At 62.5% G+C, this 56,306-nt stretch carries 56 protein-coding genes (2 of these 56 running past the window's edge); 25 read left to right on the plus strand and 31 right to left on the minus strand.

Features of this window, described 5'->3' with window-relative positions; all coding sequences use genetic code 11:
• From GQA94_RS19895 to GQA94_RS19905, 3 genes are all read left to right on the plus strand, one after another.
• Positions 1–792, plus strand: partial view of a YgfZ/GcvT domain-containing protein gene (locus tag GQA94_RS19895; protein ID WP_158189629.1) — the 3' portion only. The gene continues 156 nt to the left of window position 1, outside the view; only the last 792 of its 948 coding nucleotides appear in the window; its start codon lies off the left edge, out of view; the stop codon is at positions 790–792.
• Positions 793–833: 41 nt separating this feature from the next.
• Positions 834–1,670: an HDOD domain-containing protein gene (locus tag GQA94_RS19900; protein ID WP_158189630.1), complete on the plus strand. Its 837-nt coding sequence runs from the start codon at positions 834–836 to the stop codon at positions 1,668–1,670.
• Positions 1,671–1,860: 190 nt separating this feature from the next.
• Positions 1,861–2,379, plus strand: a complete 519-nt coding sequence (locus GQA94_RS19905; protein WP_158189631.1) for a DUF4142 domain-containing protein — start codon at positions 1,861–1,863, stop codon at positions 2,377–2,379.
• A 41-nt stretch (positions 2,380–2,420) separates the two neighbouring features.
• Here GQA94_RS19905 and ung read toward each other — a convergent pair whose 3' ends face one another.
• Complete coding sequence (ung, locus tag GQA94_RS19910) at positions 2,421–3,116, minus strand: uracil-DNA glycosylase (RefSeq protein WP_158189632.1); 696 nt, start codon at positions 3,114–3,116, stop codon at positions 2,421–2,423.
• 237 nt (positions 3,117–3,353) lie between these two features.
• Between ung and GQA94_RS19915 the strand changes: the two genes are divergently transcribed.
• A complete protein-coding gene (locus GQA94_RS19915; protein WP_158189633.1) occupies positions 3,354–4,598 on the plus strand; it encodes an ABC transporter substrate-binding protein in 1,245 nt (414 codons plus the stop codon).
• A 200-nt stretch (positions 4,599–4,798) separates the two neighbouring features.
• On the plus strand, positions 4,799–5,620 hold the full coding sequence (locus GQA94_RS19920; protein ID WP_158189634.1) for an enoyl-CoA hydratase: 822 nt from the start codon (positions 4,799–4,801) through the stop codon (positions 5,618–5,620).
• Between the two features lie 93 nt (positions 5,621–5,713).
• Here the strand turns inward: GQA94_RS19920 and GQA94_RS19925 are convergent, their stop codons facing one another.
• Entirely contained in the window at positions 5,714–6,157 is a 444-nt protein-coding gene (locus tag GQA94_RS19925) for a hypothetical protein (RefSeq protein WP_158189635.1), read from the minus strand.
• 229 nt (positions 6,158–6,386) lie between these two features.
• Here GQA94_RS19925 and rsxA point away from each other — a divergent pair, with 229 nt between their 5' ends.
• The 8 genes from rsxA to GQA94_RS19965 all read left to right on the plus strand — a co-directional run bounded on the left by rsxA (position 6,387) and on the right by GQA94_RS19965 (position 13,796).
• Positions 6,387–6,971 carry an electron transport complex subunit RsxA gene (rsxA, locus tag GQA94_RS19930; RefSeq protein ID WP_158189636.1) on the plus strand — a complete coding sequence of 195 codons (585 nt, stop codon included), beginning with the start codon at positions 6,387–6,389 and terminating at the stop codon, positions 6,969–6,971.
• Positions 6,968–7,543, plus strand: a complete 576-nt coding sequence (gene rsxB, locus GQA94_RS19935) for an electron transport complex subunit RsxB (RefSeq protein WP_158189637.1) — start codon at positions 6,968–6,970, stop codon at positions 7,541–7,543. Before rsxA ends, rsxB begins: the two co-directional genes overlap by 4 nt.
• Positions 7,540–10,242: an electron transport complex subunit RsxC gene (gene rsxC, locus GQA94_RS19940; RefSeq protein ID WP_158189638.1), complete on the plus strand. Its 2,703-nt coding sequence runs from the start codon at positions 7,540–7,542 to the stop codon at positions 10,240–10,242. The genes rsxB and rsxC overlap by 4 nt, the downstream gene beginning before the upstream one ends.
• Positions 10,243–10,296: 54 nt before the next feature.
• Positions 10,297–11,325: an RnfABCDGE type electron transport complex subunit D gene (locus tag GQA94_RS19945; RefSeq protein WP_158189639.1), complete on the plus strand. Its 1,029-nt coding sequence runs from the start codon at positions 10,297–10,299 to the stop codon at positions 11,323–11,325.
• Between the two features lies 1 nt (position 11,326).
• Positions 11,327–12,097 carry an electron transport complex subunit RsxG gene (gene rsxG / locus GQA94_RS19950; RefSeq protein WP_158189640.1) on the plus strand — a complete coding sequence of 257 codons (771 nt, stop codon included), beginning with the start codon at positions 11,327–11,329 and terminating at the stop codon, positions 12,095–12,097.
• The gene (locus GQA94_RS19955; RefSeq protein WP_158189641.1) at positions 12,094–12,807 is read left to right on the plus strand and encodes an electron transport complex subunit E; all 714 of its coding nucleotides are present in this window, start codon (positions 12,094–12,096) and stop codon (positions 12,805–12,807) included. Before rsxG ends, GQA94_RS19955 begins: the two co-directional genes overlap by 4 nt.
• A gap of 61 nt (positions 12,808–12,868) precedes the next feature.
• Positions 12,869–13,507 (plus strand): endonuclease III, encoded by a 639-nt coding sequence (nth, locus tag GQA94_RS19960; RefSeq protein WP_158189642.1) that lies wholly within the window; start codon positions 12,869–12,871, stop codon positions 13,505–13,507.
• A gap of 109 nt (positions 13,508–13,616) precedes the next feature.
• Positions 13,617–13,796: a PA3496 family putative envelope integrity protein gene (locus GQA94_RS19965; protein WP_025240742.1), complete on the plus strand. Its 180-nt coding sequence runs from the start codon at positions 13,617–13,619 to the stop codon at positions 13,794–13,796.
• A 46-nt stretch (positions 13,797–13,842) separates the two neighbouring features.
• On the opposite strand, the gene gloA is transcribed toward GQA94_RS19965, so the two are convergent.
• The 3 genes from gloA to GQA94_RS19980 all read right to left on the minus strand — a co-directional run bounded on the left by gloA (position 13,843) and on the right by GQA94_RS19980 (position 16,532).
• Positions 13,843–14,235 carry a lactoylglutathione lyase gene (gene gloA, locus GQA94_RS19970; RefSeq protein ID WP_158189643.1) on the minus strand — a complete coding sequence of 131 codons (393 nt, stop codon included), beginning with the start codon at positions 14,233–14,235 and terminating at the stop codon, positions 13,843–13,845.
• 99 nt (positions 14,236–14,334) lie between these two features.
• Entirely contained in the window at positions 14,335–15,552 is a 1,218-nt protein-coding gene (locus GQA94_RS19975; RefSeq protein WP_158189644.1) for an argininosuccinate synthase, read from the minus strand.
• Between the two features lie 86 nt (positions 15,553–15,638).
• Entirely contained in the window at positions 15,639–16,532 is an 894-nt protein-coding gene (locus GQA94_RS19980) for a flagellar protein MotY (protein ID WP_158189645.1), read from the minus strand.
• Between the two features lie 165 nt (positions 16,533–16,697).
• On the opposite strand from GQA94_RS19980, the gene GQA94_RS19985 reads away from it, so the two are divergent.
• From GQA94_RS19985 to rnt, 7 genes are all read left to right on the plus strand, one after another.
• Positions 16,698–18,275 carry a phospholipase D family protein gene (locus tag GQA94_RS19985; RefSeq protein WP_158189646.1) on the plus strand — a complete coding sequence of 526 codons (1,578 nt, stop codon included), beginning with the start codon at positions 16,698–16,700 and terminating at the stop codon, positions 18,273–18,275.
• A gap of 62 nt (positions 18,276–18,337) precedes the next feature.
• On the plus strand, positions 18,338–18,958 hold the full coding sequence (locus GQA94_RS19990; RefSeq protein WP_158190180.1) for a paraquat-inducible protein A: 621 nt from the start codon (positions 18,338–18,340) through the stop codon (positions 18,956–18,958).
• On the plus strand, positions 18,955–19,572 hold the full coding sequence (locus GQA94_RS19995) for a paraquat-inducible protein A (protein ID WP_158189647.1): 618 nt from the start codon (positions 18,955–18,957) through the stop codon (positions 19,570–19,572). Before GQA94_RS19990 ends, GQA94_RS19995 begins: the two co-directional genes overlap by 4 nt.
• The gene (locus GQA94_RS20000; protein WP_158189648.1) at positions 19,562–21,238 is read left to right on the plus strand and encodes an intermembrane transport protein PqiB; all 1,677 of its coding nucleotides are present in this window, start codon (positions 19,562–19,564) and stop codon (positions 21,236–21,238) included. Before GQA94_RS19995 ends, GQA94_RS20000 begins: the two co-directional genes overlap by 11 nt.
• On the plus strand, positions 21,235–21,849 hold the full coding sequence (locus tag GQA94_RS20005) for a PqiC family protein (RefSeq protein WP_158189649.1): 615 nt from the start codon (positions 21,235–21,237) through the stop codon (positions 21,847–21,849). The genes GQA94_RS20000 and GQA94_RS20005 overlap by 4 nt, the downstream gene beginning before the upstream one ends.
• Before the next feature lie 144 nt (positions 21,850–21,993).
• Positions 21,994–23,037: a dihydroorotase gene (pyrC, locus tag GQA94_RS20010; RefSeq protein WP_158189650.1), complete on the plus strand. Its 1,044-nt coding sequence runs from the start codon at positions 21,994–21,996 to the stop codon at positions 23,035–23,037.
• Positions 23,034–23,708, plus strand: coding sequence for a ribonuclease T (rnt, locus tag GQA94_RS20015; protein ID WP_158189651.1), 675 nt, complete (start codon positions 23,034–23,036; stop codon positions 23,706–23,708). Before pyrC ends, rnt begins: the two co-directional genes overlap by 4 nt.
• A 101-nt stretch (positions 23,709–23,809) precedes the next feature.
• Here rnt and GQA94_RS20020 read toward each other — a convergent pair whose 3' ends face one another.
• The 8 genes from GQA94_RS20020 to GQA94_RS20055 form a co-directional block, all read right to left on the minus strand.
• The gene (locus GQA94_RS20020; RefSeq protein ID WP_158189652.1) at positions 23,810–26,809 is read right to left on the minus strand and encodes an FAD-binding and (Fe-S)-binding domain-containing protein; all 3,000 of its coding nucleotides are present in this window, start codon (positions 26,807–26,809) and stop codon (positions 23,810–23,812) included.
• A 37-nt stretch (positions 26,810–26,846) separates the two neighbouring features.
• Positions 26,847–28,052, minus strand: coding sequence for a pyridoxal-phosphate-dependent aminotransferase family protein (locus GQA94_RS20025; protein ID WP_158189653.1), 1,206 nt, complete (start codon positions 28,050–28,052; stop codon positions 26,847–26,849).
• 71 nt (positions 28,053–28,123) lie between these two features.
• Positions 28,124–29,311 carry a CaiB/BaiF CoA transferase family protein gene (locus GQA94_RS20030; RefSeq protein WP_158189654.1) on the minus strand — a complete coding sequence of 396 codons (1,188 nt, stop codon included), beginning with the start codon at positions 29,309–29,311 and terminating at the stop codon, positions 28,124–28,126.
• 32 nt (positions 29,312–29,343) lie between these two features.
• Positions 29,344–30,138, minus strand: a complete 795-nt coding sequence (locus tag GQA94_RS20035) for an enoyl-CoA hydratase/isomerase family protein (RefSeq protein WP_158189655.1) — start codon at positions 30,136–30,138, stop codon at positions 29,344–29,346.
• A gap of 55 nt (positions 30,139–30,193) precedes the next feature.
• A complete protein-coding gene (locus tag GQA94_RS20040) occupies positions 30,194–31,480 on the minus strand; it encodes a TRAP transporter large permease (RefSeq protein WP_199270074.1) in 1,287 nt (428 codons plus the stop codon).
• A 49-nt stretch (positions 31,481–31,529) separates the two neighbouring features.
• Positions 31,530–32,063: a TRAP transporter small permease gene (locus GQA94_RS20045; RefSeq protein ID WP_158189656.1), complete on the minus strand. Its 534-nt coding sequence runs from the start codon at positions 32,061–32,063 to the stop codon at positions 31,530–31,532.
• Positions 32,064–32,139: 76 nt separating this feature from the next.
• On the minus strand, positions 32,140–33,117 hold the full coding sequence (locus GQA94_RS20050) for a TRAP transporter substrate-binding protein (protein ID WP_158189657.1): 978 nt from the start codon (positions 33,115–33,117) through the stop codon (positions 32,140–32,142).
• Between the two features lie 431 nt (positions 33,118–33,548).
• The gene (locus GQA94_RS20055) at positions 33,549–34,010 is read right to left on the minus strand and encodes a GlcG/HbpS family heme-binding protein (RefSeq protein ID WP_158189658.1); all 462 of its coding nucleotides are present in this window, start codon (positions 34,008–34,010) and stop codon (positions 33,549–33,551) included.
• A gap of 236 nt (positions 34,011–34,246) precedes the next feature.
• Here GQA94_RS20055 and GQA94_RS20060 point away from each other — a divergent pair, with 236 nt between their 5' ends.
• The gene (locus GQA94_RS20060; RefSeq protein WP_158189659.1) at positions 34,247–34,906 is read left to right on the plus strand and encodes a GntR family transcriptional regulator; all 660 of its coding nucleotides are present in this window, start codon (positions 34,247–34,249) and stop codon (positions 34,904–34,906) included.
• Between the two features lie 130 nt (positions 34,907–35,036).
• Here the strand turns inward: GQA94_RS20060 and thrC are convergent, their stop codons facing one another.
• The 10 genes from thrC to ffh all read right to left on the minus strand — a co-directional run bounded on the left by thrC (position 35,037) and on the right by ffh (position 43,984).
• Positions 35,037–36,446: a threonine synthase gene (gene thrC / locus GQA94_RS20065; RefSeq protein ID WP_158189660.1), complete on the minus strand. Its 1,410-nt coding sequence runs from the start codon at positions 36,444–36,446 to the stop codon at positions 35,037–35,039.
• A gap of 85 nt (positions 36,447–36,531) precedes the next feature.
• Positions 36,532–37,836: a homoserine dehydrogenase gene (locus GQA94_RS20070; protein ID WP_158189661.1), complete on the minus strand. Its 1,305-nt coding sequence runs from the start codon at positions 37,834–37,836 to the stop codon at positions 36,532–36,534.
• Between the two features lie 113 nt (positions 37,837–37,949).
• On the minus strand, positions 37,950–38,447 hold the full coding sequence (locus tag GQA94_RS20075; protein ID WP_158189662.1) for a GFA family protein: 498 nt from the start codon (positions 38,445–38,447) through the stop codon (positions 37,950–37,952).
• Positions 38,448–38,558: 111 nt separating this feature from the next.
• Positions 38,559–39,284 (minus strand): DsbC family protein, encoded by a 726-nt coding sequence (locus GQA94_RS20080; RefSeq protein ID WP_158189663.1) that lies wholly within the window; start codon positions 39,282–39,284, stop codon positions 38,559–38,561.
• Between the two features lie 127 nt (positions 39,285–39,411).
• The gene (gene xerD, locus GQA94_RS20085) at positions 39,412–40,308 is read right to left on the minus strand and encodes a site-specific tyrosine recombinase XerD (protein WP_158189664.1); all 897 of its coding nucleotides are present in this window, start codon (positions 40,306–40,308) and stop codon (positions 39,412–39,414) included.
• Between the two features lie 163 nt (positions 40,309–40,471).
• Positions 40,472–40,822, minus strand: a complete 351-nt coding sequence (rplS, locus tag GQA94_RS20090) for a 50S ribosomal protein L19 (protein ID WP_158189665.1) — start codon at positions 40,820–40,822, stop codon at positions 40,472–40,474.
• A 43-nt stretch (positions 40,823–40,865) separates the two neighbouring features.
• Positions 40,866–41,618 (minus strand): tRNA (guanosine(37)-N1)-methyltransferase TrmD, encoded by a 753-nt coding sequence (trmD, locus tag GQA94_RS20095; protein ID WP_158190182.1) that lies wholly within the window; start codon positions 41,616–41,618, stop codon positions 40,866–40,868.
• Positions 41,619–41,623: 5 nt separating this feature from the next.
• Complete coding sequence (gene rimM, locus GQA94_RS20100) at positions 41,624–42,160, minus strand: ribosome maturation factor RimM (RefSeq protein WP_158189666.1); 537 nt, start codon at positions 42,158–42,160, stop codon at positions 41,624–41,626.
• A 5-nt stretch (positions 42,161–42,165) separates the two neighbouring features.
• Positions 42,166–42,417 (minus strand): 30S ribosomal protein S16, encoded by a 252-nt coding sequence (gene rpsP, locus GQA94_RS20105; protein ID WP_158189667.1) that lies wholly within the window; start codon positions 42,415–42,417, stop codon positions 42,166–42,168.
• A gap of 187 nt (positions 42,418–42,604) precedes the next feature.
• Positions 42,605–43,984, minus strand: coding sequence for a signal recognition particle protein (ffh, locus tag GQA94_RS20110; protein ID WP_158189668.1), 1,380 nt, complete (start codon positions 43,982–43,984; stop codon positions 42,605–42,607).
• Positions 43,985–44,228: 244 nt separating this feature from the next.
• Here ffh and GQA94_RS20115 point away from each other — a divergent pair, with 244 nt between their 5' ends.
• Both GQA94_RS20115 and GQA94_RS20120 read left to right on the plus strand, forming a co-directional pair.
• Positions 44,229–45,029 carry a cytochrome C assembly family protein gene (locus GQA94_RS20115; RefSeq protein WP_158189669.1) on the plus strand — a complete coding sequence of 267 codons (801 nt, stop codon included), beginning with the start codon at positions 44,229–44,231 and terminating at the stop codon, positions 45,027–45,029.
• A gap of 9 nt (positions 45,030–45,038) precedes the next feature.
• Entirely contained in the window at positions 45,039–46,328 is a 1,290-nt protein-coding gene (locus GQA94_RS20120; RefSeq protein WP_158189670.1) for an HlyC/CorC family transporter, read from the plus strand.
• A 27-nt stretch (positions 46,329–46,355) separates the two neighbouring features.
• Here the strand turns inward: GQA94_RS20120 and purT are convergent, their stop codons facing one another.
• The 4 genes from purT to GQA94_RS20140 are packed head-to-tail and all read right to left on the minus strand — an operon-like array spanning position 46,356 to position 48,926.
• Positions 46,356–47,537 carry a formate-dependent phosphoribosylglycinamide formyltransferase gene (purT, locus tag GQA94_RS20125; protein WP_158189671.1) on the minus strand — a complete coding sequence of 394 codons (1,182 nt, stop codon included), beginning with the start codon at positions 47,535–47,537 and terminating at the stop codon, positions 46,356–46,358.
• A gap of 59 nt (positions 47,538–47,596) precedes the next feature.
• Entirely contained in the window at positions 47,597–47,788 is a 192-nt protein-coding gene (locus GQA94_RS20130) for a DUF1289 domain-containing protein (protein ID WP_158189672.1), read from the minus strand.
• A complete protein-coding gene (locus tag GQA94_RS20135; protein WP_158190183.1) occupies positions 47,785–48,309 on the minus strand; it encodes a gamma carbonic anhydrase family protein in 525 nt (174 codons plus the stop codon). The genes GQA94_RS20130 and GQA94_RS20135 overlap by 4 nt, the downstream gene beginning before the upstream one ends.
• A 2-nt stretch (positions 48,310–48,311) precedes the next feature.
• Positions 48,312–48,926, minus strand: a complete 615-nt coding sequence (locus tag GQA94_RS20140; protein WP_158189673.1) for a CoA pyrophosphatase — start codon at positions 48,924–48,926, stop codon at positions 48,312–48,314.
• A 183-nt stretch (positions 48,927–49,109) separates the two neighbouring features.
• On the opposite strand from GQA94_RS20140, the gene GQA94_RS20145 reads away from it, so the two are divergent.
• Positions 49,110–49,664, plus strand: a complete 555-nt coding sequence (locus GQA94_RS20145) for an NUDIX hydrolase (protein ID WP_158189674.1) — start codon at positions 49,110–49,112, stop codon at positions 49,662–49,664.
• 26 nt (positions 49,665–49,690) lie between these two features.
• Positions 49,691–50,191 (plus strand): L,D-transpeptidase family protein, encoded by a 501-nt coding sequence (locus GQA94_RS20150; protein WP_158189675.1) that lies wholly within the window; start codon positions 49,691–49,693, stop codon positions 50,189–50,191.
• Positions 50,192–50,373: 182 nt separating this feature from the next.
• Here GQA94_RS20150 and GQA94_RS20155 read toward each other — a convergent pair whose 3' ends face one another.
• The 4 genes from GQA94_RS20155 to GQA94_RS20170 form a co-directional block, all read right to left on the minus strand.
• The gene (locus tag GQA94_RS20155) at positions 50,374–50,691 is read right to left on the minus strand and encodes a YqfO family protein (RefSeq protein WP_158189676.1); all 318 of its coding nucleotides are present in this window, start codon (positions 50,689–50,691) and stop codon (positions 50,374–50,376) included.
• Positions 50,692–50,883: 192 nt separating this feature from the next.
• Positions 50,884–54,780 carry a phosphoribosylformylglycinamidine synthase gene (gene purL, locus GQA94_RS20160; RefSeq protein WP_158189677.1) on the minus strand — a complete coding sequence of 1,299 codons (3,897 nt, stop codon included), beginning with the start codon at positions 54,778–54,780 and terminating at the stop codon, positions 50,884–50,886.
• Positions 54,781–54,959: 179 nt separating this feature from the next.
• Positions 54,960–55,736, minus strand: coding sequence for an amino acid ABC transporter ATP-binding protein (locus GQA94_RS20165; protein WP_158189678.1), 777 nt, complete (start codon positions 55,734–55,736; stop codon positions 54,960–54,962).
• A gap of 10 nt (positions 55,737–55,746) precedes the next feature.
• Positions 55,747–56,306, minus strand: partial view of an amino acid ABC transporter permease gene (locus GQA94_RS20170; protein ID WP_158189679.1) — the 3' portion only. Its footprint extends 538 nt past the window's final position; the window shows 560 of its 1,098 coding nt (coding positions 539–1,098); its start codon lies off the right edge, out of view; its stop codon occupies positions 55,747–55,749.

The following is a 56,306-nucleotide window of genomic DNA, read 5'->3' on the forward strand; positions in this document are numbered from 1 at the left end:
GGGCGCATGCAATCGAGCTTTCGCATCCTTGCGCAAGGCGATGGTTATCTCATGGCGATGGATCGTGAGCTGGTCCAGACGCAACTCGCCGACCTGACCCGATACGCCGCATTCTCGAAATCCAAACTGCATGACGAGAGTACCGAATGGGTCCGTTTCGGGCTCAGCGTCGGTGACGGGGCCCTGGTGAGCCTCGGCCTGGACCTGCCCCAGACTGCCAACCAGATGGTTACCGAGCATGGGCTGATCGCCGTCCGTCTGCCCGACGGTCGAGCGGAACTCTGGGCCCGTGCGGCGGAAGCCGAAACCACGCACCTGCGGCTGGCCGCCCAGCTTCCGCAAGCCTCGATCGAGCGCTGGCTGCTGGCGCAGATCCGTGCAGGTATCGGCCAGGTCGTGGCCGCTACCCGCGAGTTGTTCATTCCACAAATGATCAATCTCCAGGCGTTGGGCGGTGTCAGCTTCAAGAAGGGCTGCTATACCGGCCAGGAAATCGTCGCGAGGATGCAGTATCTCGGCAAATTGAAACGCCGCCTGCACCGCCTCGCCGCGCCTGAGGCCGACACCGAGGTGCCCGCGCCAGGACTGGAGCTGTATTCGCCCGTCCACGGTTCCAGCGTCGGCGAAGTGGTTCTGGCGGCCCATGCCGAAGGCGTGACGGAACTGCTCGCTGTGCTGCAGGAAGACGCCGCAGCCGATGGTCGGATTTCCCTCGGGTCCCCGGACGGCGCACCGCTGACACTGCTCGACCTGCCCTACACGCTGGACGCGGACCGAGAAATCCAGCGCTAGCCCTACTCGCCACGCCAATACAGACATCAATAAGGAACGACATGAGCACTCTTGCCGACAAGGTCCAGCAGGAACTGATGCAGGCGATCGAAAACGACGAACTGGTCCTGCCGACCCTTCCGGAAGTCGCCCTGCGGGTCCGTGAAGCCGCGGAAGACCCAGACGTGAGCATTCCGACGTTGGCCAAGGTGATCGGCAACGACACCGCCCTCACGGCACGCATCATCAAGGTGGTCAACAGTCCGCTGCTGCGTACCAACCGGGAGATCAACGACCTGCAGATGGCGATCAGCCGGCTCGGCATCAACTACACATCGAACCTCGCGACCGGGCTGGCCATGGAGCAGATGTTCCAGGCCACGACCGATGTGGTGGACCGCAAGATGCGCGAAGTCTGGAACAAGAGCACCGAGGTCGCGGCCATCAGTCATGTGCTGTGCCGTAACTTCACGCGGCTTCCGGCCGACCAGGCGACACTGGCGGGCCTGGTTCATCAGATCGGCGTGCTGCCCATCCTGACGTATGCCGAGGAACACGGCGCGCTGCTCAGCGACTCCATCAGCCTCAATCACGTCATCGACCGAATCCATCCGATCATCGGCGAGAAAATCCTGCGTGCATGGGAGTTTCCCGAGCCTATCGCGACGGTACCCGGCCAGCACCTGAGCTTCTCGCGTGTATCCGAGAAGGTGGATTACGTCGACATCGTTCAGGTGGCCACCCTGCAGAGCTATATCGGCAGCTCCCACCCGTTCACCCAGCTCGACTGGAACCAGATACCGGCGTTCGCCAAGCTGGGCCTCGACCCTAATACCCTGCTGCAGGAAGATGAAGACCTCTCCGCAGCCATGGACGCTGCGATGAGCATGCTGCAATAACCCTGCCCGGGTGCCGCTCGGCACCCGCCTCCTTCCGAAGCCGTGCCCGCCGCTGACCGCTCGCCGGAGCGCGAGGAACCGCTACTTCCCGCCCTAGTCACAAAATAGACGGCATTCTTGCCGCAACTCGCTGGTGCCCGTGGCCATGCCCGGCTGCACAAGCTTGTCAGGTAGAGGAAGGAGAACAACGATGACCCGCACGACCAAAGCTTTCTTTTCGGGTACCGCAGCCGTGCTGTTCGGTGTCGCGGCAAACTTCGCACTGGCTGCAGATGGCGAAAACTTCGTCGACGAAGCGTCCGCCAAGGGCATGGCCGAAATCGAAACCGCCAAACTGGCGCTGGACAAAGGCACTGCCGAAGACGTGAAGACCTTCGCGCAGAAGATGATCGATGACCACACCCGCTCCAACCAGAAGCTGGCTGAGCTGGCCGGCCAGCATGAAGATCTCGAGATTTCCGACGAAGCGAAGCTGATGGACAAGGCCAAGGCCATGATCCTCAATCTGCGTGATGGCGAAAACTTCGACAAGGCCTACGCCAACAACCAGGTCACGGCTCATGAGCAGACCATCGAGCTCTATCGCGAATATGCCCAGAACGGGGAAAACGCAGCGCTCAAGCAATTCGCCGAAACGACGCTCAAGGAGCTGGAGCAGCATCTGCAGCATGCCCAGGAACTGGCATCGGCGCACGGCAGCAAGCAATAAGGCCGTGCACCGCGATCGCGCCGCCGTCGCGGCGCGACGTTTCAGACCTGCGCCGGAAGTTTCCAGTCGATCGGCGCAAGCCCTTGCTGCCGGAGAAACTGATTGGCCCGGCTGAAATGACCGTTACCGATGAATCCCCGGTGAGCCGATAGCGGCGAAGGATGGACCGATTTGAGCAGCAGATGCCTGGTCGGATCGATCAGCTTTGCCTTGCTCTGCGCGTGCGCGCCCCACAGCATGAACACCACGTTCGAGCATCGTTCGCTGACCACCTCGATGATCTTGTCCGTCAGACGCTGCCAGCCCATTTTCGCGTGCGAGCCGGCCAACCCCTGTTCGACGGTCAGCGACGTATTGAGCATCAGCACGCCCTGGTCTGCCCAATGCTGCAGATAACCATGGCGAGGGATATCCAGATTCAAGTCGCGCTTGAGCTCCTTGAAAATATTCTGCAGCGACGGTGGAGGCGCAACCCCCGGCTGTACGGAGAAGCACAGGCCATGCGCCTGACCGGGACCGTGATAGGGGTCCTGCCCCAGAATGACCACCCGCACCTGCTCGAGGGGCGTCGAGTTCAGAGCGTTGAAAATCAACGGACCCGGAGGGTATACCACCTTGCCGGCCGCCTTCTCGCGCCGTAGAAACGCGCCCAATTCCTTCATGTACGGCTGCTCGAATTCATCCTGCAAGGCCAGCTTCCAGCTGTCTTCGAGTTTGACGCGATCCCCTTGGGTCATGGCGCTGTCCTGGTCTTCGAGGCGCTGAACCCTAAGCAATGGATTTCAGCGAGTCAATGCCCACGGCACGCACGAGGCTGTGCGCATCCCGGACGCGACGACCACCGCGCCCGAAATGTCGCTCACCGCACAATTGGCTAACCGGCTCCCCTATGCGACGAATGAACACGTGACGGATCGTTGCGACGCACAGTAAAAATGCGGTGTTGCCAAACACATACCAACAAGGATCATGCAATGAAACGGACTACCCTCCTGGCTTTGGGACTGGGGTTCTGCCTGGCCGCCGAAGCGGCCGATCCCATCACGCTTGGGCTCAATTACCCCCGCACCGGAAGCTATAAAGAGGAAGGACTTTCGCAGATGCGCGGCGCCCTACTGGCCGTCGAAGAGATCAACGCCCAGGGAGGCGTGCTGGGGCGCCCCTTGAAGCTTTCGACCCGCAACTCGGCATCACGACCGGAACAGGCCGTAGCCAACGTCGACAAGCTGGCCGACGAAGGCGCTGCGATGCTGTTCGGCGGTGCATCGAGTGCCGTCGCGATTGCCGCCGGCAAGCGTGCCAAGGAACGGGGGCTGCTTTACTTCGGCACCTTGACGTACTCCAACGACACGACCGGCAAGGATGCCCATCGCTACATGTTCCGCGAATGCAACAACGCCTGGATGAGCGCGCAAGTGCTCGGGCAGTACCTGAACAAGCACCTGCCCAACAAACGCTACTTCTACATCACCTCCGATTACACCTGGGGACATACCAGCGAAAGCTCACTGCGCGAGGCGACGGGCACTCAGAATGCCGACCAGCACCCCGGCATCAGGACAGCCTTCCCTGGCGCCCGGATCTCGGACTATCGCCAAGCGTTGGACCAGGCCGCCGGCAGCGACGCCGATGTCCTGGTGCTGGTGCTATTCGGGGAAGACCTGGTACGTGCCATGCGGATCGCGGACGATCTGGGTCTGAACAGGAAAATGCAGATTGCGGTACCCAACCTGACCCTGAGCATGGTCGAAACGGCAGGCCCGGACATCATGCGCGGCGTACTGGGCACCGAACCCTGGACCTGGCGCGTACCGGAACTGGAAGGCTCGGCTGCGGGCCAGCAGTTCGTCAGGAACTTCGACGAGCGCTACCAGACCCACCCCTCCAGTTCGGCCGCTTCGGCCTACAGCATCGTCTACCAGTGGGCCGATGCGGCCACCCGTGCGCGGAGCCTGGACAGCGAGCGGATCATCGCGGCGCTTGAGGGGCATCGTTACAGCCTGCTCAAGGACCAGCAGCAATGGCGCGCCTTCGATCACCAGAATGTGCAGACCGTATACGCGGTGAGGGTCAAGCCGCGCGAGGAGGCACTCAAGGACCGTTTCAAGCAGGACTACTTCGAGATCGTCCATCGCTTGCCTGGCGAGCAGGCCGCGCCTTCTCTGTCGGAATGGCAGGCCGAGCGTCGCGCAAGCGGCCAGGCACTGACGTTGCAATGACAACAAACGGGGCGGCACCGGCGGATGCACCGACTGGCGTGAGCCGCCCGCTGCGCCCAGGTCGTCATGCTTCACCGTTCGCGCGACGACCGGGCAAACGATACCGATCCGTCACGACGACCGTACTGCAACGCGCAGACGGTTCGCGTATCTGATGCAGACGAGTCGCACGCATTCGATCCGGACGAGGTGACACCACCATGAGCACGACCGCAGTTGAACCATACAAATCCGGGGTCTTCGACCTGACCCACAAGCTGACCGTGGAAAAGCATGGCCATACGGCGCTGATCACCATCAACCACCCGCCGGCCAATACCTGGGACCGCGAGTCCCTGATTGGCCTCAAGCAGGTCGTCGAACACTTGAACCACGACGACGAAGTGTATGCGCTGGTGATCAGCGGCCAGGGCGAAAAATTTTTCAGCGCTGGCGCGGATCTCAACCTGTTCGCCGACGGAGACCGCAGCCGTGTGCGAGAAATGGCGAAACGCTTCGGTGATGCCTTCGAGGCCCTACGCGCGTTTCGTGGGGTTTCCATCGCCGCCATCAACGGCTTCGCGCTGGGAGGCGGGCTGGAGTGCGCGCTGGCCTGCGATATCCGTATTGCCGAGCAACACGCTCAGCTCGGACTGCCGGAAGCTTCGGTCGGCCTGCTGCCTTGCGGTGGCGGCACGCAGGCGCTCGCGTGGCTGGTTGGTGAAGGCTGGGCCAAGCGGATGATTCTCTGTGGCGAACGCATCACGGCGGACACTGCACTGCGCATCGGCCTGGTCGAGCAAGTGGTGGAGCCTGGCGAGGCGCGCGGCCACGCGTTAATGATGGCATCGCGCGTTGCGCGGCAAAGCCCGGTTGCCGTACGCACCATCAAACCACTCATCGACTCGATGCGTAGCCGCGGCCCGGTGAGCCTGGCGGCGGCCGAACGCGAAGCCTTCGTCGACCTCTTCGAAGCCGAAGACACGCTCGAGGGCGTCCATGCCTTCCTGGAGAAGCGCGACCCGCGCTGGCGAAACCGTTGAGCATGATGGCCGGCAGGCCAGGATCAGCCCCGCCGCATCAGACCAGAAGCCTCCGTCCCCCCCCGCTCTGCGCCTCGATTCGTCGTTGGGGGCTCAGCGATGGTGACGCTCGTTGAAGCCACGACGCTGCTGCACCCGGTAATCGCGTCCATCGCGCACCAGCGGCGGCCGTCCCATGTGCCGCGAGTGGTCGCGATGCAAGCGATGGGGCTGGTCGAATCCAGGCTTGCGCCCATTGTTCCACCGTTGCGGCTGGCGGATGTCGCTTCGGCGCTCATGGCTCCAGCGCTGCCGGTCCGACCCACGGTGGCGGTCGTAATATTGTGGAGGCAGCTGCCCCTGGTAGCGTGGCGGCAAGTTCTGCGGATACTGCCTGTGCTGTGAGTACGGACTGCGCGGGTCGTACTGATACGGGCGGCTATCGACCCGATAACTACCGCCGTCCGGCTGGTAGACCCATACGCCCCCTCGCGAATCCGCGAATGCCTGGGTTCCGAGCCCCAGGGCCACTAATACGACCAGCGTTGAAATCTTCATCGAATACCTCCGCAGCCGCTGTGCCTGTTAGCGGCGGCCTCATCCCATCAGACCACAGCCGATGCAGGACTGACATTCCAACGGACGGCTGGTGCATTTCCATATGTGTCACCGAGCCGCAGTACGCGCCGACGCCCAGGACCTTCGCGGCCTTGTATGGCTGCCGCCGCTTCCCGATAATAGCGGCCTTTTAGCCTCGGCTCATGCAGAGCGCCACAGGAACCCCGCGATGACCGAACTCGCCCTGATCATGGTTAGCGCCATCCTGGTCAACAATTTTGTGCTGGTGCAGTTTCTCGGTCTGTGCCCGTTCATGGGTGTGTCGAAGAAAATCGAAACCGCGATCGGCCTTTCGCTGGCCACGACCTTCGTCCTGACCCTGGCCGCGATGTGCAGCTACGTCGTCCAGCAGTACGTGTTGAAACCGCTGGACCTCGAGTTTCTGCGCACCATCAGTTTCATCCTGGTGATCGCCGTCGTGGTGCAGTTCACCGAAATGGTGGTGAACAAGACCAGCCCGCTGCTGTACCGCGTCCTGGGTATTTTCCTGCCGTTGATCACCACCAATTGCATCGTGCTCGGCGTGGCACTGCTCAACGCCAACAAGACCGAGTTCACCTTCATGACCGCCACGGCAAATGGCTTTGCCGCCGGCCTCGGGTTCTCGTTGGTGCTGGTGCTATTCGCCGCCATGCGTGAACGCATCGCCATTGCCGACGTGCCCCGGTCCTTCCAGGGGGCGGCCATCGGCATGGTCACGGCCGGCTTGATGTCGTTGGCATTCATGGGCTTCAGTGGGTTGATCAAGCTATGAGTCTGGTTGTGATTGCCGTGCTCTCGCTGCTGGCGCTGTGCCTGGTGTGTGGCGCGATCCTCGGCTTTGCCGCGGTGCGTTTTCGCGTCGAAGGCGACCCCATCGCAGAACAGATCAACGCGCTGTTGCCTCAGACGCAATGCGGCCAGTGCGGCTACCCGGGCTGCAAGCCCTACGCCGAAGCCATCGCAGGTGGAGACAAGATCAATAAATGCCCGCCCGGTGGCGAGCCGACCATCCAGGCCCTCGCCGACCTGCTCGATGTCGAGCCCGAGCCACTGGACGCCGTGGAGGGGGAAGTTCCGCCCCGCGTGGCCTACATCCGAGAGGCCGAATGTATCGGCTGTACCAAGTGCATCCAGGCCTGCCCGGTGGATGCCATTGTCGGTGCCGCCAAGCAGATGCACACGGTCATTGTCTCCGAATGCACCGGCTGCGATCTCTGCGTAGAACCTTGTCCGGTGGACTGTATCGACATGATCGAACTCGGCAGCAGCCTGCAAAGCTGGACATGGGACAAGCCGCTGCTGCCAGGTCAACTGATCGCCAGTGACCGGGAGCAGGCCGCATGACTGCCTTGAACGTCTGGGATATCCACGGTGGCATTCACCCACCGGAGCGCAAGGCGCTGTCCAATCGCACGCCCATCCAGCAGCCGCCATTGCCCGGCCGCCTGGTGGTGCCGCTTGCTCAGCACCTGGGTGCCGCGGCCGAACCCTGTGTCGCGCCAGGCGAGCGTGTGCTCAAGGGCCAGAAAATCGCAGAAGCCACCGGCTTCGTCAGCGCGCCGATACACGCGCCGACCTCCGGAACGGTCGCATTCGTCGGCCCCCAGCCCTATCCCCACGTCTCGGGAATGCCCAGCGCAGCGATCGTCATCGAGAGCGACGGGCGAGACGAGTGGATCGAACTGCAGCCGCACGCGGCCTACCAGACCATGCAACCGCGCGAACTGCTCGAGCTGATTCGCCAGGCGGGCATCAGCGGCCTGGGCGGCGCGGGTTTTCCGGCTGCGGTCAAGCTGACCACACCGCCCGGCCAGACGATCCGAACGCTGATCATCAACGGGACCGAATGCGAACCGTACATCACCGCTGACGATCTACTGATGCGCGAGAAAGCCACGGAGCTGGTTGCCGGCATCGAAATCCTTGCGCACCTGATCCAGCCCGAGCAGGTGATGATCGGCATCGAAGACAACAAGCCCGAAGCCATCGATGCCGTACGCGCGGCGGTTGGCGAACGCGGCTATCTGGTCAAGGTGTTCCCGACCAAATATCCCTCTGGTGGCGAAAAGCAGCTGATCCAGATACTGACCGGCGAAGAAGTCCCCAGCGGCGGCCTGCCCGCCGACATCGGCATGCTCTGTCATAACGTTGGCACCTGCGTGGCGATCCATGATGCCGTGCTGCTGGGCAAGCCGCTCATCTCACGGATCACCACCCTGACGGGCGATGCGCTGGCACGGCCGATGAACGTCGAAGCGCTCATCGGCACACCGGTATCCGAGCTGCTGGCCTTCGCAGGCTTCGAGCCGAGCAGGCTCAACCGACTCATCATGGGCGGGCCGATGATGGGCTTCACGCTGCCGTCGATGGATGTCCCGCTGATCAAGACCACCAACTGCCTGCTCGCCAGCACCCTGGAGGAATTGCCGCCGCCACCTCCGGCACTGCCGTGCATTCGCTGTGGCGAATGTGCCGAGGCCTGCCCGGCCAGCCTGCTGCCGCAACAACTGCATTTTTTCGCGCTGGGTCAGGAACACGAACAGCTCAAGGCATACAACCTGTTCGACTGCATCGAGTGCGGTGCCTGTGCCTACGTTTGCCCATCGAGCATCCCGCTCGTGCAGTACTACCGCGCCGCCAAAGGCGAAATTCGCGCACTGGAACAGAAACAGCAGAAGGCCGAACATTCCAAGCAGCGCTTCGAATTGCGCCAGGACCGCCTGCGGCGCGCCGAGGAACAGAAGGAAGCTGACCGCAAAGCCCGTGCCGAGCGCGCCGCCCGGGCCAAGGCCGTTCAGGACGAAACCAGCCCGGCAGCCACCCAGGACGATCCGGTTGCCCGTGTCCAGGCGAACAAAGCCGGGCTCTCCGACGAGCAGAAGAAGCTCAAGATCGAAGCCAGCATGGCCCAGGTTGCCGTGAAGAAGGCCGAGAAACAGTTCGCCGTTCATGCCACACCAGAGCTCGAAGCCCAGGTCGCCGAATTGCGCCAGGCAGCCGCCATCGCGCAAAAGGCACTGGACGATGCCATTGCTGCCGCCCCGCCAGCAGCACCAGCCGCAGCCGTGCCATCCACCGATGATGCCGCCAAAAAAGCCAAGATCGAAGCCGCCATGCTCCGCGCTCAGGTCCGCAAGCTGGAGAAACTCGAAACGCTGGATACCGAGCAGCAGGCGGAACTGAGCAACCTCCAAGCGCAGCTCGCGACCGCCGAGCAGACGCTGGCTGCTGCACAAAGCGCAGCCCCGGCTAGCGCCCCGGCCAAACCCGCCGGCGACGAAGCGCTGAAAAAAGCGAAAATCGAAGCCGCCATGCTTCGCGCTCAGGCCCGCAAGCTGGAGAAACTCGAAACACTGGACTCCGAGCAGCAGGCCGAACTGAGTCGCCTCCAAGCGCAGCTCGCGACCGCCGAGCAGACGCTGGCTGCTGCACAAAGCGCAGCCCCGGCCAAACCCGCCGGCGGCGAAGCCCTGAAAAAAGCCAAGATCGAAGCCGCCATGCTCCGCGCTCAGGTCCGCAAGCTGGAGAAACTCGAAACGCTGGATACCGAGCAGCAGGCGGAGCTGAGCAACCTCCAAGCGCAGCTCGCGACCGCCGAGCAGACGCTGGCTGCTGCACAAAGCGCAGCCCCGGCTAGCGCCCCGGCCAAACCCGCCGGCGACGAAGCGCTGAAAAAAGCCAAGATCGAACTCGCGATGAAGCGGGCCGAGCTGAAGAAAGCCGAAAAGGCCGGCGCTGCAGAAGCCGAGCTGAGCCGGCTCCGTGATGGATTGGCCAGTGCCGAGCAGGCCCTGCACGACGCCGAATCGGCGTCAGCGAAGCCCGCGCCGGAACTGGTTCGTACCGATAAACGCCCGGTCGACGAGCTGACCCGTGCGCTGAAAACCGAGATCGCCTTCGCCCGTGCCGACCTGCGCAAGCTGGAACGCGGCGAGGCCAGCGAAGCCAGCGCCATCGAGGCGGCCCAGGCACGACTGAACGAAGCCGAAAGCAAGTTACAGGCACACACCGATTCTTCAAAGGTAGACGCGCCCCAGGCGTAGCGCCCAGGGCGGCCCCATCGAGCCGCCCGATTTCAAGTATCTGACGGAGAGCCAATGGCCCTGCCCCGCATCACCTCACCGCATACCAAGGGCAATAACCGCACGCAGCGGGTCATGTTGCTGGTACTGGCGGCAACCTTGCCCGGCACGATTGTGCTGACCTGGCTGTACGGCGCCGGCACGCTGATCAACCTGGCCTGGGCCTGCGCCGTGGCGTTGGGTGGTGAAGCGCTGATCCTCAAGCTTCGGCAACGCCCGGTGCAGTTCTTTCTGCGGGATGGCAGCGCGCTGGTCACGGCGGTGCTGCTGGCGCTGGCGCTTCCGCCTTATTCGCCCTGGTGGTTGACGCTGATCGCGACGGGCAGCGCCATCGTGTTCGGGAAACAGCTCTATGGTGGCCTGGGCCAGAACCCGTTCAATCCGGCCATGATCGGCTACGTGGTGGTGCTGGTATCCTTTCCGGTCGAAATGACCACCTGGCCGGTGCCGCACAGCGTGGGCCTCGGTGCCGGGCTGCAGCACATCCTCGGTATCGCCTCGCTGCCCGATGGCTGGGCCCAGGCCACTGCGCTCGACGTACTCAAGGTCAACAAAAGCCTGACGGTCGACGAGCTTTGGGCCAACCCGGCGTTCGGCCATTTCGGCGGTATCGGGTCCGAGGTCGTCAACCTCGCGTTCCTGGCGGGCGGCCTGTTTCTGCTGCACAAGCGCTTGTTCACGTGGCACGCGCCGGTGGGCATGCTCGCCGCACTGACCCTGATGAGTTTGGTGTTCTGGAACGGTTCCGGGTCCGATAGCCACGGCTCGCCAGTGTTCCACCTGCTCAGCGGCGCGACCATGCTCGGCGCGTTCTTCATCGTCACCGACCCGGTGAGCGGCGCTACCAGCAACCAGGGGCGGCTTATCTTCGGCGTTGGCGTCGGCGTCCTGGTCTACGTCATCCGCGCGTGGGGCGGTTATCCGGATGCGGTGGCCTTCGCGGTGCTGCTGATGAACCTGTGCGCACCGACCATCGACTACTACACCCGCCCGCGCACCTACGGCCATCGCAAGGCCGAGCGCGGCTTCAAGCTGGGCGAATGACATGATCCTTCCTGAACTCAGCCGCTCGATGCTCAAGAACAGCCTGGTGCTGGGCCTGTTCGCCATCGTGACAGTGGGCGCCGTGACCTTGCTGCAACAATTCACTGCTGAACGTATCCAGGCGTCCGAACGTGCCGCGCAATTGCGCGCCCTGAACGAAATCCTGCCCCGCGACAGCTACGACAACCCGCTGCTCGACAACAGCATCGAGGTACAAGACCCGTTGCTCGGCACCCGACAGCCCCTTGCCGCCTACATCGCCCATAAGAACGGCAAGCCGAGCGCGGTAATTCTGCAAGCCATCGCACCAGACGGCTACAGCGGTGCGATACATTTGCTCATCGGTGTTCAGGCGGACGGCCGGATCGCCGGCGTCCGTGTCGTCGGTCATCGCGAAACGCCCGGGCTGGGCGACAAGATCGAGCTGACCAAAAGCCCGTGGATACGCAGCTTCGACAACCGTTCACTGAGCAATCCCGAAGAATCGGGCTGGGCAGTCAAGAAGGATCGCGGCGAATTCGACCAGTTCGCCGGTGCCACCATCACGCCCCGCGCCGTGGTCGGCGCGGTGCATCGGGCCCTGAAATACTTCGAGGCCCACAAGGCCGAACTGCTCAACCCCAGCGGTAGCCCGATTGCACCGCAGCAGGCATTGGAGAATCGGACCGAACCGTCCGAAGTGACCACCCATTCGCGCGCCGGCACCGCCGCCACCCGTGACGAGCTGCAGGTCGACGAGCCGCAGCCCGAACAGAAGGGCCAGACACCATGAGCAATCCCAGCTACCGCGAACTGAGCATCAACGGCCTGTGGAAAAACAACCCGGCGCTGGTCCAGTTGCTAGGTCTCTGTCCCCTGCTCGGGGTCAGCAATTCCACCGTCAACGCCCTGGGCCTCGGACTCGCCACCGCGCTGGTGCTGATTTGCTCGAACGTCGGCGTTTCGCTGGTGCGAGGCGTGGTCAATACCGCGGTGCGCCTGCCGGCTTTCGTGATGATCATCGCGGCGCTGACGACCTGCATCGAACTGCTGATGCAGGCCTATACCTATGAGCTGTATCAGATCCTCGGCATCTTCATCCCTCTGATCACCACCAACTGCGTGATCCTCGGCCGCGCCGATGGCTTCGCGGCCAAGCACAACCCGCTGATCGCCGCCTTCGATGGCGTGGTCATGGGGTTGGGATTCGCACTGGTTCTGGTGGTGCTGGGCGGCGTGCGCGAGCTGTTCGGTACCGGTGCGCTGTTCGCCAACATGCACCTGTTGTTCGGCCCTATTGCCGATAACTGGGAAATCACGGTTTTCAGCGATTACCAGGGCTTTCTGCTGGCCATCCTGCCTCCGGGCGCGTTCATCGTGCTCGGCCTGCTGATCGCTCTGAAAAACCGCATCGATCAGCATCTGGCCGAGCGCGCCAAGGCCAGGCAGCCAGCGGAGCCGGTACAGAGCCGCCGCGTCCGTGTGACGGGGGTGATCGAATGATCGTGGCCGCAGCACCCGAGCCACGGGCGCCTCGGCTTTTCAGGGCGGGAGGCGGTTGGCAATGAACGCTGCGAAACGCCGTGAAATCTTCCGCCGATTTCACGAGGACAACCCGGAGCCCAAGACCGAGTTGGCCTACGACACGCCCTTCGAGCTGTTGATCGCCGTGATCCTGTCGGCCCAGGCCACCGACGTCGGCGTCAACAAGGCAACGGCCCGGCTGTTCCCAGTCGCCAATACGCCCGAGGCCATCCATGCCCTGGGTTATGAAGGCCTGTGCAGCTATATCAAGACGATCGGCCTGTATCCCAGCAAAGCCAGGAACGTGCTCGAAACCTGCCGCATACTCATCGAGAAGCATGGCAGCCAGGTCCCGGATAACCGCGAGGACCTCGAAGCCCTGCCCGGCGTGGGCCGCAAGACTGCCAATGTGGTCCTCAACACGGCTTTTCGCCAATTCACCATGGCCGTGGACACGCACATTTTCCGGGTCGCCAACCGCACCAATATCGCCCCGGGCAAGAACGTGCTGGAAGTCGAGCGACGGCTGATCAAGTTCGTTCCGAAGGAATATCTGCTCGACGCGCATCACTGGCTGATCCTGCATGGCCGCTACGTTTGCAAGGCACGCAAACCGCAATGTGGCAGCTGCCGGATCGAGGACCTATGCGAGTACAAGCACAAGACCAGCGACGATTGATTGGCTCCGCGAGAAAGCTATCGCCTGATTGAAAAAATCTTTTTTACGACCCACTCTTTTGTCGCTATAAGGTGCGCCAACAGCGCGCCTTAGCCGTGGAGTGAACCCCGTGTCCGAGAAAGAAGAAATCCAGATTGAAGATGACTTCGTCGCCGACGATGAAGACGATACTGCCGAGGCCCCGGTCGAAGTGGCCAAGACCAACCTGACCAAGCGCCGGATTATCGACAACCTGCTCGAAGAGCGCCGCTTGCAGAAGCAGCTCAACGAATTCGACTTCGATCTCTGAAATGAAAAAGCCCCGATCACCGGGGCTTTTTCATATGAACCATCGATCAGTCGCGGCGCGACGGCGATAGCAACTCCACCTTGTAGCCGTCCGGGTCCTCGATGAAGGCGAGGATGCTGGTGCCGTGCTTCATCGGGCCTGGCTCACGGGTGATCTTGCCACCGCGGCTGCGTATATCCTCGCAGGCCTTGTAGACGTCTTCGACCTCCAGCGCGATATGGCCGTAGCCGTCGCCCAGATCGTAGCTGTCGACGCCCCAGTTGTGGGTCAGCTCCAGCACGCTGTTATGCGCTTCGTCGCCATAACCGACGAAAGCGAGCGTGAACTTGCCTTCCGGATAATCCTTGCGGCGCAGCAGGGTCATGCCCAGCACTTCGGTATAAAAGGCGATGGATCGATCCATATCGCCGACTCGCAGCATGGTATGCAGCAGTCTCATGGTGTGGTTCTCCTCATTTCGGCCAGGCGTGTGGCTGTGCACAAAGCATAACCCCGGCCAACGCCGGGGTTATGACTCAAAGCGCGGTACAGTCGGCGATCAGAACTGCGTCCGGCCCTTGTTCGCAGCGATCCGCATGCGCAGTGCGTTGAGCTTGATGAAACCGCCTGCGTCGGCTTGATCGTAGGCACCGGCATCGTCTTCGAAAGTCGCGATGTTGGCGTCGAACAGCGAGTCGTCGGACTTGCGACCGGTGACGATGACGTTGCCCTTATAGAGTTTCAGACGGACCACACCGTTCACATTGACCTGCGAGGCGTCGATCATCTGCTGCAGCATGCTGCGCTCGGGGCTCCACCAGTAGCCGTTGTAGATCAGGCTGGCATATTTGGGCATCAGCTCATCTTTCAGATGCGCCACTTCGCGATCGAGGGTGATCGACTCGATGGCGCGATGGCCCTTGAGCATGATGGTGCCGCCGGGTGTCTCGTAGCAGCCACGCGACTTCATGCCGACATAGCGGTTCTCGACGATATCCAGGCGACCGATGCCGTTCTCGCCACCGACCCTGTTCAGGTAGGTCAGCACTTCGGCTGGGGTCATCGACTTGCCGTCGATGGCAACGATATCGCCCTTGCGGTAGGTCAGCTCGATATAGGTCGGGGTGTCCGGCGCGGCTTCCGGGGATTTGGTCCAGCGCCACATGTCTTCTTCATGTTCGGTCCAGGTGTCTTCCAGCACACCACCTTCATAAGAGATATGCAGCAGGTTGGCATCCATCGAGTACGGCGACTTCTTCTTGCCGTGACGCTCGATCGGAATTTCGTGCTTGGCGGCATAGTCCATCAGCTTCTCGCGCGAGAGCAGATCCCATTCGCGCCAGGGCGCAATGACCTTGACCCCGGGCTTGAGCGCATAGGCACCCAGTTCGAAACGCACCTGGTCGTTGCCCTTGCCGGTCGCGCCATGGGAAATGGCATCGGCGCCCGTCTCGTTGGCGATCTCGATCAGGCGCTTGGCGATCAGGGGGCGTGCAATGGACGTACCCAGCAGGTACTCACCTTCGTAAACGGTATTGGCGCGGAACATCGGGAAGACGAAGTCGCGAACGAACTCTTCACGCAGATCGTCGATGTAGATCTCCTCGACACCCATGGCCTTGGCCTTGGCGCGCGCTGGCTCGACTTCCTCGCCCTGCCCGAGGTCGGCGGTGAAGGTCACCACTTCGCAGTTATAGGTGTCTTGCAGCCATTTGAGGATCACCGAGGTGTCCAGGCCACCGGAATACGCCAGGACTACCTTCTTTACGTCGGCCATTGCCATCCACTCCCGGGATTGTAAGGAAAGCGGGGATTCTACTGGTCGCGGCGCTCGTTTTACAGGGGCGCGAGCGCCGCTCGGCATCAGGACGACGGAGCGCCGGACTCGCCTGCGACCGTGGTGGCCGCCGGGCCGCGCTCCAGGCGCAGGCTCACGCGCCGGTTCTTGGCCCGGTTGGCTTCGCTGTTGTTGGGAACCAGCGGGTAGCGCTCGCCGTGAAAGCGCAGCGTAATCTGCTCTTTCGCAATGCCATTTGCGATCAGGTACTCCTCCACCGCAAGCGCTCGTCGACGGGACAGGTCGCGGTTGGTCAGCCGGTTGCCACTGTTATCGGAGTGGCCGTCAAGCTGGATGCGATTGACGCTCGGGTCGGCCTTGAGGAACTGCAGAATGATATCGAGCTTGGCCTGGGCCATCGCATCGAGCGCGACGTCAGCGGCAGGGAATCCGACCTGCGACTGTCGGATCTGCTCGAAATTCACGGGCAGCAGCTTTGCCGTACAAGCACGGTAATCCTCGTAGGCCTTGGCGAAGCGTGCAGGCAGAAGCCTGACCTCCAGCGCCTCGCCTCCATGCCGCGTGCGATGACGCACCACGGGGCTGCGGCCTTCCAGCAAGCCGCTGAGCAGGCGCCCGGCCTGCAACTGAGAACTGTTGAACACAATGTCGCCCGCCGCCACGGCCACGACGCCGAGATTGAGATCGCTGCGCTCTGGCTGCCAGGGCGCGGCGGCTGCGAGCAGCGTCGCCGAGCCTTCGCCCAGCCAACGGTCGGCCGACTGCAAACGGAACGTGGCCTGCTCCCCGGCGCGCCGCACGAACGCCCCGGCGCCGAAGCCTGCGACCGGCTGCGTCAGGCGACACTCGAACTGATCACCTTCGACCTGCCACTGCGCACGCTCCAGACGTGTCTGGAACGTCAGGGCATTGGCCGGAGAAGCAAGCAGGCAAGCCAGAATAAGAAGGCGCAGGCGCACGAAGGACTCCAAGAGCAGCGTAGTCTCATGGGTATCGGTCGCAGTGTCGGAAACTTGAAACCGAAGGGCCGGGCGCGGCTACCGTTGGGCCAGGCCTTTTTATGAGCGATACTGCGCCCTTTATCGCGCACCGCCCTGTATCAGCCCGATCACCATGAGTAAGCGATGATCACCCGCAAGACGTTTCGCCTCAGCAACACCCTCGCCGGTTGGAGTGCTCGTCTGCTCCTGCTGCTCACCGGCCTGCTCGGCGGTTGCAGCCTGCCCGGCCTCGAGGGGCGCACAGGCTCATCCGCCCTGAGTCAGGCCGAAAGCGCCAACACGGCCCTGGGTCGCGCCCTGTCGGCGCGTGGACGCGCGCACCCGGGCAAGACGGGCATTCATGCATTGATCGATCCGCGCGACGCCTTTGCCGCACGGGTCCTGCTGGCCAGACAGGCCGAAAAGACACTCGACGTGCAGTATTACATCTGGCGCGCCGACACCACCGGCATCCTGCTGTTCGATGAGCTTCGGGCTGCCGCGGAGCGCGGCGTCCGGGTGCGCCTGTTGCTCGATGACAACGGCACGGCAGGGTTGGATACCGAGTTGGCCGCGCTCGACCGCCACCCCAATATCGAGATACGCCTGTTCAATCCGTTTCGAATCCGAACGCCCAAGGCCATCGGTTATTTCACCGATTTCATGCGCGTCAATCGCCGCATGCACAACAAGTCGTTCACGGCCGACAGCCAGGCCACCATCGTGGGCGGCCGCAACATCGGTGACGAATATTTCGGCGCAGACGAGGGCGTACAGTTTGCCGATCTCGATGTGCTGGCCGTTGGCACGGTGGTCGGGGACGTGTCTGCCGACTTCGATCGCTACTGGGCCAGCGACTCCTCGTACCCGGTCGCCCTGATCCTCCCCGACGTTGACGCGCAACGACTGCAGGCGCTTGCCCGCACGGCAGCCAGCATCGCCAGCGCCCCCGCCGCTGTCGAGTATGTCCGGGCGATCCGCGAATCGGCTTTCATCGCGAGCCTGTTGGAGGGCGAACTCACGTTCGAATGGGCCTCGACCCGCATGGTCAGCGACGACCCGGCCAAGGGGCTCGGCAAGGCAGAGTCCGAAGGCCTGCTGTTCCGCCAACTCGGCGAAATCCTCGGCGAGCCGCAACGCCACGTCGAGCTGATTTCGCCGTATTTCGTTCCAACCGCAGCCGGTACCGAAGCCTTTGCCGCCATGGCGGAGCGCGGTGTGCGGATCCGTGTGATGACCAATTCGCTGGCGGCCACCGACGTCGCCGCCGTGCACGCCGGCTACGCCAAGCGTCGCAAGGATCTGCTCGAGGCCGGCATACGGCTCTACGAGATGCGCAGCACGTTGGCGGAGAACGCCCACAGCCCAAGCCATGGCCCGTTCGGCAGCTCAGCCGCCAGCCTGCATGCCAAGACCTTCGCCGTGGATGGATCGAGAGTGTTCGTCGGGTCGTTCAATTTCGACCCGCGCTCGGCCAACCTCAACACCGAACTGGGGTTCGTGATTGAAAGCCCACGCATGGCGCTGGCCATCGAACGAGCCTTCGAGGACACTATTCCCGCCAGCTCTTACGAAGTAGTGCTGGACGATAAAGGCAAGCTCCAGTGGCTGGAGCAACGAGACGGCCAGCCGCTGCGCCATGATGTCGAGCCACGAGCGAGCCTGTGGAAACGCGCAAGCGTGTCGTTTCTGTCGTTTCTTCCCATCGAGTGGATGCTTTGAAGCCAGACAGCCTGCCACCGCGCCCCTCGGCCCAGGCCCCTGATCGAGTGTCAGCGCCACGCCTGGCCCCATCCGCGCGGGCGCACCTGATCATCTGCGAGCATTGCGATTCGGTGTATCGCCGCGCGCCACTGGCCCGCCGCCAGACGGCCCATTGCCTGCGTTGCGGCGCGCTGCTGGAACGCGCGCGGCTGCTCGATGCCGACCAGCTGCTGGCGCTCACGCTGGCCGCGGCGATCCTCTTTCTGTTCGCCAATGCGTTCCCCATCATGCAGATAGGCCTGCAAGGACTCAGTAACGAGGCGACGCTCTGGGGGACGGTCGAGGCATTGGCTCACGGCCGGATCACACCCATCGCCCTGGTCGCCGGCCTGAGCATCATTTTCGCGCCAGCGCTGCAAATCATCCTGCTGGCGTGGGTGCTGGTGCACGCGCGCAATGGCCAGATCGCGCCGGGCTTCTGTGCCTGCATGCGCGCGCTGGAGCACCTGCGCCCCTGGAGCATGCTCGAGGTCTGCCTGCTGGGGATACTCGTCGCCATCATCAAGCTAGGCGGCATGGTCGATGTGCATCCGGGAATCGGACTCTGGGCGATGGCGATACTGACCATTCTGATCCTGCTGATCGCCGGCCGCGACGTGCGCGACGGCCTGTGGGACGACCTCGGCGTATCGGCACGATGACGCCGCCTCCCTATGCCTCGGAGCTGGGCCTGCAGCTTTGTCATGACTGCGGTCTGGCGTGCCGTTTGGAAGATCGCGAGTGCCCACGCTGCGAATCGCCGCTGCACCGGCGCAAACCGAACAGCCTGGGGCGCACCTGGGCATTGCTGGTGGCCGCACTGATTCTCTACGTACCGGCGAACCTGGTGCCGGTGATGTATACCGACATGTTCGGCAGCGGCAGCGAGAACACCATTCTGAGCGGCGTGGTCGAGTTCTGGAAGGAAGGCTCCTGGGACATTGCGCTGCTGATCTTCATCGCCAGCGTCGGGGTGCCATGCATGAAGTTCTTCGTGCTCGGCATGCTGCTGATCAGCACCCAGCGCCGTAGCCGCTGGGCCATGCGCGAACGCGCAAGGTTGTACCGCTTCATCGAAACCATCGGCTACTGGTCGATGCTGGACGTCCTCGTCGTCGCGCTGGTGGCCGCACTGGTGCAGTTCCGCGCACTGAGCACCATCGAGCCACGCCTGGGCATTCTATTCTTCGGCCTGGTCGTGGTGCTGACGATGATGGCTTCGATGAGCTTCGATCCGCGATTGATCTGGGATGCAGAGAAAGACGATGTCAGATAACCCCCATCACCCTGAATCACCCGCCGGCACGCCTGAGATCAGGCAACGGCGTTTCCGCGTCTCCCTGGTATGGCTGGTTCCGATCGCCGCCGCGCTGGTGGGTTTCTCCATGGTCATGCAGAGCTGGCTGTCCGCTGGCCCGCAGATCACCGTGAGTTTCGAGACAGCTGAAGGACTCGAAGCCAACAAGACCCAGGTCAAATACAAGAACGTGGTGATCGGACAGGTCACCGCGATTGCCCTCAGCGAGGATCACACCCGCGTCATCGCCACGGTGGAGCTTGATCAGCACGCCGAGCCGTTCACCCGCGAAGACACCAAGTTCTGGGTGGTGCGTCCACGCATTGGTGCCAGCGGCGTGTCCGGGGTCGACACCCTGCTGTCCGGCGCCTTCATCGGTGCGGATGCTGGCCGCGCAGAAGAAACGCGACGCGATTTCGTCGGTCTGGAAGCGCCCCCGCCCGTGACGTTCGGCGCCGAAGGCAAGCAGTTCACGCTGCGCACCGATGACCTGGGCTCGCTCGGCATCGGCTCGCCGCTGTACTTCCGCCGCATTCAGGTCGGCCAGGTGATTTCCTTCAAGCTTGCCGATGACGGCAAGGGCGTCCAGGTCCAGGTATTCGTCAACGCCCCGTACGATCAATTCGTCACCGACGACACGCGCTTCTGGAATGCCAGTGGCGTCGACGTATCCATCGCCGCCGATGGCCTGCGCGTCAACACCGAATCACTGTCAGCCATACTCGCTGGCGGCATCGCGTTCCGCGCACCCAGCTACAGCCCCGACGCTCGACCGGCCGCGCAGGACAGCGAGTTCTCACTGTTTCCCGATGCGCGCCAGGCGATGGCGCCGGCCGATGGCCCCGCGCACTACGTGCAGATGCGCTTCGACCAGACCTTGCGTGGTCTGAACGTCGATGCGCCAGTAGAGTTCCTCGGTGTACCGGTCGGGCGCGTGGTATCGGTCAAGCTCGACTACGACGAGCGAAACAAGAGCTTTCCCGTAGTGGTGGGCGCGGTGATTTTCCCGAATCGCCTGGGCGCCGCGCACGACAAACTCACCCAGACGCTCGGCGGCGATAGCGATCAGCACACTGCCCGCCTCATGCGGATTTTCGTGGAACGAGGGCTGAGGGCGCAGGCACGAACGGGCAACCTGCTGACCGGCCAACTGTACGTTTCGCTGGACTTCGATCCACGAGCGCCCAAGGTCGCCTTCGACCCGAACGCCCGCCCGATGCTCATCCCCACCATAGCCGGCAGTTTCGACAAACTGCAGGAACAGCTGCAGGCCATGGTCGACAAACTCAGCAAGCTGCCCATCGAAGCGCTGGCCGAGAACCTCAACGGCAGTCTCGGCGAGCTGCGCCAGACCCTGAAGCAGGTCAACGGCGAGGTGCTTCCGCAGCTCCAGCGGACCCTGGAGCAATCGGAACAGACCTTGCAGAACGCCAGCCAGACGCTGGCCGAAGACTCGCCGCAACGTCAGCAGTTGGGCGATACCCTCGACGAAGTCCAGCGCGCGGTTCGCTCGGTGCGCACCCTTTCCGATTATCTCGGGCGCCACCCGGAATCGCTGATCCGCGGGCGCAGCGGCGATGAAACACCGGGCACCTACAAAGGCCAAGCCAAGTCCCGCGCACTGAATCCGGAGCCCCAGCCATGACCCTGCGTCCGTTTTTGCTCATGCTTTGCAGCGCGCTGATCCTGAGCGCCTGCAGCGCGACACCGACTCGATACCACACGCTCATCGCGGCCCAGCCGGGGGCGCCGGAAACGGTCGAGCCCGCCCGGTTCCAGCTCAAGGTGCTGCCTGTGCGCATCCCGGTCCAGGCCGATCAACCCAGCCTGGTGGTCCGTGAAAGCGATGGGCGCCTGGCCATCCTGGAGACGGCACTCTGGGCGTCGCCGCCCGCCGACGAGTTCCACGACGCGCTGGCCATCGAGCTGGAACAGCGCCTCGGCGTACGTGACCTGGCAGGCCTGCCGGGCCGATCGGGCGCACCGGTGGTGAGCCTGCGCACCGACATCCGCCGCTTCGACTCGCTGCCTGGACTGCATGCGGCGGTGGACGTCGTGTGGAGCCTGGAACTGAGCGAGCGCGGCCGGGAAAACCGGACGCTGACCTGTGCCAGCGTGATCCACGAACAGGCCGGCGTCGAACTCGACAGTCTGGTACTGGCCCATCAGCGCGCCATCGCCGGGCTCGCCGATACGATTGCCCGGACCGCCCGGAACTGGGCGGAGAATCCGCGTGGCGACTGCCCGGCGCCGTAGCGGTTCGGACCTACCCACCCGTGCGGTCCCGACCACGCGCGGGTGCCCGGCACCGCCAGCCGGCGCCTATCGACTTCGGGGCTGAGGCGAGCCACGGATTTTTCCGGTAGCATCTGCGCACGTTTTACCCGCCTGGAAATCTGCATGTCTGACCGACTGACCCTACTGCGCCCCGACGATTGGCATATTCACCTGCGCGACGGTGCCGCATTGCCGTACACCGTGGCGGACGCCGCGCGCCAGTTCGCGCGCGCCATCATCATGCCGAACCTGGTTCCGCCCGTTCGCAATGCCTCGGAGGCACAGGCTTACCGCCAGCGAATTCTCGCCGCTCGCCCAGCCGGGAGCGTCTTCGAGCCATTGATGGTGCTCTATCTCACGGATGGCACCCAACCCGACGACATCCGCGCGGCCAAGGCCAGCGGCTATGTATATGCGGCCAAGCTTTATCCGGCCGGTGCGACCACCAATTCGGCGTCCGGCGTGACCCGCATCGACAATATCTTCCCGGTCCTGGAAACCATGGCCGAAGTGGGCCTGCCGCTGTTGGTCCACGGCGAAGTGACCCGCTCCGAGATCGACATCTTCGACCGCGAAAAATACTTCATCGACGAACAACTGAGCCGGGTCACCGAGCGCTTTCCGACCCTCAAGGTGGTGTTCGAGCACATCACCACCCGCGATGCGGTGCAGTTCGTCGAAGCGGCTGGCAGTAACGTCGGCGCGACGATCACCGCCCATCACCTGCTCTACAACCGCAATCACATGCTGGTTGGCGGTATTCGCCCGCACTTCTTCTGTTTGCCGATCCTCAAGCGCAACGTCCATCAGGAAGCCCTGCTCGATGCGGCGACCGGCGGCAGCCCTAAGTTCTTCCTTGGCACAGACTCCGCACCGCATGCCCAGCACGCCAAGGAAAACGCCTGTGGCTGTGCCGGCTGCTATACGGCCTTCGCGGCGATCGAGCTGTACGCCGAAGCCTTCGAACAGCGCAACGCACTGGATCGCCTGGAAGCCTTCGCCAGCCACTTCGGCGCCGACTTCTATGGCCTGCCGCGCAACACCGAGCAGATCACCCTGGTGCGCGAATCCTGGAGCGTGCCGGCCAACCTGCCGTTCGGCGAGCACAACCTGGTGCCCATTCGCGCCGGTGAAACCCTGCAATGGCGGCTGGAGACACGCGCATGAGTGACGAGCAATTCGACGAGGAGCTCGAAGGCAATCTCCCCGGCAAGCCGCGCTCACCCATGGCCAGGCGCTTCCGGGGCTTCCTGCCGGTGGTGGTTGACGTCGAGTGTGGTGGATTCAACTGCGCCACCGACGCGCTGCTGGAAATTGCCGCCGTAACCATCGGGATGGATGAACAAGGACTGCTCTACCCGCAGGACACGCTGTTTTTCCGCGTCGAACCCTTCGCCGGCGCCAATATCGAGGCGGCCGCGCTGGAATTCACCGGCATCAAGCTCGACCACCCGCTGCGTATGGCCGTCCCCGAGTCGCAGGCACTGAACGAGATCATCCGCAGCGTGCGCAAGGCGGTCAAATCGGCCGGCTGCAAGCGTGCCATCCTGGTCGGCCACAACAGCAGCTTCGACCTCGGTTTCCTCAATGCGGCAATGGCCCGCTGCGACATCAAGCGAAACCCCTTCCACCCCTTCTCCAGTTTCGATACCGCCACCCTTGCCGGCCTCGCCTACGGCCAGACGGTCCTGGCCAAGGCGTGCCAGGCCGCGGGTATCGATTTTGACGGACGCGAAGCCCATTCGGCCCGCTACGACACGGAGAAAACCGCCGAGCTGTTCTGCGGCATCGTCAATCGCTGGAAGGAAATGGGCGGCTGGGAAGAATTCGACGAGTGAGTCGACCATCGACCGGCTGATGGCCCTCGGGGCCAACGGCCGGCCCATCGCCTGGCCAGCGCATAACGCGCCGGTATCCAGCGCGCTATGCAGTCGTTCCCTCAGGCCAGCGCCTGCTCCAGCACCCTCGCCACGTGGAGGGCCTCACGCTGCGCGCCATCGTGAATCTGGTGGCGACAACTGGTACCGTCGGCAACGATCAAGTCGTGCGCTTGCGCCTGCCGCACCGCTGGCAATAGCGCCAGCTCGGCCATCTGCATCGAAGCGTCGTAGTGTTCACGTTCGTAACCGAAGCTGCCGGCCATTCCGCAGCAGGAGGTTTCAATCGTCCTGACCTCAAGCCCAGGTATCCAGCGCAACACCTGCTCCACGGGTCGCAGCGCATCGAATGCCTTCTGATGGCAATGTCCGTGCAACAGCGCCCTCGGCGTATCCAGCGCTTTGAGCTTGAGTTGCAGATCGCCTGCAGCCTGTTCCCTGACCAGAAACTCCTCGAACAGAAAGGACGCCTTCGACAACGACTTGGCCTGCTCGCCATACCCGTAGCGCAGGAATTCGTCGCGCATCGTCAGCAAGCACGAAGGCTCGAGCCCGACGATGCTCACGCCACGCTCGACGTAGGGCAACAGATGATCGAGGGTTCGCCGGGCCTCCTCCTTGGCCTTGTCGACTTGCCCGGAAGCGAGATAGGTGCGCCCGCAGCATAATGGCCGCTGCCGGGGCGCCTGGTTGAAGTGGACCCGATATCCCGCGGCTTCGAGCACACGACAGGCCGCTCGCGCATTCTCGGGCTCCATGTAGTTGTTGAAGGTATCGACGAACAGCAGGACTTCTTTCGTATGGGTGGCGCGACTTGCCGGTGCGGTCGCCAGGAAGTCGCCAGCAAAGCGCGGTAGAGCGCGTTGTCCGGCCAACCCGAGAGCCTGTTTGAGCCATTGCGACAACAGTGGGATGCGGTCCACGGCCCCCGTCACGCCGGCCAGGCGGCGGGCATAGGGCGCGTAGCGCGGCATTTCGGCTACCAGGCGCTCGCGCAGCGCCAGCGGATGGGTTTTGGCCCAGGCGGCGCGCGCCTCGATCTTCATCTTCGCCATGTCGACCCCGGTCGGGCATTCGCGCTTGCAGCCCTTGCAGGACACACACAGATCGAGCGCGGCCTTGACATCCTCGCTGGCCAGTCCATCCGGGCCCAACTGGCCCGAGAGCGCCAGCCGCAGCGTATTGGCGCGTCCCCGGGTCAGGTGCTGCTCGTTGCGCGTCGCCCGGTAGCTCGGGCACATGGTGCCAGCGTCGAACTTGCGACAATGGCCGTTGTTGTTGCACATCTCCACAGCACCGATGAGCCCACCCGTCGGGTCGGCGCCACTGCCGGGCGCGCTCTGCTCGCCGGTCAGGGGATCGCGCAGCACGTTCCAGTCCGACCAGTCGAGCACCGGCGTCACCGGGATCGGCTGGTAGGTACGGGGGAAGCGGAAATAGCTGTGATCGTCCATGCGCGGGGTATCGACGATCTTGCCCGGATTGAGCAGGTTCTCCGGATCGAACAGCTGCTTGATTTCCTTGAACGCCGCGTTGAGCTGCGGGCCGAATTGCCATGCGACCCACTCGCCCCGACACAGGCCATCGCCATGTTCGCCGGAAAAAGCGCCCTTGTAGGCGCGGACCAACGCGGAAGCCTCTTCGGCGATGGCGCGCATTTTCTGCGCGCCATCGCGACGCATATCGAGGATCGGGCGTACGTGCAGGGTGCCGACACTGGCGTGGGCGTACCAGGTGCCTTCCGTGCCGTGCTTGTGAAACACCTCGGTGAGCTTGGCGGTGTACTCGGCCAGATGCTCCAGCGGCACCGCGCAGTCTTCGATGAAAGACACCGGTTTGCCGTCACCCTTCATGCTCATCATGATGTTCAGGCCGGCCTTGCGGACGTTCCACAGCGCCGTCTGCTCTGCAGTCTCGGTCATCCTGACGACGCTGCCAGGCAGGCCGAGGTCGCCCATCAGCTCGACAAGCCTGTCGAGCTGTCCATGCAGGTCCGCAACATCCTCGCCGGCGAACTCAACCAGCAGCAAGGCCTCGGGCTGGCCAATCAGCGCCTTCTCGATCACCGGCCTGAACGATGGGTTTTCCATCGACAGATCGATCATCGTGCGATCGACCAGTTCGACCGCCGTCGGGTCGAGCGTGACGATATGCTGGGTCAGGTCCATGGACTGGTAGAAGGTCGGGAAGTTGACCACGGCCAGGACCTTCTGCCGGGGCAGCGGCGCCAGCTTCAACCTGATCCGTCGACTGACGCCGAGCGTCCCCTCTGAGCCGATCAGCAGATGGGCCAGGTTGACCTGGCCAGTCGCGTCGTAAGCGCGCGGGTTCTGGCAGTCGAACAGGTCGAGGTTGTAGCCGCCCACGCGCCGCAACACCTTGGGATAGTGCTCGCGGATATTCGCGCGCTCGCGCTCGGCGATACGCTGCACCTCACGCGCAATCCGCTGCACCCGATCGCCTTCCGGCAACTCGTGCAGCAGACCGAAACGGGCTTCGCTGCCATCGGCCAGCAGCGCATCGATACCCAGTACGTTGTGCACCATGTTGCCGTAGCGGATCGAACGCGATCCGCACGAATTATTGCCGGCCATGCCTCCCAGTGTGCATTGGGCGGACGTCGACACATCCACCGGGAACCACAGGCCATGCGGCTTGAGCCAGCGATTCAAGTCATCGAGCACAACGCCCGGCTCGACCACCACAGTCAGCTTCTGCGGGTCGAACTCGACGATCTGGTTCAACCAGCGGCTGGTATCGACCACCAGGGCGTCGCCGACGGTCTGCCCGCACTGGCTGGTCCCGCCGCCGCGTGCCAGCAGCGGGACCTTGGCGTCCCGGGCGATATCCAGCGCGACCTGCAAGTCATGCTGGTGACGCGGGATGACCACGCCGACCGGGGTCACCTGATAGATCGAAGCGTCGGTGGCATAGCGGCCCCGCGATGCCGGATCGAACAGCACATCGCCTGCGATCTCGCGCCGCAGCCGCTCAGCCAGCGCCGAAACACGCTCTGACGGCACGCTGCTCGTCGTTATTTTGGGTTCGGTAAACGAAGTCATCAGGACCTCCCATGTCTGCCGTCAAAAGGGGCTGCTGTCAGCGCTCGTCCAGCGGGTTCGCTGCGAAATACTCCAACGCGGCGAGTACACCGCTGCCCGCGAGCGACACACCGGACATCTTGAGACCGGCTTCGCAACCGCCGAGGGTGGCGATCAAGGTGAGATCGTTACAGTCGCCGAGGTGCCCTATGCGAAACATCTTGCCCTTCGCCTTGCCGAGCCCGGTACCCAGTGACAGGTCGAAACGGCGGTAGATCAGGCTGCGGACCTCGTCGGCATCGACGCCTTCAGGCATCACCACGCCGGTCAGCACCGGCGAATAGACGCTCGGGTCCTGGCACTGCACCTCCAGCCCCCAGCTCTCGACGGCGGTACGCACCCCGGCAGCCCAACGCTGATGACGCGCGAAGACATGATCCAGGCCCTCGCCCAACAACATGTCGAGCGCTTCGTTGAGCCCATACAGCAGGTTGGTATTGGGTGTGTACGGCCAGTAACCGCTGCGATTGAGTTCGAGGATTTCGTCCCACGCCCAGAAACTCTTCGGCAACCGCGCGCTGCGGCTGGCTTCGATCGCCTTTTCCGAGACTGCGTTGAAGCTGATCCCCGGCGGCAGCATCAGGCCCTTCTGCGAGCCGGAAATGGTGACGTCGACGCCCCAGGCATCGTGCTGATAATCGGCGCAGGCCAGGCCGGAGATGGTATCGACCAGCAGCAGTGCCGGGTGCCTGGCGGCATCGATGGCACGGCGCACCGCCGCGATGTCGCTGGTCACGCCGGTCGACGTTTCGTTGTGCACCACGCAGACGGCCTTGATGGTGTGGCTGCTGTCCTCCTTCAGGCGTCGCTCGATCATCTCGGCCTGCACGCCCCGGCGCCAGCCTTCGTAGCCCGGCAACCCGAGGAACTCGGGTTCGAGCCCGAGACGTCGAGCCATCTTTTCCCACAGCGACGCGAAATGCCCGGTTTCGAACATGAGCACCCGGTCGCCCGCCGACAGGGTGTTGACCAGCGCCGCTTCCCAGGCGCCAGTGCCGGACGCGGGATAGATGACGACTGGCTGCTGCGTCTTGAAGACCGTGCGAATCTTGTCCAGCACTTCGCGCCCCAACGCGCCGAACTCCGGGCCACGATGGTCGATAGTGGGCAGGCTCATGGCACGCAGGATTCGATCCGGTACCGGAGAGGGGCCCGGAATCTGCAGAAAATGACGACCGGATGGATGAAAATCGAGCTTCAACATGCGAATTCTCCAGTGTTGTTCTTGTATTTTGCGTTTTGAATTCAAACTGGCACGAAAGAATCAGCCAGCTGTCAGCGGATGCAGCCCTCACTGCGCAGGCTTCCGATCACCTCGTCGGTCAGGCCGATCTCATGCAGCACTTCGTCGGTGTGCTCCGCGAACAACGGCGCCGGTCGGCGGATCTGCAAGGGCGTGCGCGAGAATTTGGTCGGGAAACCGACCGTTTTCATCGTGCCGATCACCGGGTGACTGACCTCCTGGACCATCTCACGAGCCAGGTAATGCTCGTCGTGCATGGCTTGTGCGAAATCATTGATCGGCCCGGCGGGCACCCCGGCGGTGTCGCACAGATCGAGCCAGTGCTTCATGGGGCGCTGGGCCAGTATCTGTTCGAGAATCTCTTCGAGCACTTCGACATTTCGGGCGCGGTCGCTATTGGTGGTGAAGCGCTCATCGTCCAGCAGGTCTTCGCGAGCGATCACGTCGCGACAGAGCCGCTCCCAGGTTCGCTGATTGGCACACCCGAGCATCAGATAACCGTCCTCGGCCCGCACCGCCTGATAGGGGGCCGAGACGCGATGGCGTGAGCCGGTAGGCTGCGGCACGGTGCCATCGGCGAAGTACGCGGCCGCCTCCCAGGCGAACCAGGGCAGCCCGCATTCGGTGATGGCGATGTCGATGTGCTGCCCCTCGCCGGTGTTCTGCTTATGAATGTAGGCGGCAAGAATCGAGTAGATCGCCGTGATACCGGCGCCGATGTCGTAGACGGCGATGCCAGTCTTCAGTGGCCGCTTGCCAGGCTCGCCAGTCATCGACATCAGGCCGCTCATGCCTTGGGCCACCAGATCGAAGCCGCCCTTGCTCCGGTAGGGGCCGGTCTGGCCATAGCCCGAAATCGAGCAATAGATAATCCCTGGGTTGATCGCACGTATCGTTTCGTAGTCGATCTCCAGCGACTGGGTCACACCCGGTCGATAGTTCTCGACGATGACATCGGCGTCGGCGGCCAGTCGATAGAAAATGTCCCGGGCCCGTTGCTCCTTCAGATTCAGCGAGATGCTCTTCTTGTTCCGGTTGATTTGAAAGAAGCACGTGGACTCGCCATTGACGTACGGCCCCATTTGCCGGCTGTCGTCACCGCCATTGGCTTTTTCCACCTTGATGACATCAGCCCCGAGGTCGCCAAGCACCATGGTGCAATAGGGGCCCGCCATGATTTGCGAGATATCCAGGATTTTCACGTTACTGAGCGGAAGCATGGTTGGCTCTCCAGAAAGGGGTCGGCGAGACGTCACTCACCGGTCCATTCGAACGGGGTCTTGCTGACGAACTTATCGACGGCGGCTTTGAAGTCGCGGCTGCCGTAACAGGTCCGTATCCAGTCATCGCTGCCATCGGCCGGCGTGCGTCGGTGTGCCAGGACGCGGTTGATGACGTCCTTGGTCGCCTGGACGGTCAGGGGCGCACGCCCGGCGAACGCCTGCGCCTTGCGCTCGACCTCCTGGCGAATCGCATCGGCCTCGAACACCCCACCGACCAGACCGGCGACCAGCGCTTGCGGCGCATCGATCAGCTCGGCGGCCATCAACACTTGCTTCGTCCGGGCAACGCCGAGCAGGTCCATGAGACGCGACAGGTTGGTTACCGAAAGGCAATTGCCGAGCGTCTCGGCGATCGGCACGCCAAATTTCAAGGTCGGCGTGCAATAGCGGAAGTCGCAGGCCAGCGCGATGGCCGCACCACCTCCCACACAGAAGCCCTCCAGCATGGCAATGGTCGGCTTGCGCAGGTTTTCCAGGCCCGCGATCACGCTGTCGATGCGGCGTTCGTAGTTCACGCCGGCCTCCCCGCCCTCGAAGTCCGCGAACTGCTTGATATCGGTGCCGGCGACGAAGGCCTTGCCTCCACAGCCATGAAACACCACGGCGACCACCTGGGGATCGGCCTCCAGTTCCCGGCACAGGCGTTCCAACGCGTCGTACATGCTCCAGGTCATCGCGTTACGGCTCTCCGGCCGATTGAACCCGACCCAGGCGACGCCTTGATCGATTCGACAGTCGACCTGCCCTTGAGACACATCAGTCATCTTCGTCTCCTTGTGTGCGGTGCCGCCGGCATGGCCGCGGTCACCCATCAGCGGCTCAGGCGCCATAGATGAGATTCACCAGCGACAGGGCGAACGCCGGGATATAGGTGTTGATCAGCAGAATCGCGAAGAGCACGCCGAGGAACCACAGGTTGGTACGCGAGGTGGCCCAGATATCGGACCGGGCGATCGAGCAGGACGCGATGAGCACGCTGGCAACCGGCGGAGTCTGCTGGCCGATTGCCAGGTTGAGCGTAACGATCAGACCGAAATGAATCGGGTCGATGCCCACCGCAAGCACCAGCGGCAGTACGATCGGGACGACCAGGATGATCGCCGCAGCGGAGTGCAGGAACACGCCCAGTATCAGGAAGATGATGTTGAGCAATGCCAGGATCACGTACTTGTTGCTGGTCCACTCACTGATCGAGCTGGCCAGTTGCTGCGGCAGCTGTGTTTCGGTCAGGTAAAGGCCCACCACCGCCGAACTCGCCACCAGCAGCATGACCACGGCGGTCTGTACGCCGGCATCGAGGCAGGCCTTGTAGAAGGTCCGCAGGGTGAACTCGCGATAGACGAAGGCGCTTATGAAGATTGCCACCACCACCGCCAACGCAGCCCCTTCGGTCGCGGTGACGACCCCGCCGAAGATACCACCTAGGATGATGACCGGAATCGACAGCGCCCAGATCGCCCCTTTGAAGGCTTCCCACAGCCGCTTGGTCTGGAACGCCCCTTCCGAAGGAAAGTTGTTCTTGCGCGCCAGGTAGTAGCACATGCCCGCCAGACCCAGGGCGCCGAGCAAGCCGGGGAAGATCCCGGCAACGAACATTTTCACCACCGACTCGCCCGACATCACGGCATAGAGAATCATCGGAATCGATGGCGGCAGAATGATCGCCAGGCTGGCGGCGGACGACGACAGTGCGGCGGAAAATTCCTTGGAATAGCCCTTCTTGGTCATCGCCGGGATCATGATGCTGCCGATGGCCGATACGCCCGCCACGGCTGAACCGGAGATTTCGGCAAAGAAGATCGAGGCACCGATGGTCACCATCGATAACCCGCCCTTGATGAAGCCCAGCATGGCCGAAGCCAGGTCGATCAGTCGTCTCGAGATGCTCGAGGCGTTCATGATCGCGCCGGCCAGTATGAACAGCGGAATGGCGATGAGCGGAAAGCTCGTCGTGCCGTCGTACATCACCATGCCAATGTTGGGAAGCGCCAGCGCGCCGTAGCTGAAATAGATCGCCACCGCACCGACGATGCCCAGCGAGATCGCGACAGGGACATTGATCAGGATGAGCAGGATCAGCCCCAGAAACATATAGAAAATTGTCATGTGGTCACTCCCGAGCGCCGTAGCCGGCACTCGCTCTGAATAGTCCCGGTCATGCCTTGACGGGCTTGACGCCCGCCTCTTCAAGCTCGTGGTCGATGAAGCCGTCGCCCTTCGCGCTTTCAATCACCTCCGGCAGCCGCAGGATCTCGGCGATGATGAACAGCACCGACCCGATCGGCAGCACCGATTGCGTCAGTTGCAGCGACACGTTGGTGAGGCTGACCAGTGATGAGCCCTCCAGAATGAGCACCACCTGCATGCCGGTGTAAGCCAGCAACACGAAGAACGCGATGGTGATGGCCTCAGCGAGCAAGGCGATTGGCAGGCGCAGCCTGGGCGAGAAGTAATTGATGACGCTGGGGCAACCGATATGGGCGCCCTTCGCTGCGGCCAACGCCGCGCCGTAATACGTAAGCCAGGCCAGGCCGACGGATGCCACCTCGTCGTACCAACTGAACGGTGATCCGGCCAGCCGTGACATGAAGCCGACCGTAACGACCAGCGTCAGGGCGACTACGTTGATGACCACGATGATTTCCAGAAGCCTGGAAAAACCTTTTCTGAAAGCGGTGAAGGATCCCATCGGCTCTCTCCGATCGGCCTGAAGCACCGGGGTGCTCAGGCGTTAGTCAGATTGCGTCTCGCAGACATGAATGCGCTTACATCTGGCGAAGCTGTTCGACCTTGTCGAGCATGGCCTGCCCGCCCTCGACTTCGTCGGCGAACTTCGCGTAGATGCCGGTGGAGCCGTCGATAAAGGCTTGCTGGTCGACCTTGTTCACCTGCATGCCGGCCTCTTCCATTTGCTTGACGAGGCTTTCATCAAGCTGCTCGCCCTGCTCAAGCGCATAGGCCTCGGCTTCCAGCGCAGCATCACTCAGGACCTGCCTGACGTCTTCGGGGAAACGTTTCCAACTGGCGCCGGCGAGAACGAACGCGGGGGTATAGACGTGGTTGGAAAGGGAGAGGTATTTCTGGACTTCATGGAAGCGCTGGGAATAGATCTGCACCAACGGGTTTTCCTGGCCGTCCATGGCTCCGGTCTGCAGCGCCACGAAGGCTTCGGAAAGCGCCATCGGGGCCGGGTTTGCCCCGTAACTTTTGAACATCTCGACACGCCAAATGCCGTTGGGCGTGCGCAGTTTCAGACCCTTGAGGTCTTCCGGCACGACGATCGGCCGCGCGTTGTTGGTGATCTGCCGGACACCGTTTTCCCATACGCCAATGATCCGGTAGCCCTTGTCTTCGGCGACCTTGTACATCACATCGCGAACCAGCTCGTCACGCACGCGCGCCATGTGCGCCCGGTCGGTAATCAGGTACGGCATCTCGAACAGCGAAAACTCGGGGGCCACACTGCTCATGACCGTCGAAGGCAGGGCCAGATCCAGCGACCCCAGTTTGAGCTTGTTGAGCATCTGGGAGTCGCTGCCCAATTGGCTCGAGCCATAGGTCACGACCTTGGCCTTGCCCTTGAGCTTTTCGTTGACTGTCTCGGCGAACTTGTTGGCTGTTATCTCGAACAAGGAACCCGGCCCACCCACGTGGCCGAACTTGATCTGAAGTTCGGCTGCCTGCGCTGCGGATGTGGCGAGACCTAACAGGGACGCGATCAAGGCTGTCTTCAAGACTTTCATGCTGACCTCCACTCTTGTTTTTATTGAGGCGTACCGCAAACCCTTCTTCACAGTCGAGGGCTGACGCGATGCCCCCGGCTGGACCGCCGGCAGCGGCTGAAACCGGCTAACGGGTGTAGGCGAGAAAATGAATTCATTATTCATAACCCGAAGCAGACGTTAGACCAGCTTTGTGCGGTGCGCCAGAAATCGGGGGATAAAAAAGGTGACCGTCCGTCCCTATTTTTTTGGAAAGTGACGGCGGCAAGGACATGGACGCAACGGCTGCCGCCGACGCCGTGGGTCAATCGAAAGGGATCAAATGATGGGGCAAGCGCGACGACCGCCGCGGCTGATAATCGGCCCACCGGCCACCGGCTCCGGTGGGCCCGCAATGCTGATCGACACGCGGCGATCCGCCAGACGGGTCCGCCGAGCGCGCCGATCGAAGGTCAGGCCGGAACGATGCCAGCGCGCAGCCCCGCGGCCTCGATTCCGACAATGGCCGCTTGTTCGTCCTCATCGGAGGATGCCCCGCTGACGCCTACGGCGCCGATCACTTCATCGTCGGCCGAGAGGATCAGTACCCCACCCGGCACCGGCACGAAGTGCCCATCCGAAGCCGCGGCCACAGACGCAAGGAAGGCGGGTCGCTGCTCGTTTCGCTCGCCGACGGTACGGCTGGACACGCCATTGCCCAGCGCGGCGAACGCCTTGCCCCTGGCGACCGGCAAGCGTAACGGCGCGCAGCCATCCTCGCGCTCGGCGGCAATGAGGTTGCCGCCTGCGTCCATGACGAATAGGGTGAGTGGCTCCATGCCCCGAGCCTTTGCCTCGGCAAATGCAGCGTCGATGATTCGCCGGGCTTGCGCGCGTGGAATGACGACGCTCGAACGATATACCTTACCTGCCATGTCCTATCCTCCAGAGGGCCCGGTAGGGAACCAGGCGAAATTGATCGGCGCGTCGCGCAACGCCTTTCAACCATCAGCGCGACCCAGCCCTGCTTGTTTTGCGTTCGACCTTTCGCTTATGTCGCACTTTTGGCCTATTTTGTATTCTTAATTCAAAACGCTAGCAGACCTTTCGCTGATATCAATAACAACGGACGTGATCAGGTAACGGCGCGGGCCATCAAGGAAAAACAGCCTTGGAAAAAATCCAGCACAAAATTCTGTATCAGGAAGCCGCCAACCGGATTCGTGAACTGATCGAGCACGGTTCATTGGTTGCCGGCGAAAAGATTTCCGAGAAGCAGCTTTGCGAGACGTTCGGCATTTCCAGAACGCCGCTTCGCGAAGCGTTGAAGGTCCTGACCTCCGAGGGCTTGGTGGAGATCCTGCCGAATCGAGGCGCGCGCGTGAGCCGCCTGTCCTTGAGCGATGTGAAACATACTTACGACGTCATGGCCGCGCTGGAAGGGCTCGCTGGGGAAGCCGCCTGCGATCGCCTGAGCGACGACGAACTGGCCAGCCTCTGCGAGTTACACGAGCGGATGGTCAGTTACTACGAACAGAAGGATCTGCCGGCCTATTTCCAGGCCAACCAGCAGATACATGAGCGCATCCTGCAGGCATCGGGAAACCCGATTCTGCTGGAGATGTATAACAATCTCAGCCAGCGTGTGAAACGGATTCGCTACACGATGCAAATGAACGAAGATTTCTGGCGCAAGGCGATGAACGATCACGGTGAAATGATCGAGGCGTTGCGCGACCGCGACGGCATGCGCCTGGGCAGTATCCTCAGGGGTCACCTCAGCCACAAGCTCGAAGCGGTCAATCTGGAGGGGGTCATCGTCGCGGATTGAGGCACGATCGGGCTGGACGCACCGACCTGAAGGAAACCCGCTCGGGCAGCACCTGCTCGAGCGGGGACGACGCCGCTAGCGTTGCGCCAGGGCTACCGACGCACCCGATGACCAGGCCGGCGGCTGACACTCACAGCGGTTTGCCGCGATTGCCGTGCTCACCGACGAAGGCCTGCATCGCCTTGAGGTCGTTGGCCAGTACCGTGCAGCGCTCAGGCCGCTCGAACAGGTCCGTTAAGTGAGCCGGAAGCTCGAGCGCCTTGCCGACACCCGCCTTTTCGACCGCCTCGGGGAATTTCACCGGATGGGCGGTCGCCAGCGTCACCATCGGGATCGACAGGCTGCGGCGGCATTCACGCGCCGCATGGACACCGATTGCGGTGTGCGGATCGAGCAGCTCGCCGGTGGCGGCGAAGACCTCGGCGATCGTCGTGCAGGTCTGCTCGTCATCCACGGCCAGCGAGTCGAACAGCTTGCGGGCCTCGGTCCAGCGCTCTTCGGCCACGGCCAACTTGCCGCTGGACTTGAAGGTGCTCATCAACTCGGCAACGGCCGCTCCGTTACGCCCGTGCAGATCGAACAGCAGGCGCTCGAAATTCGACGACACCATGATGTCCATGGAAGGCGAAAGCGACGGGTGCAGCGTGTCCTTGTCATAACGGTTGCCGCTCATGAAGCGGTGCAGGATGTCGTTGCGGTTGGTCGCGACCACCAGCTGACTGATGGGCAGCCCCATGTTGCGTGCCAGATAGCCGGCAAAAATATCGCCGAAGTTGCCGGTCGGCACGGAGAACGCCACCGAACGCGCCGGTCCGCCCAGCTGCAGCGCCGCATGGAAGTAGTAGACGATCTGAGCCATGATCCGCGCCCAGTTGATCGAGTTCACCGCAACCAGCCGAGTGCCCTTGAGGAAGCCCTGATCGGCAAAGCTGTCCTTGACCATCTCCTGGCAATCATCGAAGTTGCCTTCGATCGCGAGGTTGTGAATGTTGTCGCCGAAGATGGTGGTCATCTGCCGGCGCTGCACTTCCGACACACGGTTGTGCGGATGCAGGATGAAAATGTCGACGTTGTCGCAGCGTCGGCAGCCTTCGATCGCGGCCGAACCGGTATCGCCGGAGGTCGCACCGATGATCACCACGCGCTCACCACGCTTGGCCAGCACGTAGTCGAGCAGGCGTCCAAGCAGTTGCAGCGCAAAGTCCTTGAACGCCAGGGTCGGCCCATGGAACAGCTCCAGCAGCCATTCGTTACCGTTCAACTGACGCAGCGGGGCGACGGCACTGTGGGCGAACACACCGTAGGTTTCTTCCAGAATCTGCTTGAAGTCCGCGTCGGGGATACTGCCGGCAACGAAGGGGCGCATCACTTTGAACGCCAGTTCGTGATAAGGCAGCCCGGCCCAGGATGCGATTTCCTCGACCGTGAAGCGTGGCAGGTTCTCCGGCACGTACAGACCACCGTCGCTGGCCAGCCCGGTGAGCAGGACATCTTCGAAATTCAGGGCCGGCGCTTGGCCACGGGTACTGATATAGCGCATGTTTTCAAACCTTCGGTTTGAGCCAGAAGCCTGGCGTGCGAAGCCGAGCGACCGCTTCGGCTTCAGGTTCGGCTTCCAGCTCCGATTAATTCAGCTGTTCTACTCGGATCCGCACCACGCTGCCAACGACGTCGCTCAACGATTCCAGGGCGGCGATCGCATCGTCGATGCGCTGCTCGACCACTCGGTGAGTGACAAGGATGACCGGCACCAGCCCATCATGGACCTCGGCTTCCTTCTGCATGATCGATTCGATATTGATTCCGCGCTCCGAAAGGATGGTCGCTACCTGTGCCAGCACGCCCGGATGATCCTTGGCCTGGATGCGCAGGTAATACGCGCTTTCGCAGGCGCCTATCGGCAGGATGGGATGGGCCGATAGCGAGTCGGGCTGGAACGCAAGGTGCGGGACGCGGTTGTTCGGATCGGTCGTCAGCGCACGGGCCACGTCGACCAGATCCGCAACGACGGCCGATGCCGTCGGCTCCATGCCGGCGCCAGCACCGTAGTACAGCGTCGAGCCGACCGCATCCCCGTTGACCATGACCGCATTCATCACGCCGTTGACATTGGCGATCAGACGGTCGGCCGGTATCAGGGTCGGATGTACCCGCAGTTCGATGCCCGACGCGGTGCTGCGCGCGACCCCCAGGTGCTTGATACGATACCCCAGCGCCTCGGCATAGTTGACGTCGGCTGTGGTCAAGCGGGAAATGCCTTCGGTGTAGGCCTTGTCGAACTGCAGTGGCACGCCGAAGGCGATCGACGCGAGGATCGTCAGCTTGTGCGCGGCGTCGATGCCTTCGACGTCGAACGTCGGATCGGCCTCGGCATAGCCCAACTCCTGCGCTTGCTTGAGTACGTCCTCGAAGGCACGGCCCTTCTCCCGCATTTCGGTAAGAATGAAGTTGCCCGTGCCATTGATAATGCCGGCCAGCCAGTTGATCTGGTTGCCCGCCAGGCCTTCGCGGATCGCCTTGATGACCGGAATGCCGCCAGCGACCGAGGCTTCGAAGGCCACGATGACACCCTTCTCACGCGCCTTGGCGAAGATTTCGTTGCCGTGCACGGCGATCAGCGCCTTGTTCGCCGTGACCACATGCTTGCCGTTCTCGATGGCCTTGAGCACCAGCTCGCGGGCCAGCGTATAACCGCCGATCAGTTCGACGACGATGTCGATCTCAGGGTTGTTCGCCACCTCGAAAATATCGGCGGTAATGGGCGTGTCACCGGTGTTGCACCTGGGGTTCTCATGACGAGCCGCAATCTGCGCGACTTCGATTCCACGCCCGGCACGACGGGCGATTTCCGCCGCGTTGCGCTCGAGCACATTGAAGGTACCGCCACCGACGGTCCCCAGCCCACAGATGCCAACTTTCACCGGTTTCAAGCTGCACTCCCCCTACCCAGCGAACGGCCCTGCACTGCGGCCGAACAAAAGAGTCGCACATTACGAAGCGCACGGGATTTAGTCAAATCGGCGGCAACCGCCAGGCCTTGCGGCTAGCCGGGTTCACTCTGCAATCCCAGGCGCTGATGCCACTGGGCGAGCGACTCGTCGGGATACTCATCGAAACAGCGATCGTCGGGCCCTACCTGCGGTTCCACCCACGACGCCTTCGACGCCAGCATGAGATGCGTGGACTCAGGGGGCACGGGCAGATCGGTATCGATGGCCGACGCGTGCGGGTGGACCAGATCCGGCCAATTGGGGTCCCACAGCCAAAGCGCACTGCCACACAGCTTGCAGAAATGGCGCTGGCCGTCGCTGACCCGGCTCGCCCCGGTCGCCGGATCGACCATCCTGGCCTGATAGATGCCCAGATTCTCTCGCCCCTCGACAGCCAGGGTCCGATGATCGGCGCCCAGGTTGATCGCATAGCCACCGCCCCCAGCCGTCTTGCGGCATATCGAGCAATAGCAACGCATGAACGGATAGGGCTCGGCCGATTCGAGCGAGAAACGCACGGCCTTGCAGTGACAGGAACCTTCAAGCTTCATGTTCGCACCTCCTCGGTATGCCTTCAGGCTTTGAACGCAAGGAGCCGAACAGTTCGGGTGGCGACAGGCAGGACAGCGACTTCAGGACCGAAGGTACACTGTCCGGGCCGTTTACTCGGCTTGCAAGGCGAGGGCCGCGAGCTGAGGTGCCGGCTGATAGCCAGGAATGATCTGGCCATCGGCGAGGATGATGGCCGGGGTCCCTTGGACGCCGATGAGCTGACCCAGCTCGTACTGTTCGGCGACCGGATTGTCACAGCTGGCAGCAGGGACGTCCTCGCGCGCCTTGGCCTTGTCCATCGCTGCCTGACGATCCTTTGCACACCAGACGCTGGTGAGTGTGTTGGCGCCGTGGCTGGCCATCCCCTGACGAGGGAATGCCATGTAACGGACTTCCACACCCAGACGGTTCAACTCGGGGACTTCGCTGTGGAGTTTCTGGCAATAGCCGCAATCGGTGTCGGTGAACACCGTAATGTGGGTTTTCGGCTTTTCCGGTGCGAAGACCACCATCTTGCTGGCGGGAACCGCTTCGATCATCCTGGCCACTGAGCGACTCTGCGCCTGCTCGGTAAGATTGGTGGCCTGGCCATCCTTGAACTGGAACATGTATCCCTGGATCACGAATTGCCCATCGGCGCTCGCGTAGAGTTGCCGGCCGCCTTTGAGCTGGACCTGATAAACGCCATCCATGGGGCTCTCGGCAATCGCTTCGATCGGCATGCCGGGCTGTATCAACTGCAGTGAATCACGGATCGCCTGTTCGGCATCGGCAGCCAGGGTAACGGTGCTGGCCAGACCGATGGTCGCGGCAGCAAATAAACGAATCACGCGCATGGAGTCTCCGGGCGACTTCGATCGAGGAAGGACTCGCAGATTAACATAGCGACCGCCTCCGAGCGCAGGGAGCGGGGCCTGGGAAGCGTACTTTGTGGGCTGCCGCGCACCCCGCGGGCGAACGCCTTCAACCACGCGGATGATGCTGCGCATGGAGTTCCTGGAGTCGCGCGCGGGCAATATGGGTGTAAATCTGCGTGGTGGACAGATCGCTATGACCGAGCAGCATCTGCACGGTCCGCAGATCGGCGCCATGGTTGAGCAGGTGCGTGGCGAACGCGTGACGCAGCGTGTGCGGGGAAATCGACGCCGCGATTCCAGCTTGCCGGGCATGCAGCTTGATCCGATGCCAAAACGTCTGCCGCGTCATCAGATCACCACGTCGACTGGGGAATACTACATCGCTGGCCTTGCCGGCCAGCAGCACGCCACGAGCGTCACGCAGGTAGCGAGCCAGCCAATGCAGGGCCTCCTCGCCGAGCGGCACCAGACGCTCCTTGTTGCCCTTGCCGAATGTGCGCAATACCCCTTGGCGAAGGTTGAGCTGTTCCAGGCTGAGACTCACCAGCTCCGTCACCCGCAAGCCGGTCGCATACAGGACCTCCAGCATCGCTCGATCGCGCATACCCAGCGCTTCGCCGATATCGGGGGCCGCCAGCAAAGCGTCCACATCCGCCTCGGACAACGCCTTGGGCAACGGCCGCCCGAGTTGTGGCAGTTCCACCCGCAGCGTAGGGTCTGCCGAAATATCGCCCTCGCGAAGCAGAAACCGGTAGAAACCACGGAGCCCGGACAGCAGCCGCGCGGTTGAACGCGCCTTGTAGTTATTGGCCAGACGCCAGGCGAGGTGATCGAGGATGGCCTCTCGACCCGCCCCCATCAGCCTCACGCCACGCTCATCGAGCCAACCATTGAACAACGTCAGATCGCTCCGATAGGCCTCGCGGGTGTTGTCCGACAGGCCTTTTTCCAGCCAGAGGGCATCGAGGTAGCGGTCGATTACAGGGTCGTCGAGTGCAGGCATGGGGCTTGATCGCGCTTGGAGAGCGCATCAGTGTTCCACAAGCGGCGCCCGCCGCGCCACACCGGCACCCGGGATCGCGCTGTGCTGCTGGCCATTCACCCGACAGCCGAACAGCCAAAAAAAAAGCAGCCCGAAGGCTGCCTTTTTTTCGAGGACGCTTTGCTCAGGAAAGCTTTTCCTTGATACGGGCTGCCTTGCCGGACAGCGCGCGGAGGTAGTACAGCTTGGCTTTGCGGACATCACCACGGCGCTTGACGCTGAGGCTGTCGACCATCGGGCTGTAGTACTGGAACGTACGCTCCACACCCACGCCATTGGAAATCTTGCGAACGGTGAAGGCGCTGTTCAGGCCGCGGTTACGCTTGCCGATCACGACGCCTTCGAAGGCCTGCAGACGCTCACGGTCGCCTTCCTTTACCTTCACCTGGACGACCACGGTGTCACCGGGGGCGAACGGAGGCAGTTCTTTGGTCATCTGCTCGGCTTCGAGCGCCTGGATAATCTTGTTGGTCATGCTGTGCTCCTAAGGCAGGCCCTCATGGCGTGCCATCGATACGTTAACTATCGTCCCGCTGATGGATGTATTCCTTCAGCAGCTTTTGTTCTTCCCCAGAAAGCGAGCGGCTATCCAGAAGATCAGCGCGGCGTTCCCAGGTCCTTCCGAGGGACTGCTGCAAACGCCAACGCCGGATGTGTTCATGGTTGCCGCTCAGCAGCACCTCAGGAACACGTTTATCCGCATACACTTCCGGTCGCGTGTAATGCGGGCAGTCGAGCAGGCCGTCGGTAAACGAATCCTCCTCGGCGGAATCAGCATGACCCAGTGCTCCGGGAAGCAAGCGAGTCACCGCATCGATCAGCACCATGGCCGGCAGCTCACCACCGGACAACACGTAGTCGCCAATCGACCATTCCTCATCGACGTGCGCTTCGATAAAGCGCTCGTCTATCCCTTCATAACGACCGGCGATGAGGATAAGCGCCTCCTCCTTCGCCAGGTCGCGAACGTCGGCCTGCTTCAGCTGACGCCCCTGCGGCGACAGGTAGATCACCTTCGCCTTTGCGCCAGCGGCTCGCCTGGCATCGGCCAATGCAAGCTCCAGCGGCTTGATCTTCATCACCATGCCGGGACCACCACCGAAGGGGCGATCATCTACCGTCTGGTGACGATCTTCGGTATAGCTCCGGGGATTCCAGCAACGCAGCTGGAGCAGCCCCTGCCTCACTGCGCGACTGGTGATTCCATAGTCGCGGACGGCAGCGAACATGTCCGGGAACAGACTGATCACTTCGACGCGAAAGTTCGCCATGTCGCTCAGAAGTCCGCGTCCCATTCGACGTGCATCTCGCCTGCGTCCAGATCGACCTTCAATACGCAGGGGTCGGTGTAGGGCAACAGACGCTCGCGATCATCCAGGCTGCCGTCGAACGGCTTGACCACCAGGACATCGTTGGCGCCGGTCTCGAGCAGATGATCCACCCGCCCAAGCACTTGCCCGAGCTGGTTGATGACCGTCAGGCCCTGGAGCTGGAACCAGTAATACTCCTCGCCAGTCAACGAAGGCAATTCGCTGCGCGGGATGCAGATCTCGAAGTCGGCGTAGGTACGCGCCTCTTCCCGATCCGTCAGCCCTTTCAACGTAGCCACCAGGATCTTGCCCTGCAGGCGACCCTTGACCAGCTCAACCTGCTTGACCTCCTCGCCTCGCCTCAGCGTCCAGCGACGATAGTCCAGCAAATTGTCGATCGGATCGGTAAAGGAATAGACCTTTACGTCACCTCGCACGCCATGCACCGAAACGATCTTGCCGATGACGATCAGGTCTTCGGCCGGAGCTGACGTGGCGTTCATGTGTTTCAGGCAGCAGCCTTGGCAGCTTCCTTCAGCAGCTGAGCAACGCGCTCAGACGGCTGTGCGCCCTGACCCAGCCAGTAAGCGGCACGCTCCTGGTTTACAGAGAGCTTCACTTCCGCACCCGAGGCGACCGGGTTGAAGAAACCGATGCGCTCGACGAAGCGACCATCGCGCGGGTTGCGGCTGTTGGTCACGGTCAGGTGATAGAAAGGGCGCTTCTTGGAGCCGCCACGGGCGAGACGAATAGTTACCATGTGAACATCGTTCCTGTAGTCGGTACAGCAAATCTGAATGCAGGGCCCAAGGCCCGAAAGGCCGCATATTCTAAGGATTATCCGGACTTTTGCAAATGGCTTTTTAAAAAACAGCTGCAAGGCTCGGCAGCAGGCCCGCTCAACGCGAGCGGCACCCCCTGGAGGGCACCACTGCAAGGCCAATGGACTAGAACTTCGGCATCCCGCCGCCACCCGGGAACATGCCTCCCATGCCGCGCATCATCTTGGCCATGCCACCCTTGCCCGTGACCTTCTTCATCATCTTCTGCATTTGCTTGTGCTGCTTGATCAGCCGGCCAATGTCCTGCACCTGAGTGCCGGAACCCATGGCGATGCGACGCTTGCGCGAGCCACTGATGATGTCCGGATTGCGCCGCTCGACGGGCGTCATCGAATTGATGATGGCTTCCATCTGCTTGAACTGCTTCTCGGCCGCGCCCTGCGCATTGCCCATCTGCGAGAGATTCACCCCGCCAATGGACGGCAGCTTGTCCATCAAGCCGCCAAGGCCGCCCATGTTTTTCATCTGCTGAAGCTGATCCCGGAAGTCTTCGAGATCGAAGCCCTTGCCCTTCTTCAGCTTTTTGGTGAGCTTCTCTGCCTTTTCCCGATCCAGCGTCTGTTCGGCCTGCTCGATCAGGCTGAGCACATCGCCCATGCCGAGGATGCGCGAGGCGATCCGGTCCGGGTGGAATGGCTCGAGCGCGTCGCTTTTTTCGCCCATGCCGAGAAACTTGATGGGCTTGCCGGTGATGTGACGCACCGACAGCGCCGCGCCTCCGCGCGCATCACCGTCGACCTTGGTCAGCACCACGCCGGTCAGCGGAAGCGCATCGCCGAACGCCTTAGCGGTATTGGCGGCATCCTGGCCCGTCATGGCGTCGACCACGAACAACGTCTCGGCCGGATTGATTGCCGCGTGAACGGCCTGGATTTCGGCCATCATCTGCGCATCGATGGCCAGGCGGCCTGCGGTATCGACCAGCACCACGTCGATGTACTTGAGCTTGGCTTCGCGAATGGCGGCCTGCGCGATCTCGACCGGCTTCTGGCTGGTGTCGGAGGGGAAGAAGGTCACACCCACTTCGGCGGCCAGCGTCTCCAACTGCTTGATCGCGGCCGGGCGATAGACGTCGGCGGACACCACCAGAACCGACTTTTTCTTGCGCTCCTTGAGGAACCTCGCCAGCTTGCCAACAGTAGTCGTCTTGCCCGCGCCCTGCAGGCCGGCCATCAGCACCACCGCCGGCGGCACGACGCTCAGGGCGAGGTCTTCATTGGCCGCGCCCATCAGCTCTTCCAGCTCGGCGCGAACGATCTTCACGAACGCCTGGCCAGGCGTCAGGCTCTTGGAAACCTCGGTGCCCACGGCCCGGTCCTTGACCTTGGCGACGAACTCCTTGACCACCGGCAGCGCAACGTCAGCCTCCAGCAGCGCCATGCGCACTTCGCGCAAGGTGTCCTTGATATTCTCCTCGGTCAGCTTGGCCTTGCCAGTAACGTGGCGAAGCGTCTGGGAGAGGCGGTCGGTTAGGTTTTCAAACATGTGCCGTTTCCACGCTGGGTGTGGTTAAGGCAGCGATTATAGAAGCTGAGTGGCCCAGGCCGGTACCCCGGGCCGGATGCTTTTCATCGCGACAGCCTGGCCATGCCCGACGAGGATGGCCGCGACGTATCGACACAGGCCCGCAGGCGGCCCGCCCCGGTAACCCTCACCTTTTATTGGCACGCTTTTGTGCATCCGGTGTTTGTGCCACACTCAGCGCCTTTCGAGCCTGCTTAAAAGACCTATGCACCCTCTGCTACCGAGCCTAGCTGCCGCCTGCCTTTATGCAGGCGTCACCGGATACCAAGGCCTTCGCCTGGCGCAACGCACCGTGCCGGACAAGCGTCTGCTTCTTATCCTGGGCGCCCTGGCGCTCGTCGCGCACGGGGTGAGCCTGTTCATCCAGCTGCTGTCACCAAGCGGCCTGCACCTTGATTTCTTCACCGCTTCGAGCCTGATTGCCGCAGCGGTGATCCTGCTGATCCTGCTCGCGCTTCATCGCATGCCAGTCGAGAATCTCCTGCTGCTGCTTTTCCCGCTCGGCTGCCTGACGGTGCTGTTCGCCCAGTTCGCGCCGTCGGGCACGGCACCTGCAATCGATGAGCAACCGGGCATCCTGGCGCACATTCTGTTCTCGATCCTGGCGTACGGGATGCTCACGATCGCGGTTTTCCAGTCACTGCTGCTGCTGTTGCAGGACCATCACCTGAAGCACAAGCACCCGTCCGGCCTGATCAAGAACTTCCCGCCACTGCAGACCATGGAAAGCCTGTTGTTCGGCTTCCTGCTCGCCGGCTGGCTGTTGCTGTCGGGGTCACTGATTTCCGGCTGGCTGTTTCTGGACAATCTGTTCGCCCAGCACCTGGTGCACAAGACGCTGCTATCGGTCCTCGCCTGGGTGGTCTTCGGTTTACTTCTATGGGGCCGCCACCAGCTCGGCTGGCGCGGCTACAAGGCCATCCGCTGGACGCTTGCCGGCTTCTGCCTGCTGATGCTGGCCTACTTCGGCAGCAAGCTGGTCCGCGAATTCATCCTGCATATCTAGGACCGACACGTGGAACATCTACACCCCGGCTTTCTGGTCGGTATGCTGGTCTTTCTGCTTCTGTGCTCGGCCTTCTTCTCCAGCTCCGAAACCGGGATGCTCAGCCTTAACCGCTACCGCCTGCGCCATAAGGCCAACGACGGTCACCGTGGCGCGAAACGCGCAAGCGCGCTGCTCGAACGCCCGGACAGGCTGCTCGGAACCATTCTGGTCGGTAACAACTTCGTCAACATCCTGGCCTCGTCGATCGCCACGGTGCTGGCAATCAAGTTGTGGGGTGAAGCGGGTATCGCCATCGCGACCATCGGCCTGACGATCATGCTTCTGATATTCGGCGAGATAACCCCCAAGACGCTCGCCGCCCTGCGCCCCGAGACGGTCGCCTACCCGGTCAGCCTTCCGCTGCTGCTGCTGCAGAAAGTGCTGTACCCGCTGGTGGCATCACTGAACTGGATCAGCAACGGCTTGCTCAGGTTGCTTGGCGTCGACCTGTCCACCAAGGGCAACGACAGCCTCTCAACCGAAGAGCTGCGCAGCGTGGTTCACGAATCGGGCAGCGACATGCCGATGAACAGGCAAAGCATGCTGCTTGGCATCCTGGACCTGGAGCGGGTTACCGTCGACGACATCATGATCCCTCGCAACGAGGTCGCTGGCATCGACCTAGAGGACAACCTGGAAACCATCGTGACTCAGCTGCGCACGACGCCCCACACACGCCTGCCGGTGTTCCGCAAGGACATCAACCAGATCGAAGGCATCGTCCACATGCGCCAGATCGCGCGGCTGCTCAGCCATGATCAGTTGACCCACGAAAGCTTGCTCGAGGCCTGCAACGATCCCTATTTCATCCCTGAAAACACGCCCCTTTCGACCCAGCTGGTCAATTTCCAGAAGCAGAAACGACGCATCGGCATTGTCGTCGACGAATACGGCGACGTACTGGGAATCGTGACGCTTGAAGACATTCTCGAAGAGATCGTCGGTGAATTCAGCAACCAGGATGCCCTGCGCAGCCCGGATATCCACCCGCAGGACGACGGCACCCTGGTGATCGATGGCGCGGCCTATCTGCGCGAGGTCAATCGAGCCCTGGGCTGGCATCTCCCCTGTGACGGACCCAAGACCCTCAACGGCTTGATCACCGAGGCGCTCGAGCATATTCCAGACAGCAGCATTTGCCTGCAGATCAACCAGTACCGGCTCGAAATCCTGCAGGCCGCGGACAATCGCGTCAAAAGCGTGCGTGCCTGGGTCGTCGAAGACACACAGGACACGTCGTCGGCCGACGCATCCTGAGGCCACCACCCTCGCCCGGCCGAAGCGCTAGAGACGGGTATCGATTGCCGCGGCCGCCCGCACGGCCTTGGCACGCGCGGCGGCAATCGACTCGTCGCGCGCCAGCGCAACCCCCATGCGCCGCTGACCACTGACGCCCGGCTTGCCGAACAGCCGCAGCGCGGTGTCGGGCTCGTCCAGCGCGGCCGCCAGGCCACCGAAGCTCACCTGATCGGATTCCCCCTCGACCAGTACCACCGCCGAAGCGGACGGGCCGAACTGCCGAATCGCAGGGATCGGCAGCCCAAGGATTGCCCGCGCATGCAGGGCGAACTCGGAGAGGTCCTGAGAAACCAGGGTCACCAGGCCCGTATCGTGCGGCCGGGGCGAAACCTCGCAGAACCAGACCTTGTCGCCCTTGACGAACAGCTCGACACCGAAGAGGCCGCGCCCGCCCAGCGCGTCGGTAACGGCAAGCGCAATACGCTCGGCTTCCGCCATGGCCGCAGCGCTCATGGGTTGTGGCTGCCAGGACTCCTGGTAATCACCTTTTTCCTGACGATGCCCGACCGGCAGACAGAACGAGGTCCCTCCCGTATGCCGCACGGTCAGCAGTGTGATTTCGTAATCGAAATCGACGAAGCCCTCGACGATGACCCGGCCCTTTCCGGCACGCCCACCGGCCTGGGCATACTCCCAGGCCGGGGCAATATCGGCCTCGCTACGCAGGACCGACTGGCCTTTACCGGACGAACTCATCACCGGCTTGATCAGGCAGGGAAACCCGAGCACGGCGATGGCCGAGCGGCAATCTTGCAGCGAGTCGGCGAAGCGGTACGGCGAGGTCGGCAACCCCAGTTCCTCGGCGGCCAGTCGGCGGATGCCCTCGCGATTCATGGTGAGCTGCGCGGCCCGCGCGGTCGGTATGACCGTATAGCCCTCGCCTTCCAGCTCCACCAGTGTCGCCGTGGCGATCGCCTCGATCTCGGGCACGACATAGTGTGGCTTTTCCTGCTCGATGACAGCGCGCAACGCGGCGCCATCGAGCATGTCGATCACATGGTGACGGTGAGCCACCTGCATCGCCGGTGCGTTGGCGTAACGGTCTACCGCGATGACCTCGACGCCCAGGCGCTGAAGCTCGATGACCAATTCCTTGCCAAGTTCACCGCAGCCGCACAGCAGCACGCGGGTAGCGCTGGCGGACAGCGGCGTACCTATTCGGGGCATGAAAGACCTCGTTATCAAGACAGTGACGGACGCCGATCAGCGGCCCATTCATTCACAGGTTAAAACACCAATCCGGCTGCCTGTGCGCGCTCATGGCAACGCAGCAGCACCTGGCGCCGCTGCGAATCGTCCATTCGGCCCCAGCGTCGGATTTCGTCGATGCTGCGCTGGCACCCGGTGCAGATATCATTCTCATCCAGGGCGCAGATGCTGACGCAGGGTGAAGCGACCGGCTTCCGTTCAGCGGTCAATCCTCCTGCTCCACAAGATCGCCCGCGTAGCGCTGAGCATTGTGAACATAGTGCGCGGCACTCGCTTCGAGCATTTTCTTCTGCTGCTCGGTCAGCTCACGAACCACCTTGCCGGGCGAGCCCACCACCAGCGAGCCGTCAGGAATTTCCTTGCCTTCGGCGATCAGGGTGTTGGCGCCGATAATGCAATACCTGCCGATCTTCGCCCCGTTGAGGATGACCGCGTTGATCCCGACCAGGCTGTAATCACCGACGCTGCAACCGTGCAGCATGGCGTTGTGGCCGACGGTCACGCCTGTGCCCAGGGTCAGCGGATAGCCCATATCGGTGTGCATGACGCTGCCATCCTGCACATTGCTGTTTTCACCGATGTGGATCAACTCGTTGTCGCCGCGCAGCACGGCACCAAACCAGACATTGGCGCCCGCCTCGAGGCGGATCTTGCCAACCAGCGTGGCGTTCGGTGCGACCCAGCTTTGTGGATGGGTTTCAACGCGGGAATCACCCAGGCGATATTTCACGGTCATGACCTCTTCTGGCTCAGATCGACGTAGGAAACGGGCGGGCGGCGCATCTCGATCCCGGCGTCATATATCAGGTTCACCAGCTCGACGATCATGATGGCCGTCAGCCCCCAGATCTTGTATTCGCCATACCGGTAGGACGGGACATACCAGGCGCCGCCCTGGTAATCGATACGATGGGTAACCTCGCGCACGTCCTGGCAGAAGAACTCCAGGGGCACGGAAAAGACCGACGCGATTTCGGCATCATTGGCGCGGTATTCGACATAGTCCGGCACGATGCCAACGTACGGCGTGACATGAATGCCGTGCAGCGAAACCAGGCTGCTCAGCGGCCCGACGACTTCCACCATGCCCGGCGCCAGCCCGACTTCCTCTTCGGCCTCACGCAAGGCGGTATGGATAAGGTCCCGATCTTCCGGGTCACGGCGCCCGCCGGGGAAGGCGACCTCTCCGCCATGGGTGGACAACCCACTGGCACGCAGCGTCAGCACCAATTCCGGCGAATCGCTGCGAGTGATCGGCATCAGCACCGCCGCCTCGGGCATCCGGCCTTCCGGCTCCAGGAGATGCGGGGAATAGTCACGCACCCGTTGGAGAATCTTGTCCAGCATGAAACGTCTCTTTCTGTCTTTGACAGGCATCATGGCATGAATCACCGAGGCGCCCAAGACAGACGAAGACAAAATCGACAGCCCCGCTGTCGCCGACAAACTTTTCGCGGCAGACTGGTTCTCAGCAATGGCCAGCCCGCGACAGCGCCGGGCTATCGAATGACTCGCCAGGAATGAAGCACGATGAAATTCTGCAGCCAATGCGGCGGCGCGATCGCCGAACGGGTGCCCGAGGGGGACAATCGGACGCGATTCGTCTGTGCATCCTGCGACACGGTTCATTACCAGAACCCGCGGATCGTCGCAGGCTGCCTGCCAGTCTGGGAAGACCACGTACTGCTGTGTCGGCGTGCGATCGAGCCACGACGCGGCTATTGGACGCTGCCGGCCGGCTTTATGGAAAACGGCGAAACCGTCCGGCAGGCAGCGGAGCGCGAGACATTGGAAGAGGCTTGCGCCCGGGTTACGGACTTGCAGCTCTATACGCTGTTCGACCTGCCGCATATCAACCAGGTGTACATGTTCTTTCGCGCCGAGCTGGTCGACGCAGATTTCAGCGCGGGCGAGGAGAGCCTGGAAGTCCGGCTTTTCCGACAGGCCGACATCCCTTGGTCAGAGCTGGCTTTTCCGACGGTTGGCCGTACCCTAGAATACTTTTTCGCCGACCGGGTGCAGCAGACCTTCCCGGTGCGCAACGAAGCCATCGAAGCAATGCGGGTGGCGCGCAGACAGGTCTGATGCCGTAAGGATTCAGGAACGCTTCAATGCGCTGGCTGTTAGCAATCTTCTGCTTCACGTTCGCCGCCCTCTCCCACGCTACGGCCGCTCCAGTATTCGATGACGCCTTCATCGACAAGGTCCTGGTGGTCAAGTCCGAGCGTCAGCTTCACCTCATCAGCCGTGGCGTCACGATGAAAAGCTATCGCGTGTCGTTGGGCAAGCAACCGGGCCCCAAGGAGCGCGAAGGCGACCAGCGAACACCCGAGGGGTTCTACTGGATCGACTGGCGCAAGACGTCCGAGAAGTACAACCTGGCGATGCATATCTCCTACCCGAACGCCAAGGACCGGGCGCGGGCCAGCCGCGAAGGCACACGGCCGGGGAGCATGATCATGCTTCACGGCACCCCGCTGGACGAAGAATATCCGGAGTGGTTCTTCCACACCCTCGACTGGACCGAAGGCTGCATCGCGCTGAAGAACGATGACATGCGCGAGATATGGAATCTGGTCAAGAACGGCACGCTGATCGAGATTCGTCCCTGAGCAGCAGCGTCGAGCCTGGCAGCGCGTTAACGTGAGAGCCTGTTGCGCGTCATCGGCTCCCATGACGAAGCGCGCGCGGTAATCGATGTGCGTCTGGAGCGCCAGCGTCTTAGCGTCGCCGCGCGAGCAATAAAAAACCCGAGTGGCCAGCGGCGACTCGGGTCTGGTTGCCTATCGTTCGATCAGAACTGCATGTCGGATAGCCGCCACACTTCGAACGCCGGCGTCTCGTATGGATGGGCCCGTTTGAGCGCTTTGACGCTGTCATGAATCAGTTCGTCGGCCACCACCAGCTCGACCTTCCACTCCGCAACCACCTGCACCTGGCCGAGCTGACCCAGGAAAGGCTTGCTGCCCTCCAGCGGCCGATACTGGCCGTGCCCCAGCATCTGCCAGCAGCAGCTGTCGTAAGCACCGATGCGCCCGGCACCTGCGCCCAACACAGCCTTCTTCACGGCATCCAGATGGCTCTCGGGCACATAGAAACACAACTTGTACATCTGCATCTCCGCATAGAACTGACGGCGGAGCACCTTCTCCGCCGCCGCAACCACCAGGCTTGCCGGGCCGCGTTGCCAACATCAGACGTTGCCAAAGGTGCTTGGTTCAGCAGCCAGGATCGACCGAAAGACAATTGAAAAAAGCCCGGGGGCGTTCGCACGCCACCGAGCTTTTCGGCACCATCGCCAAGGTCAGTCGACCCAGACCCGCGCGTTGCGGAACATGCGCATCCAGCCGCCATCCTCCTGCCACTCATCCGGACGCCAGGAGTTGGTCACAGCCCGGAATACCCGCTCCGGGTGCGGCATCATGATGGTTACACGACCGTCACGCGTGGTCAGGCCGGTAATACCGCGTGGCGAGCCGCCCGGGTTGGCCGGGTAGCGCTCGGTGACTTTGCCGTGATTGTCGATGTAGCGTAGCGCGACGGTGCCGGACAGATCGGCCTCGAGCAATGCCTCTTCGCTTTCGAACTCCGCATGCCCTTCTCCGTGCGCAATGGCGATCGGCAGGCGTGAACCGGCCATGCCCTGCAGAAAGATCGACGGCGAGTCCTGCACCTGGACCATGGCCACGCGCGCCTCGAACTGCTCGGAGCGGTTGCGCACGAAATGCGGCCAGGATTCACTGCCAGGCACCAGTTCGTGGAGGTTGGAAAGCATCTGGCAGCCATTGCAGACGCCAAGAGCGAAGCTGTCCTTGCGCTCGAACAACGCGCTGAAGTCTTCGCGGGCGCGGCTGTTGAACAGGATCGACTTGGCCCAGCCTTCGCCGGCGCCCAGCACGTCGCCATAGGAGAAGCCGCCACAGGCGACCAGCCCCTTGAAGCGTTCGAGGCTGATGCGTCCGGACAGGATGTCGCTCATGTGGACATCGACCGCGGCAAAACCGGAGCGGTCGAACGCGGCCGCCATCTCGGTCTGACCGTTGACGCCCTGCTCGCGCAGAATCGCCACTTCAGGGCGAACGCCACGCTTGATGTACGGCGCTGCGATGTTCTCATTGACGTCGAAGCCCAGCGTGACACTCAGGCCGGGATTGTCTTCTTCCAACAGCGCGTCGAATTCCTGATCGGCGCAATCGGCGTTGTCGCGAAGACGCTGGATCTGATAACTGGTTTCGGACCACTGCCGCTGCAACAAACGGCGATCACCGGCAAACACGTCCGTGCCGTCGAACTTGATCGCTACATGGCCGTTATTGACCGGCTGGCCAATGACCGACACGCAGTCGGCGAGGCCCGCGGCACTGAACTGTGCGAGCACGACTTCCGTATCGCCCTGGCGAACCTGAATCAGCGCGCCCAACTCCTCATTGAAAAGCGCCGCCGGGATTTGCGCCGCACTCTCGACCAGACCATCGAGGTTGAGACTGAGGCCGCAATGGCCGGCAAAGGCCATCTCCAGCGCCGTGGTCAGCAAGCCGCCGTCCGAACGATCGTGGTAGGCCAACAGCAGGCCATCGGCATTGAGCCCCTGGATCACCGCGAAAAACGCTTGCAGGTCTTCGGCGTCATCCACGTCCGGAGCCTGACGCGCCATCTGGCCATAGACCTGCGCCAGGATCGATGCGCCCATGCGATTCTGCCCGCGGCCCAGATCGACCAGCACCAGATCGGTTTCGCCCTTGTCCAGGCGCAACTGCGGTGTCAGGGTCTGGCGGATGTCCACCACGGGCGCGAAACCGGACACCACCAGCGACAACGGTGACGTCACGCTCTTTTCGCCGCCCTCGTCCGCCCAACGAGTCTTCATCGACATGGAATCCTTGCCCACCGGAATGGTGATGCCGAGCGCCGGGCACAGCTCCATACCGACGGCCTTGACCGTGTCGTACAGGCGCGCGTCCTCGCCCGGATGACCGGCTGCGGCCATCCAGTTGGCCGAAAGCTTGATATCGGAAATTTTCTCGATACGCGCAGCGGCCAGGTTGGTCAGGGTTTCACCGATCGCCATGCGCCCCGATGCCGGGGCATCGAGCAGCGCCAGCGGCGTGCGCTCGCCCATGGCCATGGCTTCGCCGGTATAGACGTCATAACTGGTGGCGGTAACGGCACAATCGGCCACCGGAACCTGCCAGGGACCCACCATCTGGTCACGCGCCACCATGCCGGTGATGCTGCGGTCGCCAATGGTAATGAGGAAGCTCTTGCTGGCGACTGCCGGGTGATGCAGCACGCGGTTGATCGCCTCGGACAGCTCGACCTGATCCGCGGCGAAATCATCCCCCAGTTCGGCTTCGCGAACAGCGCTGCGGTGCATGCGCGGCGCCTTGCCGAGCAAGACATTGAGCGGCATGTCGACCGGATTGTTGCCGAAATGACTGTCGGAAACGGTCAGATGCGGCTCGGCGGTCGCTTCACCGACAACGGCGAAGGGGCAACGCTCACGCTTGCAGATCGCCTCGAAACGCTCCAGATCGACCGCGTCGACCGACAGCACGTAGCGCTCCTGGGATTCGTTGCACCAGATCTCCAGCGGCGCCATGCCCGGTTCGTCGTTCGGCACTTTGCGCAGCTCGAAACGCCCACCGCGCCCGCCGTCGTTGACCAACTCCGGGAAGGCATTGGACAGGCCACCGGCACCGACGTCGTGGATGAACTTGATCGGGTTCCTGTCGCCCAACTGCCAGCAGCGGTCGATGACCTCCTGGCAGCGGCGCTCCATTTCCGGGTTGTCGCGCTGCACCGAGGCGAAATCGAGATCTTCCGAACTGCTGCCGGTCGCCATCGACGAGGCCGCGCCGCCGCCGAGGCCGATCAGCATCGCCGGACCACCCAGCACGATCAGTTTGCCGCCTACCGAAATCTCGGCCTTCTGCACGTGGTCTTCGCGGATATTGCCCAGCCCACCGGCGAGCATGATCGGCTTGTGGTAGCCGCGCACTTCTTTCCCATGCAGGGTATCGATCGACTGTTCGAAGGTACGGAAGTAACCGCTCAGCGCTGGCCGGCCAAATTCATTGTTGAATGCCGCGCCACCCAGCGGACCCTCGATCATGATGTCCAGTGGGGTCACGATGCGCTCGGGTTTGCCATAGGGGACTTCCCAGGGCTGCTCGAAACCCGGGATGTTCAGGTTGGACACCGTGAAACCGGTAAGGCCCGCCTTCGGCTTGGCGCCACGGCCGGTGGCGCCCTCGTCACGGATTTCACCGCCCGAACCGGTGGCCGCACCGGGAAACGGGGCGATGGCGGTCGGATGGTTGTGCGTTTCAACCTTCATCAGGATGTGCACCGGCTCCTGATTCGCGGCATATTCGCCGGTCTCGGCATCCGGATAGAAACGCCCGGCCACGTTGCCGACGATCACCGCGGCGTTGTCCTTGTAGGCCGACAGCACACCCTCGCCATGTAGCTGGAAGGTGTTCTTGATCATGCCGAACAGCGACTTGTCCTGGTTTTCACCATCGATGTCCCAACTGGCATTGAATATCTTGTGCCGGCAGTGCTCGGAGTTGGCCTGGGCGAACATCATCAGTTCGATGTCATGGGGGTTGCGGCCCAGGTCGGTGAAGCTGGCCAGCAGATAATCGATTTCATCATCGGCCAGCGCCAGCCCCAGCTCGAGGTTGGCCTTCTCCAACGCCGCGCGACCACCGCCCAGCACGTCGACCGCCGTCAGCGGTTTCGGCTGGGCATGGCTGAACAGGTTGGCCGCGTCTTCGAAGCGCTCCAGCACCAGTTGCGTCATGCGGTCGTGCAGAACGGCAGCGATCTGCCGGGTGTCGGCCTCCGAGAAGTCGCCCGCCACGTAATAGGCGACCCCGCGTTCGAGACGCTGAATCTTGTCGAGTCCGCAGTTACGCGCGATATCGCTGGCCTTGCTCGACCAGGGCGAGATGGTTCCGAAACGCGGGACCACGAGCATTAGCCGACCGGCTGGTTCCTGTACCGGGACGCTCGGACCGTACTTGAGCAGCCGGGAGAGCACGTGCTCCTCGTCCGCGCCAAGCGTGCCGGATACTTCGGCGAAATGAGCGAACTCGGCGTACAACCCGCTCACGGCGGGGACCTTCGCGGTCAGTTGCGCCAGGAGCTTGCCGTGACGGAAGGCGGAAAGAGCGGGAGCGCCGCGCAGGATCAACATCGTCGGAACAGCCTCGGAGGGGGGAGCAGTCGGGGCGCGTATTCTAGCCCATGACGGCGTTCGAGGCTAAGGCTGCAAGCACATCGACTCCAATGCGCCGTTCCGCTGCGCCGGCGGGCCCGGATGGCGATGACGAGCGACACCATCCAGCCGGGCACGCTGGCCTCGAAGCCCCTGACTCAGTGCAATATCTGACTCAGAAAAAGCTTGGTTCGCTCATTCACCGGATGGGTAAAGAAGGTCTCCGGATCAGCCTCTTCCACGATCTCGCCCTTGTCCATGAAGATCACCCGATCGGCGACGGTGCGCGCGAAGCCCATTTCATGGGTCACGCAGAGCATGGTCATCCCGCTTTCAGCCAGACCGACCATGGTATCCAGCACTTCCTTGACCATTTCCGGATCGAGCGCAGAGGTCGGTTCGTCGAACAGCATGATTTTCGGCTTCATGCACAGCGCCCGAGCAATCGCGACCCGCTGCTGCTGGCCGCCGGACAGTTGTCCGGGAAATTTGCCGGCCTGCTCCGGAATCCGTACACGCTCCAGGTAGTGCATGGCGATTTCCTCGGCCTGGCGCCGCGGCATCTTGCGTACCCACATGGGCGCCAGGGTGCAGTTCTGCAGTACGGTCAGGTGCGGGAACAGGTTGAAGTGCTGGAACACCATGCCGACCTCGCTGCGGATCGCTTCGATCTGCTTCAGGTCGTTGGTCAGCTCCACGCCATTGATGACGATACGGCCCTGCTGATGCTCCTCAAGACGATTGAGGCAGCGAATGGTGGTGGACTTGCCTGAACCCGACGGTCCGCACAGGACGATGCGCTCGCCCTGGGTAACGCTGAGGTTGATGTCCTTGAGCACATGGAACTGCCCGAACCATTTGTGCACGCTCTGCATCTGGATGACGGGCTCGCCTGGCTGTTCGGACCGATCGGTTCGGAGTGAGTTTTCGTTCATGATGTTTCCCTTAGTTCCGGTGGCCGGTGTCGAGCTTGCGCTCCAGGTGCATCGAATAGCGCGACATGCCAAAGCAGAAAATCCAGTAGACCAGCGCCGCGAACACGTAACCCTCGGTCGACATGCCGAGCCATGCAGGGTCGGAGGTGGCGCGCTTGATGCTGTTGAGGAAGTCGAACAGGCCGATGATGATCACCAGGCTGGTGTCCTTGAACAGCGCGATGAAGGTGTTGACGATGCCGGGAATGACCATTTTCAGCGCCTGCGGCAGGATCACCAGAACCATGCTGCGCCAGTAGCCCAGGCCCATGGCCGCTGCCGCCTCGTATTGGCCCTTGGGTATCGCCTGGAGCCCACCGCGGACCACTTCGGCGATATAGGCCGCCTCGAAGAAGACCACCATCACCATGGCACGCATCAGCTTGTCGAGGTTCATCCCTTCGGGCAGGAACAACGGCAGCATCACCGAGGACATGAACAGCACGGTGATCAGCGGCACGCCGCGCCAGAATTCGATGAACGTCACGCAAAGCACTCGAATCGCCGGCATGTCCGAACGCCGACCGAGCG

Origin of the sequence: Stutzerimonas stutzeri (assembly GCF_009789555.1) — a bacterium.
Taxonomy (GTDB): domain Bacteria; phylum Pseudomonadota; class Gammaproteobacteria; order Pseudomonadales; family Pseudomonadaceae; genus Stutzerimonas; species Stutzerimonas stutzeri_R.

What these genes read in the sequence shown, in the direction of transcription:
- ffh (WP_158189668.1), bottom strand. Translation starts at nt 43,984, where the DNA reads ATGTTTGAAAACCTAACCGACCGCCTCTCCCAGACGCTTCGCCACGTT.
- trmD (WP_158190182.1), bottom strand. Translation starts at nt 41,618, where the DNA reads ATGGCGAACTTTCGCGTCGAAGTGATCAGTCTGTTCCCGGACATGTTC.
- GQA94_RS20055 (WP_158189658.1), bottom strand. Translation starts at nt 34,010, where the DNA reads ATGGCAGGTAAGGTATATCGTTCGAGCGTCGTCATTCCACGCGCGCAA.
- ung (WP_158189632.1), bottom strand. Translation starts at nt 3,116, where the DNA reads ATGACCCAAGGGGATCGCGTCAAACTCGAAGACAGCTGGAAGCTGGCC.
- GQA94_RS20155 (WP_158189676.1), bottom strand. Translation starts at nt 50,691, where the DNA reads ATGTACAAGTTGTGTTTCTATGTGCCCGAGAGCCATCTGGATGCCGTG.
- rplS (WP_158189665.1), bottom strand. Translation starts at nt 40,822, where the DNA reads ATGACCAACAAGATTATCCAGGCGCTCGAAGCCGAGCAGATGACCAAA.
- GQA94_RS20000 (WP_158189648.1), top strand. Translation starts at nt 19,562, where the DNA reads ATGTCAGATAACCCCCATCACCCTGAATCACCCGCCGGCACGCCTGAG.
- pyrC (WP_158189650.1), top strand. Translation starts at nt 21,994, where the DNA reads ATGTCTGACCGACTGACCCTACTGCGCCCCGACGATTGGCATATTCAC.
- GQA94_RS20115 (WP_158189669.1), top strand. Translation starts at nt 44,229, where the DNA reads ATGCACCCTCTGCTACCGAGCCTAGCTGCCGCCTGCCTTTATGCAGGC.
- GQA94_RS20035 (WP_158189655.1), bottom strand. Translation starts at nt 30,138, where the DNA reads ATGACTGATGTGTCTCAAGGGCAGGTCGACTGTCGAATCGATCAAGGC.
- GQA94_RS20080 (WP_158189663.1), bottom strand. Translation starts at nt 39,284, where the DNA reads ATGCGCGTGATTCGTTTATTTGCTGCCGCGACCATCGGTCTGGCCAGC.
- thrC (WP_158189660.1), bottom strand. Translation starts at nt 36,446, where the DNA reads ATGCGCTATATCAGTACCCGTGGCCAAGCGCCGGCCCTGAATTTCGAA.
- GQA94_RS20165 (WP_158189678.1), bottom strand. Translation starts at nt 55,736, where the DNA reads ATGAACGAAAACTCACTCCGAACCGATCGGTCCGAACAGCCAGGCGAG.
- GQA94_RS20025 (WP_158189653.1), bottom strand. Translation starts at nt 28,052, where the DNA reads ATGTTGAAGCTCGATTTTCATCCATCCGGTCGTCATTTTCTGCAGATT.
- GQA94_RS19995 (WP_158189647.1), top strand. Translation starts at nt 18,955, where the DNA reads ATGACGCCGCCTCCCTATGCCTCGGAGCTGGGCCTGCAGCTTTGTCAT.
- GQA94_RS19925 (WP_158189635.1), bottom strand. Translation starts at nt 6,157, where the DNA reads ATGAAGATTTCAACGCTGGTCGTATTAGTGGCCCTGGGGCTCGGAACC.
- rimM (WP_158189666.1), bottom strand. Translation starts at nt 42,160, where the DNA reads ATGAACGCCACGTCAGCTCCGGCCGAAGACCTGATCGTCATCGGCAAG.
- xerD (WP_158189664.1), bottom strand. Translation starts at nt 40,308, where the DNA reads ATGCCTGCACTCGACGACCCTGTAATCGACCGCTACCTCGATGCCCTC.
- gloA (WP_158189643.1), bottom strand. Translation starts at nt 14,235, where the DNA reads ATGAGACTGCTGCATACCATGCTGCGAGTCGGCGATATGGATCGATCC.
- rnt (WP_158189651.1), top strand. Translation starts at nt 23,034, where the DNA reads ATGAGTGACGAGCAATTCGACGAGGAGCTCGAAGGCAATCTCCCCGGC.
- rsxG (WP_158189640.1), top strand. Translation starts at nt 11,327, where the DNA reads ATGATCCTTCCTGAACTCAGCCGCTCGATGCTCAAGAACAGCCTGGTG.
- rsxA (WP_158189636.1), top strand. Translation starts at nt 6,387, where the DNA reads ATGACCGAACTCGCCCTGATCATGGTTAGCGCCATCCTGGTCAACAAT.
- GQA94_RS20040 (WP_199270074.1), bottom strand. Translation starts at nt 31,480, where the DNA reads ATGACAATTTTCTATATGTTTCTGGGGCTGATCCTGCTCATCCTGATC.
- GQA94_RS19945 (WP_158189639.1), top strand. Translation starts at nt 10,297, where the DNA reads ATGGCCCTGCCCCGCATCACCTCACCGCATACCAAGGGCAATAACCGC.
- GQA94_RS19905 (WP_158189631.1), top strand. Translation starts at nt 1,861, where the DNA reads ATGACCCGCACGACCAAAGCTTTCTTTTCGGGTACCGCAGCCGTGCTG.
- GQA94_RS19915 (WP_158189633.1), top strand. Translation starts at nt 3,354, where the DNA reads ATGAAACGGACTACCCTCCTGGCTTTGGGACTGGGGTTCTGCCTGGCC.
- rsxB (WP_158189637.1), top strand. Translation starts at nt 6,968, where the DNA reads ATGAGTCTGGTTGTGATTGCCGTGCTCTCGCTGCTGGCGCTGTGCCTG.
- GQA94_RS19985 (WP_158189646.1), top strand. Translation starts at nt 16,698, where the DNA reads ATGATCACCCGCAAGACGTTTCGCCTCAGCAACACCCTCGCCGGTTGG.
- GQA94_RS20145 (WP_158189674.1), top strand. Translation starts at nt 49,110, where the DNA reads ATGAAATTCTGCAGCCAATGCGGCGGCGCGATCGCCGAACGGGTGCCC.
- GQA94_RS20030 (WP_158189654.1), bottom strand. Translation starts at nt 29,311, where the DNA reads ATGCTTCCGCTCAGTAACGTGAAAATCCTGGATATCTCGCAAATCATG.
- GQA94_RS19955 (WP_158189641.1), top strand. Translation starts at nt 12,094, where the DNA reads ATGAGCAATCCCAGCTACCGCGAACTGAGCATCAACGGCCTGTGGAAA.
- GQA94_RS20075 (WP_158189662.1), bottom strand. Translation starts at nt 38,447, where the DNA reads ATGAAGCTTGAAGGTTCCTGTCACTGCAAGGCCGTGCGTTTCTCGCTC.
- GQA94_RS20020 (WP_158189652.1), bottom strand. Translation starts at nt 26,809, where the DNA reads ATGACTTCGTTTACCGAACCCAAAATAACGACGAGCAGCGTGCCGTCA.
- GQA94_RS19900 (WP_158189630.1), top strand. Translation starts at nt 834, where the DNA reads ATGAGCACTCTTGCCGACAAGGTCCAGCAGGAACTGATGCAGGCGATC.
- GQA94_RS20045 (WP_158189656.1), bottom strand. Translation starts at nt 32,063, where the DNA reads ATGGGATCCTTCACCGCTTTCAGAAAAGGTTTTTCCAGGCTTCTGGAA.
- rpsP (WP_158189667.1), bottom strand. Translation starts at nt 42,417, where the DNA reads ATGGTAACTATTCGTCTCGCCCGTGGCGGCTCCAAGAAGCGCCCTTTC.
- nth (WP_158189642.1), top strand. Translation starts at nt 12,869, where the DNA reads ATGAACGCTGCGAAACGCCGTGAAATCTTCCGCCGATTTCACGAGGAC.
- GQA94_RS20050 (WP_158189657.1), bottom strand. Translation starts at nt 33,117, where the DNA reads ATGAAAGTCTTGAAGACAGCCTTGATCGCGTCCCTGTTAGGTCTCGCC.
- GQA94_RS20150 (WP_158189675.1), top strand. Translation starts at nt 49,691, where the DNA reads ATGCGCTGGCTGTTAGCAATCTTCTGCTTCACGTTCGCCGCCCTCTCC.
- GQA94_RS20005 (WP_158189649.1), top strand. Translation starts at nt 21,235, where the DNA reads ATGACCCTGCGTCCGTTTTTGCTCATGCTTTGCAGCGCGCTGATCCTG.
- purL (WP_158189677.1), bottom strand. Translation starts at nt 54,780, where the DNA reads ATGTTGATCCTGCGCGGCGCTCCCGCTCTTTCCGCCTTCCGTCACGGC.
- rsxC (WP_158189638.1), top strand. Translation starts at nt 7,540, where the DNA reads ATGACTGCCTTGAACGTCTGGGATATCCACGGTGGCATTCACCCACCG.
- GQA94_RS20140 (WP_158189673.1), bottom strand. Translation starts at nt 48,926, where the DNA reads ATGCTGGACAAGATTCTCCAACGGGTGCGTGACTATTCCCCGCATCTC.
- purT (WP_158189671.1), bottom strand. Translation starts at nt 47,537, where the DNA reads ATGCCCCGAATAGGTACGCCGCTGTCCGCCAGCGCTACCCGCGTGCTG.
- GQA94_RS19920 (WP_158189634.1), top strand. Translation starts at nt 4,799, where the DNA reads ATGAGCACGACCGCAGTTGAACCATACAAATCCGGGGTCTTCGACCTG.
- GQA94_RS19975 (WP_158189644.1), bottom strand. Translation starts at nt 15,552, where the DNA reads ATGGCCGACGTAAAGAAGGTAGTCCTGGCGTATTCCGGTGGCCTGGAC.